At 62.1% G+C, this 55,571-nt stretch carries 53 protein-coding genes, 1 tRNA gene and 3 riboswitches (2 of these 57 running past the window's edge); of the genes, 13 read left to right on the top strand and 41 right to left on the bottom strand.

The features are described from left to right. On the bottom strand, positions 1-1,209 hold the beginning of the coding sequence (gene gcvP, locus CXP40_RS05900; RefSeq protein WP_106733032.1) for an aminomethyl-transferring glycine dehydrogenase. It extends 1,644 nt beyond the left edge of the window; the window shows 1,209 of its 2,853 coding nt (coding positions 1-1,209); its start codon is at positions 1,207-1,209; its stop codon lies beyond the left edge, outside the window. Between the two features lie 9 nt (positions 1,210-1,218). Beyond that, positions 1,219-1,602 carry a glycine cleavage system protein GcvH gene (gcvH, locus tag CXP40_RS05895; RefSeq protein WP_017361715.1) on the bottom strand — a complete coding sequence of 128 codons (384 nt, stop codon included), beginning with the start codon at positions 1,600-1,602 and terminating at the stop codon, positions 1,219-1,221. Between the two features lie 332 nt (positions 1,603-1,934). On the opposite strand from gcvH, the gene sodC reads away from it, so the two are divergent. After that, positions 1,935-2,486, top strand: coding sequence for a superoxide dismutase family protein (sodC, locus tag CXP40_RS05890; protein WP_106733031.1), 552 nt, complete (start codon positions 1,935-1,937; stop codon positions 2,484-2,486). A gap of 192 nt (positions 2,487-2,678) precedes the next feature. Here the strand turns inward: sodC and CXP40_RS05885 are convergent, their stop codons facing one another. Further along, on the bottom strand, positions 2,679-4,199 hold the full coding sequence (locus CXP40_RS05885) for a sigma-54-dependent transcriptional regulator (RefSeq protein WP_106733030.1): 1,521 nt from the start codon (positions 4,197-4,199) through the stop codon (positions 2,679-2,681). A gap of 73 nt (positions 4,200-4,272) precedes the next feature. Between CXP40_RS05885 and CXP40_RS05880 the strand changes: the two genes are divergently transcribed. Beyond that, positions 4,273-4,470: a hypothetical protein gene (locus CXP40_RS05880; protein WP_106733029.1), complete on the top strand. Its 198-nt coding sequence runs from the start codon at positions 4,273-4,275 to the stop codon at positions 4,468-4,470. A gap of 291 nt (positions 4,471-4,761) precedes the next feature. Here the strand turns inward: CXP40_RS05880 and CXP40_RS05875 are convergent, their stop codons facing one another. The 13 genes from CXP40_RS05875 to CXP40_RS05815 all read right to left on the bottom strand — a co-directional run bounded on the left by CXP40_RS05875 (position 4,762) and on the right by CXP40_RS05815 (position 20,758). Then, on the bottom strand, positions 4,762-5,460 hold the full coding sequence (locus CXP40_RS05875) for an endonuclease (protein ID WP_106733028.1): 699 nt from the start codon (positions 5,458-5,460) through the stop codon (positions 4,762-4,764). A 166-nt stretch (positions 5,461-5,626) separates the two neighbouring features. Next, positions 5,627-6,760 carry a mechanosensitive ion channel family protein gene (locus CXP40_RS05870; RefSeq protein WP_106733027.1) on the bottom strand — a complete coding sequence of 378 codons (1,134 nt, stop codon included), beginning with the start codon at positions 6,758-6,760 and terminating at the stop codon, positions 5,627-5,629. 299 nt (positions 6,761-7,059) lie between these two features. Next, positions 7,060-8,082 carry a DNA cytosine methyltransferase gene (locus CXP40_RS05865; RefSeq protein ID WP_106733026.1) on the bottom strand — a complete coding sequence of 341 codons (1,023 nt, stop codon included), beginning with the start codon at positions 8,080-8,082 and terminating at the stop codon, positions 7,060-7,062. A gap of 3 nt (positions 8,083-8,085) precedes the next feature. Continuing rightward, entirely contained in the window at positions 8,086-9,879 is a 1,794-nt protein-coding gene (locus tag CXP40_RS05860; RefSeq protein WP_106733025.1) for an ATP-dependent endonuclease, read from the bottom strand. Between the two features lie 268 nt (positions 9,880-10,147). After that, positions 10,148-10,221: transfer RNA gene (locus CXP40_RS05855), tRNA-Gly, on the bottom strand. Between the two features lie 73 nt (positions 10,222-10,294). Then, positions 10,295-11,182 (bottom strand): alpha/beta fold hydrolase, encoded by an 888-nt coding sequence (locus CXP40_RS05850; protein ID WP_106733024.1) that lies wholly within the window; start codon positions 11,180-11,182, stop codon positions 10,295-10,297. Between the two features lie 393 nt (positions 11,183-11,575). Continuing rightward, on the bottom strand, positions 11,576-12,268 hold the full coding sequence (locus CXP40_RS05845) for a pseudouridine synthase (RefSeq protein ID WP_106733023.1): 693 nt from the start codon (positions 12,266-12,268) through the stop codon (positions 11,576-11,578). A gap of 3 nt (positions 12,269-12,271) precedes the next feature. Continuing rightward, a complete protein-coding gene (locus tag CXP40_RS05840) occupies positions 12,272-12,475 on the bottom strand; it encodes a cysteine-rich CWC family protein (protein WP_106733022.1) in 204 nt (67 codons plus the stop codon). Continuing rightward, positions 12,475-13,941: a sensor domain-containing diguanylate cyclase gene (locus CXP40_RS05835; RefSeq protein ID WP_106733021.1), complete on the bottom strand. Its 1,467-nt coding sequence runs from the start codon at positions 13,939-13,941 to the stop codon at positions 12,475-12,477. The genes CXP40_RS05840 and CXP40_RS05835 overlap by 1 nt, the downstream gene beginning before the upstream one ends. 325 nt (positions 13,942-14,266) lie before the next feature. After that, on the bottom strand, positions 14,267-17,950 hold the full coding sequence (uca, locus tag CXP40_RS05830; RefSeq protein ID WP_106733020.1) for an urea carboxylase: 3,684 nt from the start codon (positions 17,948-17,950) through the stop codon (positions 14,267-14,269). 193 nt (positions 17,951-18,143) lie between these two features. Then, complete coding sequence (locus CXP40_RS05825) at positions 18,144-18,794, bottom strand: urea amidolyase associated protein UAAP2 (protein WP_106733019.1); 651 nt, start codon at positions 18,792-18,794, stop codon at positions 18,144-18,146. An 86-nt stretch (positions 18,795-18,880) separates the two neighbouring features. Next, positions 18,881-19,609: an urea amidolyase associated protein UAAP1 gene (locus CXP40_RS05820; RefSeq protein WP_106733018.1), complete on the bottom strand. Its 729-nt coding sequence runs from the start codon at positions 19,607-19,609 to the stop codon at positions 18,881-18,883. 81 nt (positions 19,610-19,690) lie between these two features. Further along, a complete protein-coding gene (locus CXP40_RS05815) occupies positions 19,691-20,758 on the bottom strand; it encodes a putative urea ABC transporter substrate-binding protein (RefSeq protein ID WP_099522127.1) in 1,068 nt (355 codons plus the stop codon). A gap of 68 nt (positions 20,759-20,826) precedes the next feature. Beyond that, positions 20,827-20,924: riboswitch (guanidine-I (ykkC/yxkD leader) on the bottom strand. Between the two features lie 333 nt (positions 20,925-21,257). Here CXP40_RS05815 and CXP40_RS05810 point away from each other — a divergent pair. Then, on the top strand, positions 21,258-22,283 hold the full coding sequence (locus tag CXP40_RS05810) for an isopenicillin N synthase family oxygenase (RefSeq protein ID WP_106733017.1): 1,026 nt from the start codon (positions 21,258-21,260) through the stop codon (positions 22,281-22,283). Then, positions 22,280-23,212 carry a hypothetical protein gene (locus tag CXP40_RS05805; protein ID WP_106733016.1) on the top strand — a complete coding sequence of 311 codons (933 nt, stop codon included), beginning with the start codon at positions 22,280-22,282 and terminating at the stop codon, positions 23,210-23,212. Before CXP40_RS05810 ends, CXP40_RS05805 begins: the two co-directional genes overlap by 4 nt. A gap of 302 nt (positions 23,213-23,514) precedes the next feature. On the opposite strand, the gene CXP40_RS05800 is transcribed toward CXP40_RS05805, so the two are convergent. The 3 genes from CXP40_RS05800 to CXP40_RS05790 form a co-directional block, all read right to left on the bottom strand. Beyond that, entirely contained in the window at positions 23,515-24,330 is an 816-nt protein-coding gene (locus CXP40_RS05800; protein ID WP_106733160.1) for an ABC transporter ATP-binding protein, read from the bottom strand. A gap of 41 nt (positions 24,331-24,371) precedes the next feature. Beyond that, positions 24,372-25,187, bottom strand: coding sequence for an ABC transporter permease (locus CXP40_RS05795; protein ID WP_013714536.1), 816 nt, complete (start codon positions 25,185-25,187; stop codon positions 24,372-24,374). A 185-nt stretch (positions 25,188-25,372) separates the two neighbouring features. After that, positions 25,373-25,473, bottom strand: a riboswitch (guanidine-I (ykkC/yxkD leader). Between the two features lie 183 nt (positions 25,474-25,656). Further along, positions 25,657-26,718 carry a putative urea ABC transporter substrate-binding protein gene (locus tag CXP40_RS05790; RefSeq protein WP_106733015.1) on the bottom strand — a complete coding sequence of 354 codons (1,062 nt, stop codon included), beginning with the start codon at positions 26,716-26,718 and terminating at the stop codon, positions 25,657-25,659. Between the two features lie 52 nt (positions 26,719-26,770). Then, a riboswitch (guanidine-I (ykkC/yxkD leader) is annotated at positions 26,771-26,888 on the bottom strand. 232 nt (positions 26,889-27,120) lie between these two features. Between CXP40_RS05790 and CXP40_RS05785 the strand changes: the two genes are divergently transcribed. Continuing rightward, entirely contained in the window at positions 27,121-27,543 is a 423-nt protein-coding gene (locus tag CXP40_RS05785) for a hypothetical protein (protein WP_106733014.1), read from the top strand. 8 nt (positions 27,544-27,551) lie between these two features. Here the strand turns inward: CXP40_RS05785 and CXP40_RS05780 are convergent, their stop codons facing one another. Beyond that, positions 27,552-28,472 carry a LysR family transcriptional regulator gene (locus tag CXP40_RS05780; protein WP_106733013.1) on the bottom strand — a complete coding sequence of 307 codons (921 nt, stop codon included), beginning with the start codon at positions 28,470-28,472 and terminating at the stop codon, positions 27,552-27,554. Positions 28,473-28,568: 96 nt separating this feature from the next. Here CXP40_RS05780 and CXP40_RS05775 point away from each other — a divergent pair, with 96 nt between their 5' ends. Then, positions 28,569-30,356: an alkyl/aryl-sulfatase gene (locus CXP40_RS05775; protein ID WP_106733012.1), complete on the top strand. Its 1,788-nt coding sequence runs from the start codon at positions 28,569-28,571 to the stop codon at positions 30,354-30,356. Between the two features lie 90 nt (positions 30,357-30,446). Here the strand turns inward: CXP40_RS05775 and mmsB are convergent, their stop codons facing one another. The 6 genes from mmsB to CXP40_RS05745 all read right to left on the bottom strand — a co-directional run bounded on the left by mmsB (position 30,447) and on the right by CXP40_RS05745 (position 37,573). Further along, positions 30,447-31,331, bottom strand: a complete 885-nt coding sequence (gene mmsB / locus CXP40_RS05770) for a 3-hydroxyisobutyrate dehydrogenase (protein WP_106733011.1) — start codon at positions 31,329-31,331, stop codon at positions 30,447-30,449. Positions 31,332-31,455: 124 nt separating this feature from the next. Further along, a complete protein-coding gene (locus CXP40_RS05765) occupies positions 31,456-32,559 on the bottom strand; it encodes an enoyl-CoA hydratase/isomerase family protein (RefSeq protein WP_106733010.1) in 1,104 nt (367 codons plus the stop codon). A gap of 118 nt (positions 32,560-32,677) precedes the next feature. Next, on the bottom strand, positions 32,678-33,496 hold the full coding sequence (locus tag CXP40_RS05760; RefSeq protein WP_106733009.1) for an enoyl-CoA hydratase: 819 nt from the start codon (positions 33,494-33,496) through the stop codon (positions 32,678-32,680). Between the two features lie 65 nt (positions 33,497-33,561). After that, entirely contained in the window at positions 33,562-34,725 is a 1,164-nt protein-coding gene (locus CXP40_RS05755) for an acyl-CoA dehydrogenase family protein (protein ID WP_106733008.1), read from the bottom strand. A 6-nt stretch (positions 34,726-34,731) separates the two neighbouring features. Then, positions 34,732-35,979, bottom strand: a complete 1,248-nt coding sequence (locus tag CXP40_RS05750) for an ABC transporter substrate-binding protein (RefSeq protein ID WP_106733007.1) — start codon at positions 35,977-35,979, stop codon at positions 34,732-34,734. Positions 35,980-36,076: 97 nt separating this feature from the next. Further along, entirely contained in the window at positions 36,077-37,573 is a 1,497-nt protein-coding gene (locus CXP40_RS05745; protein ID WP_106733006.1) for a CoA-acylating methylmalonate-semialdehyde dehydrogenase, read from the bottom strand. 130 nt (positions 37,574-37,703) lie between these two features. Here CXP40_RS05745 and CXP40_RS05740 point away from each other — a divergent pair, with 130 nt between their 5' ends. Next, positions 37,704-38,579, top strand: a complete 876-nt coding sequence (locus CXP40_RS05740) for an AraC family transcriptional regulator (protein ID WP_371916936.1) — start codon at positions 37,704-37,706, stop codon at positions 38,577-38,579. Between the two features lie 90 nt (positions 38,580-38,669). Here CXP40_RS05740 and CXP40_RS05735 read toward each other — a convergent pair whose 3' ends face one another. Continuing rightward, a complete protein-coding gene (locus CXP40_RS05735) occupies positions 38,670-39,485 on the bottom strand; it encodes an HDOD domain-containing protein (protein ID WP_106733004.1) in 816 nt (271 codons plus the stop codon). A 147-nt stretch (positions 39,486-39,632) separates the two neighbouring features. On the opposite strand from CXP40_RS05735, the gene ung reads away from it, so the two are divergent. After that, positions 39,633-40,322 (top strand): uracil-DNA glycosylase, encoded by a 690-nt coding sequence (ung, locus tag CXP40_RS05730; RefSeq protein WP_099522114.1) that lies wholly within the window; start codon positions 39,633-39,635, stop codon positions 40,320-40,322. Positions 40,323-40,344: 22 nt separating this feature from the next. On the opposite strand, the gene CXP40_RS05725 is transcribed toward ung, so the two are convergent. The 6 genes from CXP40_RS05725 to CXP40_RS05700 form a co-directional block, all read right to left on the bottom strand. Next, the gene (locus tag CXP40_RS05725) at positions 40,345-41,205 is read right to left on the bottom strand and encodes a DUF6279 family lipoprotein (RefSeq protein ID WP_106733003.1); all 861 of its coding nucleotides are present in this window, start codon (positions 41,203-41,205) and stop codon (positions 40,345-40,347) included. Between the two features lie 934 nt (positions 41,206-42,139). After that, complete coding sequence (locus CXP40_RS05720) at positions 42,140-42,841, bottom strand: ABC transporter ATP-binding protein (RefSeq protein ID WP_106733002.1); 702 nt, start codon at positions 42,839-42,841, stop codon at positions 42,140-42,142. A 3-nt stretch (positions 42,842-42,844) separates the two neighbouring features. Then, positions 42,845-43,612 carry a high-affinity branched-chain amino acid ABC transporter ATP-binding protein LivG gene (livG, locus tag CXP40_RS05715; RefSeq protein WP_099522112.1) on the bottom strand — a complete coding sequence of 256 codons (768 nt, stop codon included), beginning with the start codon at positions 43,610-43,612 and terminating at the stop codon, positions 42,845-42,847. Then, on the bottom strand, positions 43,609-44,880 hold the full coding sequence (locus tag CXP40_RS05710) for a high-affinity branched-chain amino acid ABC transporter permease LivM (RefSeq protein ID WP_371916935.1): 1,272 nt from the start codon (positions 44,878-44,880) through the stop codon (positions 43,609-43,611). The genes livG and CXP40_RS05710 overlap by 4 nt, the downstream gene beginning before the upstream one ends. Continuing rightward, positions 44,877-45,800 carry a high-affinity branched-chain amino acid ABC transporter permease LivH gene (gene livH, locus CXP40_RS05705; protein WP_099522111.1) on the bottom strand — a complete coding sequence of 308 codons (924 nt, stop codon included), beginning with the start codon at positions 45,798-45,800 and terminating at the stop codon, positions 44,877-44,879. Before livH ends, CXP40_RS05710 begins: the two co-directional genes overlap by 4 nt. A gap of 115 nt (positions 45,801-45,915) precedes the next feature. Next, entirely contained in the window at positions 45,916-47,037 is a 1,122-nt protein-coding gene (locus CXP40_RS05700) for a branched-chain amino acid ABC transporter substrate-binding protein (protein ID WP_064494292.1), read from the bottom strand. A 295-nt stretch (positions 47,038-47,332) separates the two neighbouring features. On the opposite strand from CXP40_RS05700, the gene CXP40_RS05695 reads away from it, so the two are divergent. Together CXP40_RS05695 and CXP40_RS05690 are read left to right on the top strand one after the other, a co-directional pair. Beyond that, positions 47,333-47,650, top strand: coding sequence for a DUF2288 domain-containing protein (locus tag CXP40_RS05695; RefSeq protein WP_106733001.1), 318 nt, complete (start codon positions 47,333-47,335; stop codon positions 47,648-47,650). 94 nt (positions 47,651-47,744) lie between these two features. Continuing rightward, positions 47,745-48,116 carry a DUF5064 family protein gene (locus CXP40_RS05690; RefSeq protein WP_106733000.1) on the top strand — a complete coding sequence of 124 codons (372 nt, stop codon included), beginning with the start codon at positions 47,745-47,747 and terminating at the stop codon, positions 48,114-48,116. Between the two features lie 70 nt (positions 48,117-48,186). Here the strand turns inward: CXP40_RS05690 and CXP40_RS05685 are convergent, their stop codons facing one another. From CXP40_RS05685 to pyrC, 3 genes are all read right to left on the bottom strand, one after another. Then, positions 48,187-48,405 carry a bacterioferritin-associated ferredoxin gene (locus tag CXP40_RS05685; RefSeq protein ID WP_004423711.1) on the bottom strand — a complete coding sequence of 73 codons (219 nt, stop codon included), beginning with the start codon at positions 48,403-48,405 and terminating at the stop codon, positions 48,187-48,189. Between the two features lie 176 nt (positions 48,406-48,581). Further along, entirely contained in the window at positions 48,582-49,256 is a 675-nt protein-coding gene (rnt, locus tag CXP40_RS05680) for a ribonuclease T (protein WP_099522109.1), read from the bottom strand. After that, complete coding sequence (pyrC, locus tag CXP40_RS05675; protein WP_106732999.1) at positions 49,253-50,299, bottom strand: dihydroorotase; 1,047 nt, start codon at positions 50,297-50,299, stop codon at positions 49,253-49,255. Before pyrC ends, rnt begins: the two co-directional genes overlap by 4 nt. Before the next feature lie 153 nt (positions 50,300-50,452). On the opposite strand from pyrC, the gene CXP40_RS05670 reads away from it, so the two are divergent. The 3 genes from CXP40_RS05670 to gloA all read left to right on the top strand — a co-directional run bounded on the left by CXP40_RS05670 (position 50,453) and on the right by gloA (position 53,194). Further along, positions 50,453-51,400, top strand: a complete 948-nt coding sequence (locus CXP40_RS05670; protein ID WP_106732998.1) for an OmpA family protein — start codon at positions 50,453-50,455, stop codon at positions 51,398-51,400. 115 nt (positions 51,401-51,515) lie between these two features. Beyond that, positions 51,516-52,733, top strand: coding sequence for an argininosuccinate synthase (locus CXP40_RS05665; protein WP_106732997.1), 1,218 nt, complete (start codon positions 51,516-51,518; stop codon positions 52,731-52,733). A gap of 68 nt (positions 52,734-52,801) precedes the next feature. After that, positions 52,802-53,194 (top strand): lactoylglutathione lyase, encoded by a 393-nt coding sequence (gene gloA / locus CXP40_RS05660; RefSeq protein WP_106732996.1) that lies wholly within the window; start codon positions 52,802-52,804, stop codon positions 53,192-53,194. Between the two features lie 56 nt (positions 53,195-53,250). Here the strand turns inward: gloA and CXP40_RS05655 are convergent, their stop codons facing one another. The 5 genes from CXP40_RS05655 to CXP40_RS05635 all read right to left on the bottom strand — a co-directional run. Next, positions 53,251-53,430 (bottom strand): PA3496 family putative envelope integrity protein, encoded by a 180-nt coding sequence (locus tag CXP40_RS05655; protein ID WP_106732995.1) that lies wholly within the window; start codon positions 53,428-53,430, stop codon positions 53,251-53,253. A 111-nt stretch (positions 53,431-53,541) separates the two neighbouring features. After that, the gene (nth, locus tag CXP40_RS05650; RefSeq protein WP_084341346.1) at positions 53,542-54,180 is read right to left on the bottom strand and encodes an endonuclease III; all 639 of its coding nucleotides are present in this window, start codon (positions 54,178-54,180) and stop codon (positions 53,542-53,544) included. After that, positions 54,177-54,884 (bottom strand): electron transport complex subunit E, encoded by a 708-nt coding sequence (locus tag CXP40_RS05645; RefSeq protein WP_106732994.1) that lies wholly within the window; start codon positions 54,882-54,884, stop codon positions 54,177-54,179. Before CXP40_RS05645 ends, nth begins: the two co-directional genes overlap by 4 nt. Further along, positions 54,881-55,516: an electron transport complex subunit RsxG gene (gene rsxG, locus CXP40_RS05640; protein ID WP_106732993.1), complete on the bottom strand. Its 636-nt coding sequence runs from the start codon at positions 55,514-55,516 to the stop codon at positions 54,881-54,883. The genes CXP40_RS05645 and rsxG overlap by 4 nt, the downstream gene beginning before the upstream one ends. A 2-nt stretch (positions 55,517-55,518) precedes the next feature. Beyond that, a protein-coding gene (locus CXP40_RS05635; RefSeq protein WP_106732992.1) for an RnfABCDGE type electron transport complex subunit D crosses the window boundary here: on the bottom strand, positions 55,519-55,571 show its 3' end. 979 nt of this gene lie beyond the right edge of the window; 53 of the gene's 1,032 nt are visible here — the last part of the coding sequence; the start codon falls outside the window, past its right edge — the gene reads right to left on this strand; it ends in the stop codon at positions 55,519-55,521.

The raw sequence follows: 55,571 nt of genomic DNA, 5'->3' as shown, positions 1-55,571 counted from the left end.
ACGGGCCTTGGCATGCAGCTCGGCGGTCTTGGCGCCGGTCTTGATGCTCAGGGTGTCGAAGAAGTGCTGCTGCTCGACGCTGTGGCCCAGCTTGGTCAGGCCCAGGGCGAGGATGGCGGTGAAGCTGTGTACGCGCTGAGCAATCTCGGTCAGGCCCTGTGGGCCGTGGTACACGGCGTACATGCTGGCGATGTTGGCCAGCAGCACCTGGGCGGTACAGATGTTACTGGTGGCCTTCTCGCGGCGGATGTGCTGCTCGCGGGTCTGCATGGCCAGGCGCAGGGCCGGCTTGCCGAAACGGTCGACCGACATGCCGACCAGGCGGCCCGGCATGTCGCGCTTGAACGCGTCGCGGGTGGCGAAGTAAGCAGCGTGCGGGCCACCGAAACCCAGCGGCACACCGAAGCGCTGGGCGCTGCCCAGGGCAACGTCGGCACCGAACTCGCCCGGCGGGGTGAGCAGGGTCAGGGCCAGCAGGTCGGCAGCCACGGCAACCAGGGCGTTGGCGGCATGGAAACGCTCGACCAGAGCGCGGTAATCGAAGATGTCACCGTTGCTCGCCGGGTACTGCAGCAGCGCACCGAAGTAGGCGCTGGCGTCGGTGATGGTGGCTTCGTCACCGACTTCGATGTCGATGCCCAGCGGCTCGGCACGGGTGCGCAGCACGTCGAGGGTCTGCGGGTGGCAGTGCTGGGAAACGAAGAAGGTGTTGGCAGCCTTGTTCTTCGACAGACGCTTGCAGAAGGTCATGGCTTCGGCAGCAGCGGTGGCTTCGTCGAGCAAGGATGCGTTAGCGATCTGCATGCCGGTGAGGTCGCTGACCAGGGTCTGGAAGTTCAGCAGCGACTCCAGACGACCCTGGGAAATCTCCGGCTGGTATGGAGTGTAGGCGGTGTACCAGGCCGGGTTTTCCAGCAGGTTGCGCAGGATCGGGCTCGGCGTGTGGGTGCCGTAGTAACCCTGGCCGATGAAGTTCTTGAACTGCAGGTTCTTGGCGGCGATGGCCTTGATCTTGGCCAGGGCGTCGGCTTCCGACAGGCCTGGCTGCTCGCCGAGGATGCTGGTGCCCTTGATGCTCTCGGGGATCACGGCACCGGTCAGCGCGTCGACCGAATCGTAGCCGAGCAGTTCGAGCATGGCGGCGGTGTCGGCATCGCGCGGGCCGATGTGGCGGGCGATAAATTCGTTCTGGGTATCGAGCTTGGTCATGGCGGTCACTCAGGCGTCGGCGTTGGCGTTCAACAGACGATCATAGCCGGCCTTGTCCAGCAGGTCGGCCAGCACGGCGTTGTCGGCCAGGCGCATACGGAAGAACCAGGCCTTGTCCAGCGGCGACTCGTTGACCAGCTCCGGGCTGCCTTCCAGGTCGGCGTTGATCTCGACGATCTCGCCGTCCAGCGGCATGACGATATTGCTGGCGGCCTTCACCGACTCCAGCACGGCTACTTCCTCGCCCTGGGCGTAGGACTTGGCTTCCGGCAGTTGCACATACACCACGTCGCCGAGCGCGTCCTGGGCGTAATGGGTGATGCCGACGGTAACCAGACCATCGTTGTCCAGACGCAGCCATTCGTGATCGGCGGTGAAACGCAACTCGCTCATGTCAAATCCTCAGGGGTAATGGTGTCCGCTTCTAGGTGGCGGGCAGGTTGCGAGAGCGTTTGCAATGCCGATGCCAATGTATAAATAGTCAATAAAATCAGCAACTTAACTATACTTTTGGTGGTTGTATACAGTCCTCTGGAACGATATCGCTACGAAACCGGGCGTCGCAAATGGAAAAGTCGAAGTCGCACCAGACGCGGCGCGGCTTTCGCTCGATTGTTGCTTAATCGTTACGGTGTAATGATATCGATACGTCATCTGGCTGGAACCGCTCAAGGGCATTGGGGTCGGTAACTGGGAGGCTTTATAAACAAGGAGATAGACCGATCATGAGACCCCTTATCCCCCTGGCATTCGCACTGCTCGGCGCCACCAGCCTGCAGGCTAGCGAGGCAGTCACCGTGACCCTCGAACAGGCCACCGAAAACGGCACAGGCGCGCCTGTCGGCACCGTGACCATCAGCCAGTCGCCCTATGGACTGGTGTTCACCCCTGATCTTCAGGGCCTGGAGCCGGGCGCGCATGGTTTTCACGTACACACCGAGGCCAACTGCAATGCAGCCGAGGTGGACGGCAAGCTGACACCGGCCGGCGCAGCAGGCGGCCATTGGGACCCGCAGAACGCCGGCCGCCACGGTTTCCCCTGGGAAGACGATGCCCATCTCGGCGACCTGCCGGCGTTGCTCGTCACCGAGGATGGCAGCGCCAGCCAGCCGGTGCTGGCACCGCGACTAAAGCGTCTGGAAGACCTGCATAACCGCTCGCTGATGATTCACGCCGGCGGTGACAATCACGCCGATCATCCGCAGCCGCTGGGCGGCGGTGGGGCGCGTGTGGCCTGCGGTGTGATCAAGGTGCCGACCAGCACCACGCCGATCTGACTCAACGCCGAGAACCGTAGGGTGGGTTAGCGGCGCTGATCGATGAGCGATCTGACAGCGCGGTCGTGGTGCGCCGCGTAACCCACCGGGCGATCTTTCGCGGTGCGCCGATGGTGGGTTACGGCGCTTCTGAATCTGCGGTGCTATCAAGGCTCAAAACAGGCGCCTAACCCACCCTACGGAGCGAGTGCGTCAGTGCTTGCCCGGTATGCCGTACTTGCGCAGGCGTTTGGCGATGGCGGTGTGCGAGGTGCCCAGGCGTGCAGCCAGTTGGCGGCTGGAAGGGTGGCTGTCGTAGAGCTTTTCCAGTAGCGCCTTCTCGTACTCGTCCATGGCCTGTTCCAGGCTGGCGACTTCCCCTTCCACCCTCGGCGCCACTTCGGTGCCGGCGATATCCAGGTCGTCCATCTCTACCCAGTTGCTGTCGCAGATCGCGGCGGCGCGGAAGATCACGTTCTGCAACTGGCGCACGTTACCCGGCCAGCGCCCGGCCAGCAGTGCCGGGAAGGTAGCCGGCGCCAGGCGGCAGGGCAGGCGCTGGATCTGAGCGCAGGCCTGGGCCATGAAGTGCTGAGCCAGCAGCAGAATGTCCTGGCCGCGCTCGCGCAGCGGCGGCACTTCCAGGTTGAGTACGTTGAGGCGGTAGAACAGGTCTTCGCGGAAGCTGCCTTCGGCGACCATCTTTTCCAGGTCACGGTGGGTGGCGCTGAGGATGCGCACATCCACCTTCACTTCGCGGTCGCCACCGACGCGGCGGAAGCTGCCATCGCTGAGAAAACGCAGCAGCTTGGCTTGCAGATAGGGCGACATCTCGCCAATTTCGTCGAGAAACACCGTGCCCTGGTTGGCCAGCTCCAGCAGCCCCGGCTTGCCGCCACGTTGGGCGCCGGTGAAGGCGCCGGGGGCGTAGCCGAACAGCTCGCTCTCGGCCAGGTTCTCTGGCAGGGCGGCGCAGTTCAATGCGAGGAAAGGCGCAGTGCGACGCACGCTGACGGTGTGGCAGGCGCGTGCCACCAGCTCCTTGCCGGTGCCGGTTTCACCGTGGATCAGCAGCGGTGCATCGAGCGACGCCACACGCAACGCGCGGGCCTTGAGCGCACGGATTGGTGCCGACTCGCCAAGCAGCGAGTCGAAGCCTTCGGCATGGTCGTGATGCAGTGCAGCCAAACGCTGACCCATGCGGCTCGGGGCATAGAGGGTGAGCAGGCCGCCAGTCAGGCGACCGTCCTCAGTGATTGGTTGGGCATCGAGCAGCAGCGGCTGACCGGCGAAATGCACCTCGCGCAGCGGCTGATGAAAACCGGCGGCGAGCAGCGATTGCTGCAACGCGTCATCGGCGAACAGCGCGGCGATGCTCAGGCCTTCGGGCGGGCGGCTGCACATGTCCACCAGCGCCGGGTTGGCCAGCAGCACGGTGGCGCGGTCGTCCACCGCCAGCACCGGATCGGGCATGGCCGCGAGCAGCGCATCGAGCTGCAGGCGGCGGCGCTGGCCGGGCAGAATGTCCACTACTTCGACGCTCTGCACACCGTGCACCTGCAGCAGCGCGCCGCGCAGCTCTTCGAGCACGGCGGCGCTCAAGGTCGGTGCGTCGATATAGACGTTTGGCGGTACCATCTCCACCGCATCGAGGTTCAGATTACGCCCGCCAAGCAGCGCCAGGACTTCCTGGGTGATGCCGACGCGGTCGATGAAGCTGACGTGGATGCGCATTGATGATGGTCGAAATGGGCGAACAGGCGGCGATTATGCCTGCTCTGCTCGATATGAGGAAAAGGGCAACACCGTGAGCACAGAAAAACCGAGCCGCGCCGAATACCACCGCGAGCACCAGGCCCGCGCTGAAGCCGAGGCCCAGCGCCTGTTGGCGCGCAAGGCCGAGCTGCAGGGGTGCTGGCTGCCCTGGGTGGCGCAGGAGTTGTACCAGCTCAGCCCGCCGGAGTTTGCCAACATGGTGCGGCGCGAGTTGCAGCGGTTGGCATGAATGTCGAGCTGCATACCAACTGTAGGAGCTGCGCCCCGCAGCGAATGCGATCATTCAGGCGATAAAGAACTCAAGCGCTTCGCCCCGGGGCGGGGCTCCTACAGCCAAGTAGGGCGTACTCGGCTTTGGCTTCCTGCGTCGCTCTACCTCCTGCATCCATGCAGTCGTCGCGAAGCAGTACGCCGTTGGGGGGCGTATTGGGCGTGGGTTGTGGTGCCGGACTCGGCATGGCCCGGCGGACTGTTCGCTGGCGCTCCTGAGTCCGCCCTACGAGGCTGGCGTCCGGTTTGCCTACGCCCGCTTACGTGCACAGCGGCTCATATCCACCTTGCCCACATAGGGATTGCCCCAACCCATCACGCACGCCACCTGCTGGTTGCGCTGCTGCTCCCAGACCTTGGGCGGGTAGGCCTTGCTCCAGGCTTCGTAGAGCTGCCGGTCCTGTTTCGACAGGCGCAGCTTGTAGCGGTCGGACATGTAGAAGTAGGTGCGCGCGATCATCCCGCGGATGGCCGGGCGCGGCATCACCTTGCGTGCCTTGAAGTCCACCACCGTCTCGCAACGGCCATATTGATGCGGCTTCTGCGGCAGCCAGGCGAAGCTGTAGTTGCTGCGATCACCATTCACCTCGCCGATGCTCGGCACCAGGTTGTGCAGGTCGGCCTCGGCTTTGCGGAACTGCATATCGTTGGCTGCGCAGTTCTTGCGACCGCCTTTCTGCCAGCACTGGCGCTGATGGCCGATCACCCAGGCCGGGACGATATGTTCCCACTCGATGCGCTGGGCGCGATTGGCATTCTTGCGTGGCGTGTAGCCACAGGAGCGCAGATCGACCCGATTGCCGCTGTACTTGCAGCCGCAATAGAACTCGGTGGATTGCTGCTCATACAGCGGCCAGGCCAGGCGCTTGGCCTCGGCGAAAGTGGCGGGTGCAGCGTGCAGGGGAAGGGCTGTGAAACAGCAGAGCAGGGACAGTATGCATCGAATCATGGGGCGGCAGGGTAGCCGTCACCGCTGACGATGTGAAGATAGAAATATCAGGTTTTTCAAATGCTTGGGTGATGGCAAGAAGCCTTGATGGCGGGCGGGATGGCGCATTGGTTGCTGCTCGGCTCGTCATCCTGCAAGCAGCACTTCTGCCATCCCGCCCTTACCGTCAGCTGAACCTCGGCAGGCGCTGATCCGAATCATTGCCCTCGCTCTGAGCCGGCTGCGGCAGGCCGTCGACCTTGAGTACCGGCATCCTCTCGCCCACCAGGCGCAGATCGCGGCGGGGCAGGGCGAAGCGCACGTCCAGCTCGCGCAGGGCATCGAGCAGTTGCAGGTTGATCTCCTGCTGAATGTCCATGTACTGGTTGTAGTCCGAGGTCAGCACGATATACACCACCTCGAAGGTCAGCTGGCTTTCATCGAAGCCGAGAAAATGCGCGCGGTCGAACCTGGCCTTGGGCGTGGCGCGGATGATGTCGCCGACCTTTTCCGACACCTGGCGCACCTTGGCGCTGGGCGTGTCGTAATTGATGCCGAACTTGAAGACGATACGGCGGGTATTCATGCGCTTGTAGTTGTGCACGATCTGCCGCAGCAGATCGGCGTTGGCGCACACCACCTGCTCACCGCTGAGGCTACGAATACGTGTGGTCTTCAGACCGATATGCTCGATGGAGCCGGCTACTTCGCCGAACACCACGAAATCACCGATCTCGAACGGTTTGTCGACGCCAATCGATAGCGACGCGAACACATCGCTGAGCACCGTCTGCACTGCCAGCGCCACAGCGATACCACCGACACCAAGGCTGGCCACCAGCGCGGTGATATCCACTCCCAGGTTAGCCAGGATCGACAGCAGCATCACCGACCACACCACGATCAGAATCATGATGCTGATGATGGTGGTCATCACCGGGTTGTAGCTACCGCCGCTCTTGCCTACCACCAGGCTGCGCGACCACAGGCGCACGCCGGTATCGACCCACAACGCTACCTGCAGAGCCAGGGCGACGAACCAGGTATGGCTCAGTGCGCTCTGCCAGGCGAGCGGCAAGTCCGCCAGACGCAACGCCAACAGCAGGGAAAACGCCAACAACAGCACGCGACTGGTGCGGCCGATGACCATGGCGATGAAGTGCGACCAACTGCTTTCCTGATCGGCCGAGCCGGCTTTCAGGCGCTTGTGCAAGGTATTCACCAGGGTACGCAGCACGCTGTAGATCAGCGCCGTGGCGACCAGGACAATCGCCACGTTGAGCCAGACATCGCGTTCAAGCCAGATATTCCACTGTTCCATCGCCAGGGGCCTCCAGAAAAAAGACATATAGGGTTCTGGTGGCGTTGGGGGGCAGAAGTTCCGGGGAAATAGGTGAGAGGTTTGGGTTAGTTCAGTGTTGGGGGAATCGAGCCCTTTCCAGCGCTTTGCAGCGCTTTGCAGTGATCCGCAAAGCCCGGCTTTACTGGCCTTTCTGCTTAGTCAGCACGGCATTTTCCCGCTATGCCTTGCAGTGTCTTCGACACTTTTTCGACAGCTTGCCAAAGTAGTGGTCAGGGGATTTTCTGCGTTTGTTCTACGGCTCTTGACTGCCCTGCGCTTTACTGCTGCTGTTTAATCGATAGGCCGACACGCTTAGCCATCAGAGGCGGAACTGCGTTGCCAACCTGCCTCGCTCTGGAAGATTTTGACCCAACAAAGCGGAACGTCCTCGGAAACGTCTGAAGGCATGCTGCCTCCCTAAGACTTATGGCTCTGTCCTGGGTAGGATGTCCAAAACGACCATTAGAATAGCTGATGCATTTTGTTGTAAGCCCTACAGCAGGCTTGTCCCAACTCAAGCGTCCGTATACGTCTATATGACCTTCATAGCCTCGATGACAAGGCAAAACTAGTCTATCAGGCCAATGCTCACGCCCACCGCCTTCAGGTGTAATTTGAATGCGTTCAAGGTTAATTTCAGATAGCTGCATGGAAAAGTGATCGCTATCAGTTGGGTCGCATTCCCCATGCTTGATTTCGGGTAGGTTTGATATCCAATCCCTTGTGGTCGAATAAGGTGCGCCATTCTTTCCGTGAGTAGGAGTTGGTAGTTCTATTTCGTGGTGTAATGAGGCTAGTAGAATTAGACGGCTTCTCTTTTGAGGTACTCCGTACCATTGAGCCTCTACAACTTTTGTATGATATGAATAGCCGAGAGTTGTTAGTAGTTGGGTGAATCGGTTGAATGTTTCGCTCTTGGTCGCCTTTTTTTGCATGCCTGGTACGTTTTCAATGAAAACATAATCTGGAAGCCAGTGCTGTACGAAACGCCCGAACTCGTCAAGCAAGTTGAGCCGTTTGTCATCCAGTTGACGCTGCCGATTTTGCTTTGAAAATGGCTGGCATGGTGCGCACCCGCTAAATAATAGTGGATTCGATCTGTCCATTAAATTATCTAAGATGCTCGGGTGTACTGTGCGTATGTCTGCTTCTATAAATTGAGCTTCTGGGAAATTCAGTCGAAAAGTTTCTGCTGAATCATGATCAACATCAAGACCCATTTTTATGTTGAAGCCGGCATCTCTGAATCCGCAGCTAGTCCCACCGCAACCAGAGAAAAAATCAAAAACATCTATACGCATGGCTTATTCAACAAGTCTTCTGAGTTGTTCCGATAGAGCGAGTATTGATTGGTTGTCGTTGCTAATGGTTGCCAGTCTACGCACCTGCGTTTCTAGTATTGCTGGTGCGCTTATTTCTTCGCCATCCATCAGGCCTTTTTCAAGGCGTGTGAGTTTAACATATTTGTCTTTTGCTGGTAAGCCTTCGCATTCTTTGGTCATATGATCTTTTGTCATATGCTCCCAAACAAATTCCTCCGGTGTTTTTGAGGGGAGGAAGCTGGTGGTGCTTAATGCATAAACTAAGAAGTCACGTTCAAGTCTTTTTCTATGTTCTGCTAGGTTTGGATCGTTACCGCCATTCTCGGAAAATACTAATTTTCCTGCGGATACACCTGTGAAGTTTAGAATGCTTTCTTTAAGCTTTTCATAATCGGCTTCAGGTATTTTCTTCGGATGTATTACTTCGTTTACTGGGGTTCTGTCGCCATCTAAGAAGAAGTAAGAGGCATCATCTTTTGCCTGGAATAGGCCGGTCATGCACTTGGAGAAAATAGACGGAGCCCCACCCGGATACCAGATTACTTCAAATTGATTAAATGCTCCCTCTCCCAGTGTTCTGAGAGCTTTTCGTACTAGCTCAAATGCAAGTGGGTCTTCCACAAAGATTTTCTTTTTGTTGGCGGGTATTTGTCCTAGATGGAAGAAGGCTTCGGAGGGTTTTATATTTTCTTGAGCAGTTATCTTGTGTGTGGCGGGGTTTGATTGTAGTAGAGTTATTGCTTCGGGCGGAAGCCTGTCTATTATTAGCTTTGAGTGTGTGCCGATGAATATCTGGTGATGCCTTTCTAGCGCTTCTTGGAATAGGAATTCCATTAACTTGATTTGTGCGCCTGGGTGAAGCGAAACTTCAGGCTCGTCAAGAACTATAAGGCTGCGTTCTTCAGTCTTCATTATTTTGTAGACGAGCATGATAATAGCGAATTCTCCGCTTCCGGCAAATGCTTCGCTGTATGTAATTCCTTTGGATTGCAGTATTGCTGTGTGAGAGCGGTTTTCAAATAGGGAGTGTTCAATAAGTCGTATCTCTGAATACTCTTTGCCTATTATATTTGATATCTGCTTGACTGCTTTGTCAGATAGAAGTTCGTTAGCGAAAACTTGTTCTTCTCTGCCTTTAAAGGGTTTGAATGTTTTGAGTCCTTCTCCGATTACCTTTCTTAGTAGTTTTGAGCGTTGTCGGAGAATGTCTTTATTTTGTTTGCCCCGTAAATTCTCCGCGGCATCTCCGTGATAGAGTATTTTGTCGAATGCGCTGATCTCGCTTCGAAAGTCTAGCACTACGACCTTTTTTGTTATGCCCTCCCATCGTGTTCCCTTTCTTCCAGGTACTTTTTTTCCTATTGGTAGAGGAGGTAATAGTTTCATTCCATCGCTTTTTAATGGGCGAGATGGTTCCCATACTTCCCCTTTTCCTGGGCGAGAAATCCGAGTTTGAATGACCTCTACTGTGTTGTTTGAGTGCGGGTCAATGTATCCAAAAATATAACGTGGGCGGCCGCCGCTTTCGTCAATTGGGTCTACATCCGTTTCAAACCAATATTCACTTAAATTTTTGAAGTGCGGGCAGCACGCAATTGCTCGTAGGACCGAGCTTTTGTTGGTGCCATTTGGGCCTACTATTGCAGTAATAGGGAACTTAAAGTCTATTTTCAAATATGGTGTTAGATTTTTAAAGTGAGGGAATCTTATATGTCTAATAAAAGGCTCGTAGTTTTTGCCTTTCATCGCTCCCTGCAATTTTTCTATAACGTCCATATAAAAACTCTTAAGCTGTTAGTTATTTTTCTTGAGATGTTTCGTGCGTACCAGCGCCTAGCTATTTCCTGGGTGATCGCTATCCCGGGTTGGGTTGGCTCAAGTTTCCATACATAAAAAAGGGGACAGATTTATTTTCCTCTCCAGCGCCTTTCCTGCCTGATCGCAAAGCGCCATCTTTCCCGGCTCAAACCCTTGCGGTCAAGCCCTTCAAACGCCAGAAACGAAAAAGCCCCGTCAGTGATGACGGGGCTTTTGCTTGGCTGTCTGGAGCGGGTGATGGGAATCGAACCCACGGCTCTAGCTTGGGAAGCTAGGGTATTACCATTATACGACACCCGCAGCGGGTGCCTTTATACCGGAACCTGCGGCGGAAATGAAGCGCAAAGCACATCCGCTCCGCGCTCGGTGCCCCTCATACCGCCATTGCCTGGAAGTCGCGCAGGTCGCCTTTGACTGGCAGTTGCAGGCGTTTGCTGGGGGCGTTGAAGAAGTCCAGCAGTACGCGTTGGCTCTGCAGCCAGGCGGCCTTGTGTTCCATGTCGAGGAAGTGGCCGGCATCGTCGATCACGGCGAACTGGGCGTGGTCGATGTGCTGGGCGAACAAGCAGGCGTCTTCCACCGAGGTGTATTCGTCACGGTCGCCGTTGACGAATAGTAGCGGGATGTCGATGGCCTGCAGGCATTCCTTGCCGCAGTTCGCTTCCATGCTCAGCACCTGCTTGATGTGCGCGTACATCTGCCGGTACTCGTGTTCATCCAGGGTGCTGATGTGTTTGTGGTTGAAGCGCTTGAACAGCGACGGCAGGTGCTTGCCGATGGTGCTGTTGACCAGCAGGGCGACGTTGTCGCGATCCACCGCGTTCAGGAAGCGCAGGCCCTTGTGCAGGTAGTCGAGCATCGGCACGTTGAGGATCGGCGAGAAGGAGCAGATCGCGGCCTTCTCCAGCGTCGCCGGGCGTTGGGCCAGGGCGAGCATGGAGGCGACACCGCCCCAGGAGAAGGACATCAGGTAGTTGGCACCGTAGAGGTCGATCAGATGCAGCAGGATCGCCGCCTCGTCTTCCTTGCTGATGGGCGTGAAGTCGCTGTTGTAGGGCTTCGACTGGCCGGCATAGGGCAGGTCGAAGGCTACGACGTTGAACTGCGGCTGCAGGTATTTGATCGTTTGCGCGAACGAGGCGGTGGTCGCCAGAGAGCCGTTGACCAGGATGATGGTCTTGCTTGCTGCCGGATTGCTGTAGAACTCCGTGTGTACCTTGTGCTTCCTGTTGATCTCGACGACTGCGGTTTCTGGCCTCATGTCGTTTCCTCCTGGCGCAAGTGAGCAAGGCGAGCGGGCGACCGTTCGCGCTGGAATGAGCAGTTAGAAAAGCGCCTGAGCGTGACAGCATGATGTCAGGCTGGAGATTTTTATAAGTATAGGAATTTCAATCAGTTAGGATCGAAACAGGCGAGCGCTCCAGGCTTTTTCAGGGCCTTGGAGAGGGCGGTGTAACCAGGCAGGAATCCAGTCGGCGCAGAGCGCCATCAACCGAAAAAACACTCCACTGTCTTTCTGTGACCGGCTGGTCACCTGAAGACTTATGGTTCGATTCAAGCAGTTACCTTGCAGCCACGCAAGGGTGAGTCACATCTTTGTGGCCGATTGGCGATGCCGTTGGTCGGGTAGTCAGATTCAGGCGCAGGGCGACGATCAAACGCTGGCGATTTCCGCATCCGTCAGTGCGCGGTATTGGCCGGGGGCGAGCTGCGGGTCGAGGACAATTTCGCCCATGCTTTCGCGGTGCAGGGCGACGACACGATTGCGGAAGTGACCGAACATGCGCTTGACCTGATGGTAACGGCCTTCGAACAGGGTCAGCCGTGCTTGGTGGCTGCTCAGTACGTCGAGCTGGGCGGGTAGGGTAGTGAGGTCTTCGAAGGCGAAGTACAAACCTTGGGCAAAGACCTCGGCGTATTCGGCGGTGATCGGCTGTTCGGTGGTGACGTGGTAGACCTTGGGCTTGCGCTGCTGCGGCTGGGTGATGCGCCGCGACCAGCGCCCGTCGTTGGTGATCAGCAGCAGGCCGCTGGTGTTCAGGTCGAGGCGCCCGGCCAGGTGCAGGTCGTGTTTGTCCGGCTCGTCCAGCAGATCGAGGACGGTGCGGTGTTCGTCGTGCTCGGTGGCGCTGACCACGCCGACCGGTTTGTGCAGCATCCAGTAGCGCGCGCTGCGCCCGGCTTGCAGCAGTTCGTCATCCAGCTCGACGCGCTGGAAGTCACGCACCTCATGGCGCGGGTCGTGAACCACGGCGCCATCCACACGCAGGCGGCCGGCGCTGATCAGCAGGCGGCTGTCCTGGCGGCTGAAGCGGGGGAAGTTGCTGAGGAAGCGATCCAGGCGCATGGCTCAATCGCGCTCGCGGGGCTCAGTGGTCTTCAGCGCACCAGCACAGGCCGGGCACAAGCAGGCCTGGTCGCGTTGCTCGGGTGTCAGGCGCTGCAGCGCGGCAGGGTCGATCTGCGCATCGAAGCACCAGCAGGGTTCGTCACGCCCGGCTGCGACGCTGCACTGGTTGTTCTTGCCGCATAGCGGGCAGTGTTGCGTGTCCATCAGCTGTCGACGCAAACGCGGTCGCGCCCGGCCTGCTTGGCGCGGTACAGCGCGCGGTCGGTGCGGCCGAGCAGGGTATGCAGGCTCTCGCCAGCGTGCCATTGGCTGAGGCCGAGGCTGACGGTGACCTGCAGGCTCTGGCCTTCGACGTCATAGCGCTGTTCGGCGCATTGCTGGCGCAGTTTTTCGGCCAGGTCGTAGGCGGCCTGGCGGTCGGTGTTCTTCAGCAGCAGGATGAATTCCTCACCACCCCAGCGGCAGAGAATGTCGGCCTGGCGCAGCGTGCCGCGCAGTTGCTGGGCGAAGTCGTGCAGCACCTGGTCGCCGGCGAGGTGGCCGTGCTGGTCGTTGATCAGCTTGAAGTTGTCGAGGTCCAGCAGTACGGCGCACAGCGGGCTGCTGTCGCGCTGCGCTTCCTGCAGGGCCTGTTCGGCGAGGATGTCGAAGCCGCGGCGGTTGGGTAGGTCGGTGAGGCTGTCGGTGGTGGCCAGGGCGGCGATGCGCTGCTGATAGCGACGAATCGCCAGGCTCACCAGGGTCAGCACGATGGCGGTGACCAGCAGGCACAGCAGCAGGTTGATGTAGAGCCCCTGGCGGATGCCGGCCAGGGCCTTGTCCTGCTTGTCGACGAAAAGGTACCACTCCAGCTCGGGGATGTAGCGCACGTTGAGGAAGTGCTCGCGGCCCTGTTCCTGGTATTCGAACTGGCCGCTTTGTGGTGTGGGCAGTTTTGCCATCAGGCCATCGAGGCCGGGCACGTCGGCCAGCGAATCGCCGACCTGGGCACCCATCGGCCCGCCCTGGGCGCCGGTCAGGGTGATGCGCCCGGTGGTGTCGACGAAGTAGACGCTGCGTTCGTAGCGCGCCTGGTATTCGTCGATCAGCTTGACCACGGCATCGACCGCCAGGCCGACGCCGGTGGCGCCGATGAAGCTGCCGTCGTAGTCGAGCACCTTGTAGTTGATGAAGATAGTCAGTCGGTCGGCGTTGGCCAGGTCGACGTCGACGTTGATCTCGTAGGGTTCCTTGAGGCCGCGTACGCGGTAGTACCAGACATCGCGCGGCTCTTCCGGCTTGACCTGCTTGAGCACGCCCCTGGCCTGGTAGTAGGTGCTGGTCTTGTCGGAGACGAAGAAGCTGGTGAAGGCGCCGTAGTGCTCCTGCACTTCACGCAGGTAGCGGGTCATCTGGCCGTTGTCCTGTTCGCCGGCCAGCACCCAGTCACGCAGGAAGGTGTCGCGGGCCATCATCGAGGAGATGAGGATGGGGCGCACCAGGTCCTTCTGGATTTCCGAATAGACCGTGTCGGAGGTCAGCGGCAGTTCGGTGTTGATGATGCTGTTACGGATCGAGTCGCGCGAGGCGTAATAGCTCAGCAGCGAGGTGGTGAGAAAGCCGCTGCCAAGCAGGAACAGCAGCAGTAACACCAACGAGGTTTGCGTGTGCCGTTTGGGGCGCAGGGACATGGGTGAATCCGGGAGCGGGTTGATGGCGTGATGCTAGCTTGCCGGGAGGGGATAGCGCCAGTTGTGATCACAATTGGCGCAGTTATGTGGCCCGGATTTCATCCGGGCCACGGACTGTAGGAGCGGATTTATCCGCGATTGGTTTTTCGGGTATTGCGGGGGAGCATAAGGCCGTCGCGGCTGAAGCCCCTCCCACAGGTAGTCGGCGTTGGTGTGGATCGCGGCTGAAGCCGCTCTTACGTGATCGCTGTTTAAGCGGAGTGCCGCCAAGCCGCTCCCACAAGGCTGGTCAGGCCCTGTAGGAGGCGCTCCAGCGGCGAGCGTTTCAGGCCTCTTCCAGCACCACCACACGCTGCCCGGCGCGCACGGGCGAGCCCGGCTGTACGCGTACTTCGCGCACGGTGCCGGCCATTGGGGCGGTGAGCGGGATCTCCATCTTCATCGACTCGAGGATCACCAGCACGTCGCCGGCCTGCACCTGCGCGCCGGCTTCCACCTGCACCTGCCAGAGGTTGCCGGCGATATGGCTTTCGATGCCGTGTTGGCCGGCTGCCAGCGGTGCGTCATCGCCGAGTTCGGCGGCCGCTTCCTCGACTTCGAAGTGCGCCTGGCCGCTGTCGATCCAGCGCTGGCGTTCGGCATCGAAGGCAGCGCGCTGCTGCTGGCGGAAGGCGTCGATGCCGTCTGCCTCGGCATCGAGAAACTGCTGGTAGTCGGCCAGGGCCAGTTCGCTCTGTTCGATGCGCAGCGGGTAGCGACCGAGCGGGAAGTCGCGGCGGATACGCAGCAGTTCGTCTGCCGATACCGGGTAGAAGCGAATCTGGTCGAAGAAACGCAGCAGCCAGGGCTTGCCGTCGAAGGCTTCGACCGCGCGGTAGCGGTTCCACATCTGCAGGGTGCGGCCAACGAACTGGTAGCCGCCGGGGCCTTCCATGCCATACACGCACATATAGGCGCCGCCGATGCCGACGGAGTTTTCCGCCGTCCAGGTACGTGCCGGGTTGTACTTGGTGGTGACCAGGCGATGGCGCGGGTCGAGCGGCGTGGCCACCGGCGCACCGAGGTAGACGTCGCCCAGGCCCATGACCAGGTAGCTGGCGTCGAACACGGTGCGGTAGACCTCGTCCAGATTCGGCAGGTCGTTGATGCGGCGGATGAACTCCAGGTTGCTCGGGCACCAGGGGGCGTCCTTGCGCACGGTGGTCATGTACTTGTCGATAGCCAGCTGGCAGGCCGGGTCGTCCCAGGACAACGGCAGGTGGACGATGCGTGACGGCACTTTCAAGTCGCGTGCGGCGCAGACGGCGTCCCACTCGCCGGCGACGATATCGAGCAGCGTCTGCAGTGCCAGGGTTTCCGGCTGGTAGTGCACTTGCAGCGAGCGGATGCCGGGGGTGAGGTCGATCACGCCGTCGAGCTGCTTGGCCTCCAGCGCCTGCATCAATGCATGGCCACGGAAGCGCAGCACCAGGTCGAGTTCCGGCTGGCCGATTTCCAGCAGCAGGTGGGTGTCGCCGGACAGGCGTGCGACCAGGCGGGTGTCGTCTTGGCCGAGGTCGAGGACGATGGGGGAAGCCAACACCGAACGGCTCCCTCTCCCATTTATGGGAGAGGGTTGGGGAGAGGGGCTTTGGGCGTTTTCAAGAACCCTCTCCCCCGGCCCCTCTCCCGCAAGCGGGAGAGGGGAGACAAGCGTGAGTTCTGCGTATTCACGTGCATTGCTTTGCGCCAACTCCCGCGCCGTGGCGATATCCACCGGCACGAAACGCACCTTGTCGCCGGCCTTGAGCTGGCCGAGCTGCCACAGGTCGGCCTCGATGATGGTCACCAGGCAGACGAAGCCGCCCAGGCTGGGGCCGTCCGGGCCGAGGATCACCGGCATGTCGCCGGTGAAGTCCACCGCGCCGATGGCGTAGGGGTTGTCGTGGATATTGGACGGGTGCAGGCCGGCTTCGCCGCCGCTGTCACGCACCCATTCCGGTTTCGGGCCGATCAGGCGTACGCCGGTGCGGCTGGAGTTGAAGTGCACTTCCCAGTCGGTGGCGAGGAAGCTGTCGACATAGCCGGGCGTGAAATATTCCGGCGCGCCGTGCGGGCCGTAGATCACCCGTAGTTCGCGTACGGCCGGCAGGGCGGGGCAGAGTTCGGCAGGTAGTTGCGCGCCGCTGCTGGTATCGGCGAGCGGCAGCAGGTGCAGCACGTCGCCGGCGCGCAGGGCGCGGCCGCCGTGGCCGCCGAACTGGCCGAGGGTGAAGGTGCTCTTGCTGCCCAGGTAGTCCGGCACCTGAATGCCGCCGCGAATGCTCAGGTAGCTACGTGCGCCGGACCCGGCAATGGTGCCGAGGGCCAGGGTGCTGCCGGCCTGGATCAGCAGGGCGGTGTTCATCGGCTGTTCCACGCCATCGATGCTCAGGGGAATCTCGGCACCAGTGACGGCTATCACCGCATCGGTGTTGAAGCGCAGCAGCGGGCCGCTCATGGTGATTTCCAGCGCAGCGGCGCCTTCGTCGTTGCCGAGCAGACGATTGCCCAGGCGCAGGGCGCGGCTGTCCATCGGCCCGGACGGCGGCACGCCCACGGCCCAGTAACCAATGCGGCCAGGGAAATCCTGCACGGTGGTCTGGGTGCCGGCGCTCAGCACCTCGAGGGTCGTGGCCTGGTAGGCCAGGTTCTCCAGGCAGCGCGTCCAGGGTGAGCCGCTGGCGAAAGGCGCGTCTTTGATGATCTGGCGCAGGTAATCGCGGTTGCATTCCACGCCATAGAGCACCGAGTCTGCCAGTGCTTTATCGAGGGCGGAGCTGGCTTGTTCGCGGGTTGGCGCCCAGGTGATCAGCTTGGCGATCATCGGGTCGAAGTAGGGCGGAATCTCGCAGCCGGCTTCGACCCAGGTGTCGATGCGCAGGGCCTTGCCGTCGGCTTCGGGAAACTGCACGGCAGTCAGCAGGCCGGGGCTGGGCTGGAAGTCGCGGCCCGGATCTTCGGCGTACAGCCGCGCCTGGATGGCGTGGCCGGATGGCTTGAGGGCTTTGCCCAGTTCGCCCAGCGGCGGCAGATCGCCGGCCGCCAACTCGATCATCCAGCGCACCAGGTCGACGCCCCATACCTGTTCGGTAACGCCGTGCTCGACCTGCAGGCGGGTGTTCACTTCCAGAAAGTAGAAACGCTCGGCCTCGCTGTCGTAGACGAACTCGACGGTGCCGGTGCTGCGGTAATTCACCGCCTTGGCCAGCTTGATCGCCGCCGCGCAGAGTTCGTCGGCCATGCCAGCGGGCAGGTTCGGCGCCGGGGTTTCTTCCAGCACCTTCTGGTTGCGCCGCTGCACCGAGCAGTCGCGCACGCCGAGGGCGAGCACCTCGCCCTGGCCGTCGCCGAACACCTGCACTTCCAGATGGCGGGCTCGCTGGATGTATTTCTCGATAAATACGCCGCTGTCGCTGAAGTTGTTCTGGCCCAGGCGTTTGACTGCCTCGAAGGCGTCAGAGAGCTCTTCTGCCGAGCGGCATACGCGCATGCCAATACCGCCGCCGCCGGCGGTGCTTTTCAGCATGACCGGGTAGCCGACCTGCTCAACGGCCACCAGCGCGGCGTCGAGGTTTTCCAACAGCTCTGTGCCTTCGAGCATGGGCACACCGTGCTGCTTGGCCAGGGCGCGGGCGGTGTGCTTGAGGCCGAACACGCGCAGTTGCTCCGGCGTCGGGCCGACGAAGGCGATGCCGGCGGCTTCGCAGGCTTCGGCGAACGCGGCGTTCTCGGAGAGAAAACCGTAGCCGGGGTGGATGGCTCGGGCGCCAGTCTGTTTGGCGACGGCAAGGATCTTGTCGACCACCAGGTAGGTCTGCGCGGCCGGGCCGTCGCCGAGGGAGAAAGCTTCAGCGGCCTGCTGGATATGCAGGCTGGCGGCGTCGGCTTCGGAGTATACGGCGACGCCGCCGACGTTCAGCTCACGCAGGGTGCGCAGGATGCGGCAGGCGATGGCGCCACGGTTGGCGATCAGGAGTTTGTCGAACATCAGGGTGACCCTCGAAGGTCATGGCGGGCCGTCCCGCCGTCATTTGTCATGCGCCACGGTCGTCCGTGGCAGAAAAGTCGGGTGGCTTGTCTCCCTCTCCCATTCATGGGAGAGGGCTGGGGAGAGGGGCGGTTGATGACATTACCCTCTCCCCCGGCCCCTCTCCCGCAAGCGGGAGAGGGGAGTGCATCAATTAATCCCACACCAGCACTTCGGCGGGGGTTGGGTTCCAGCCGTTGCAGGGGTTGTTCAGTTGCGGGCAGTTGGAGATCAGCACGATCACATCGGTCTCGGCTTTCAGCTCCACGTACTTGCCGGGCGCGGAGATGCCGTCCTCGAAGGTCAGGCCGCCCTCCGGCGTTACGGGAACGTTCATGAAGAAGTTGATGTTGGCGCCGATGTCGCGCTTGCTCAGGCGGCCGTCGTGCAGGCTGGCGCGCAGGAAGTTGTCGCGGCAGCTGTGCATGTAGCGCTTGTCGAGGGCGTAGCGCACGGTGTTGCTCTCCTGCGCGCAGGCGCCGCCGAGGGTGTCGTGGCGGCCGCAGGTGTCGGCGACGATGGTCAGCAGCGGCTTGCCCAGGTTGGAGTAGAGCACCGTGCCGGTGGTCAGGTAGACGTTGTTCTGCTTGCGCAGGGTGCGCTGTGGGTCGAAGCGCTCGCGCGGGTTTTTCGCGGCGAAGAACAGGGTGTCGATCGCCTGGTTGCCTTCCAGGTCGTGCAGGCGCAGGGTCTGCCCGGCCTTGACCTCGAACAGGTAGGGTTCGCCCGCCGGGATGGTGTGGCGGAACACGGCGGTTTCTGAGTGCAGGTTGCTGGATGTCAGGTCGCTGGCAGTAAGGCTCATCGGACTGTCCTCGATAGCGTTTACTGGGCTCCCGCCTTCGCGGGAGTGACGAGGTCGGCGTCATCCCCGCGCAGGCGGGGACCCATTCAAATGTATTGGCGTTCGGTGTTGTGGAAGCCGCGGCCGTTTTCCGGGCGCGAGGTGCGGCAGAGCACGGTGATGCCGTCGCTGTCGACCTTGTTCCAGGTCAGTTGCACCGGCTTGGGTGCGTACTGCGGGTTCGGGTCCATCGGGTGTTGCAGGGCGGTGAGCACCACCAGGGTGTCCATCGGCGCGTACAGCTCGATGTAGTCGCCGGCCTTGCTGTTATCCGGCTGGAAGTGGAAGGCGCCGTTTGCGTCGACATCCACGCGGCTGAACAGGTTGAGGTTCATCAGCAGGTCGAGCAGGTTGAGATCCCACTTGCCCATCTCCACCAGCAGGTTGTCCATGCCATTGCGGAAGAAACCGTTGCGCAGTTCTTGGTAGCGGCCCTGGCCGTATTTCTCCAGCACTTCGTCGGCGTTCAGTACGCCGCCGAAGCTGTCGTGCCAACCGCAGGTGTCAGCGGTGATGGCCGCCAGCACCTTGCCCATGTCCGAGTACAGGCAGTGGCCGGCGGTGAGCTTGGCGGTGTGCTGGCACTTGAGGGTGTCGGGCAGGTTCAGGCGCTCGCTTTTCTCGGCGGCGTTGAACAGCAGCAGGCTGACGTTGGCGCCACCCTCGATATCGGTGATGCGCAGCAGTTGGCCGCGCTTGAGGATGAATGAGGTGTGGCCGCCGCCGGGGACGGTTTCCTCATAGAGAGTGGGGCGCAGGGTGAGGGCAGTAGTCATGGGTACCTCGAGATCAAAGCCTGGTCGTCAGGCGCCGGCAGGGGCGCCTGATCATCGTTGCGATGGGATGGGGAGTGGCGGTCAGAGCTTGCCGTCGACGGCCATTTGTACGTAGCTCGGGTCGAAACGCAGCTTGATGTTGGCACTGTCGCCGGTGGTCACGTCGCCGGCGAAGGTCATGCCGATGGCGTCTGCGCTACGGGCGCCTTCACCGAGGATGCCGTGTTCGAAGCTGAAGTTGGCGACCTTGGTCATGGTCTCCGGGAGGGCCGGGCTGGTGACGAAGTCCAGGGTTTCCTTCGGCGTGTAGAACAGCTTGGTGGTCGCCAGTTGCGACTGATAGCCGGCCAGGTCGGTGCCGGAGGCCTTGGCCATTTCGGTCAGGGCGTCGGTCGCTTCCGGGGTGCCGGCCTGCATCAGTTCGAGAATTTCGAACCAGGCGCCGACCAGGGCTTTGCCGAAGTCCGGGTTGTCCTTCAGGGTCTGTGTGTTGACCACCATCATGTCGAGGATTTCACCGGGGATCTTCGACGAGTCGAACACCTCAGTGCTGCCTGGCTGGGCCTTGATCTCGGCGAGCATCGGGTTCCAGGTCGCAGCGGCCTGCACGCTGGGGGTGGTGTAGGCGGCGATGATGTCGGCGTCGGAGGTGTTCACCACCGTCACGTCGCGCTCGCTCATGCCTGCGGTTTCCAGGGCACGGGCGAGGAAGTAGTGGGAGACCGAGAGTTCCACCAGGTTGACGCGCATGCCCTTGAGATCGGCCAGGGTCTTGCCCTCGCCCTTGATCAGCAGGCCGTCGTTGCCGTTGGAGTAGTCACCGACGATCAGCGCGGTGCTGTCCACACCGCCGGCGGCAGGGATGGTCAGGGCGTCCATATTGGTCATGGTGCAGCCGTCGAACTGGCCGACGCTGTACTGGTTGATGGACTCGACATAGTCATTGAGCTGCACGACATCGATGTTGATGCCGTATTTCTTCGCCCATTTGTCGATGATGCCGGAGGTGCTGGCGTGGCCCCAGGGCATCCAGCCGGCGTAAAGCGTCCAGCAGACGCTGAAGTTGTCTTTCTTCTCGGCGTGAGCGCTGAAGCTGAGTACCGCGGCCAGACCGGCAGCGGCGAAGGAGAACAGACGGTACTTGCGCATTTGGAACCTCCAGTCTTGTTGAGTACGGGCAGGAGTCGCGGCACGTTTCGAATCGTTCGAAAGGCGCGTTCTCCCGGGCTTTTATCCCGCCGTGTAACCTCACTGGAGGTCGATGACTCTCGGACCAGCACTTGCCAGGCAAGTCGGAACCCTAGTCATCCATTTCGCAAATTGTGGTGCCGCGATTCCGGGAAACCCCGGTTAGAACCTGCACACCCGAGCTATAGCGAATAGCGTGCCAGCTCGCCGAGGCCCGTGGTTGGGCGTTGCGGCGGCACGTGCTGGCGCTTGCGCGCTGCCTGATGGTGCTTGCGAGGGATTGGTTGCACTGCTCTGGGGCGAGTTCGCGCGCGGGATAACGGCTTGGCGGCGTCAGGGCGGTGGCATGGAAATCGCTATCGACCCTGTTGCAGAGGCGACCTCGCTGCCGCCCTCGGGACGACCCGACCCGCTGCTCGTCTGGACGACCAGGTAACTCACTTGTTCAAGGGAGATTGCCATGGCGCATACCCACTTCACGTCCATTCCTCTGATCGACGTTGCCGGGCTGTATGCCGACGACCTTGCCCAGCGTCAGCGCGTTGCCGACGATCTGGGCCGCGCCGCTCGCGAGGTCGGCTTTCTGCAGATCACCGGGCACGGCATTTCGCGCGAGCTGCGCGACGGGCTGATCCAGCAGGCGCGCGGTTTCTTCGCTCGCCCGCTGGAGCAGAAGATGCGTTTCTATATCGGCCAGTCAAGCAACCACAGCGGCTACGTGCCGGAAGGCGAGGAGCAGTTCGCCGGCGGCAGCAAGGACCTCAAGGAAGCCTACGACGTCAATTACGACTACACAGCGGCGCCACAGATCTATCCGCTGCTGGGGCCGACCCAGTGGCCGGACTCGGCGGATTTCAAGCGTGAGGTCGGCGCCTACTATCGGGCGGCGCTGGCACTGGGCGACACGCTGTTTCGTGGCTTCGCCCTGGCGCTGGGGCTGGCCGAGGACACCTTCGCCGGTATCACCCGGCAGCCCACCAGCCAGTTGCGCATGATCCATTACCCGCTCGATCCCGATCCGGTGGCCGACCGTCCCGGTATCGGCGCACACACCGACTACGAGTGTTTCACCATTCTGTTGCCTACCGCCGAAGGCTTGCAGGTGCTCAACGGCGGCGGGCAGTGGATCGACGTGCCGCTGGTAGAGGACGCCTTCGTGATCAATATCGGCGACATGCTCGAGGTGCTCAGCAACGGCAACTTCGTCGCCACCTCGCACCGCGTACGCAAGGTCAGCGAGGAGCGTTTCGCCTTCCCGCTGTTCTGCGCCTGTGACTACCCGACGCGCATTGCGCCGATTGCCGGCTTGCCGGCGCGCGGTGAGCGTGTGTACGAGCCTGTGAATTGTGGCGATCATCTGTTCGCCCAGACCGCGCAGACCTTCCGCTATCTGCGCGAGCGGCTTGAGGATGGTTCGCTGCAACTGCCCGATGGTGCCGCGGGTTTGTCCAGCTTTGGTCAGGGCCGCCAGGAGGTGACGGTATGAACCTGCTGGAACTGGCTGCACGTTACCCACAGCGCGCCGAAGGCGGCGTGCCGGACTGGATGCTCGGGCACTTTCGCCGCCGCACCATCAGCTTTGCCGATGGCCGCAGTGACGAGCGTACTCAGGTGCACTGGCTGCAAAGTCGCACCTTCACCATCGACCTGCGCTTGCAAGACGCGCCCGCGCTACCGGTACGGGCCTGGCAGGACTACGACGCCGCCGAACTGCGCCAGCTTGCCAACCATGAAGGCTGGGTGGCCGATAGCGTTTGGGAGAATGGCTACCTGAGCTGGCACGGTGGCGTGTCCCTGCAACTGCACAACCGCTGGCCGGAGCCGGCGCAGTTACAGCGCATCGGCAATTGCATGATCGAGTTCGGCACCACGGGCGCCTATGTCGAGGACTGGCGTTTGCAGGCCAGCAGCGGGCCATTGATCGGTCTGCGTTTGCTGGAGGAGTGCGACGCCGAAAGCGGTGAGGTGCTGCAGCGCGGTGGTGGTCTGATTCTCTGTGGCGAGCAGCTTGGTTGGGTGCATGGCCGGGGAGCAGAGCCTGGCGAGTCAGCGTTGCAACTGCGTGAGCACGCCGAACGTGCGCAAGGTGATGGTGAGGCTTTGGCGGCGTTGTTCGACTGCGAGACTTCGCTGGCCTACGCCGATCAGCAGGGGCGTTACCAGGTGGCGTTGTCGACCATGCCGGCACGGGTGGGGCAGATGGTTTCGCTGGAGAGCTTCGAGCTACCGGGAGCAGGGCGCGTCTGTCAGCACCTGCAACGCCCGGACGGCCGTGCGGTGGTACGCACCTTCATCATCGATACGCTGGAGCCGGATTGGCGCGCGGAACTCGCCACGCCGACTACCGGCGAGGCGCAGCGCTGGTTTGCCGCGGAGAGCGAAACGCTGTCGCGGTATCTCGAGGTGTTGAGCTAGCCGGTCGGTCGCTACCTGATTTACCGCTGAAAAGCTCGCCGCTGAAGCGCCTCCCACAGGGATTCGGAACCACTCGATTTGTGGGAGGGGCTTCAGCCGCGACGCTTTGGTTGGATCGAAACGACGGCTCCGTAGCTCGGCTGCAATCCGGGAAAACGGCCCCGATGATCCCCGGATTTCAGCCAAGCTACAGCTGCGCCTCTGTGACCGGAGGCGCAGTCGGTGCGCATGGCGCACCCTACGGGGCACCACGCCACTTGCGCTGCGTAGGGTGCGCCGTGCGCACCGAAATTGCCGCTTAATCAGCGGGTGGCAATACGCTCGGCCAGTTCGCTGGGCAACTGCACCTGCGCCCGGCGTGCCGCGTTTAGCGGGATGTCGTAGGTGATGCGTGCGCCGTAGGCGTTGGGCGCCTGCGGGTCGTGGCGCACCTTGTCGAATACCAACAGGCGGGTGCCGAGGCTGAAGCCTTCGGACAGGTCGTGGGTGACCATGAATACGGTCAGCCGGGTCTCCTGCCACAGCTCCAGCAGCAGCGCGTGCATGTCCTTGCGGATGCCGGGGTCGAGTGCGCCGAACGGCTCGTCGAGCAGCAGCATGCGCGGTTGCATCACCAGCGCCTGGGCGATGGCCAGGCGTTGCTGCATGCCGCCCGAAAGCGCGCTGGGATACTTGTTCAGGGCATGGCCGAGGCCGACCTTGGTGAGGATTTCCGCGGCGCGCTCGCGGGCTTCGCGCTTGGCCGCGCCGAACAACCGGCCCAGCAGCTTCGATTTCGGCAGCTCCAGGCCCAGAGCGACGTTGTCCAGCACGCTCAGGTGGGGGAATACCGAGTAGCGCTGGAACACCACGCCACGGCTCGGATCGGGCTCGTTGGGCAGCGCCTGGCCGCCCAGCAGCAGTTCGCCACGGCTCGGGCGTTCCTGGCCGAGCAGCATGCGCAGAAAGGTGGATTTGCCACAGCCGGAGGCGCCGACCAGGGTGCAGAACTCACCCTCGTCGACCTTGATGTTGAGGCGTTCGAGCACCACCAGGTCGCCGTATTCCTGCCACAGGTTGCGCGCTTCGATAAAGGCGGTTTTCGCTGTGCTTGCAGGGGCCGTACGGGAGTCGCTCATGGCAGGTTCACTTAGCGGGACGATATGTTGACTGAACAGGGTCATGCCTTGCCTCCTTCATGCCAGGGGAAGCACAGGCGCAGCACCTGGCGCAGGCCCAGATCCATCAGCCAGGCCAGCAGGGTGATCCATACGACGTAGGGCAGGATCACGTCCATGGCCATGTAGCGACGCACCAGGAAAATGCGGTAACCGAGGCCGTCGGTTGAGGCGATGGCCTCGGCGGCGATCAGAAACAGCCAGGCCGAACCGAGCATCAGGCGCAGCGAGATCAGCAGGCGTGGCATCAGTTGCGGCAGTACCAGGCGCAGGATCAGCGTCCAGGAGTTGGCGCCCAGGGTCTGCGCCTTGATCAGCAGCTCGCCGGGAATCTCGCGGGCACGCTGTTCGATGTCACGAGCGATGCAGGGGGTGATGCCGATGACGATCAGCATCACCTTGGACAGCTCGCCCAGGCCGAAGACGATGAATAGGATCGGCAGGATGGCCAGTGGCGGAATCATCGACAGCACGGTGAGCAGCGGCGACAGCGGTGCGCCGAACAGCGGCACGCTACCGGCGGCAATGCCCAGCACCAGCCCCAGCAGAGCGGCGATGCCGAGGCCGAGACCAAGGCGCTGCAGGCTGGAAGCCGTGTCCTGCCAGAACAGGTATTGGCCGCTGCGTTTGTCTTCGGTGAAGGCCAGGCGGTCGATGGCATCGACCATCTGGCTGGCGCTGGGCAGCAGCTTGTCGTTGGGGTTCTCGGCCAGGCGACTGGTCGAGGCGCTGAAGTAGACGAACAGCAACAGGGCGAAGGGCAGCAGGATCAGCAACAGGCGGCCGCTGCGATCCGGGTGGCGGTTGATCAGGCGCATGGATAGTCCTCGTCGGGCCTGGAACGAAATGCGTGCGCGGCTAGTGGGCGCAAGGGTGCGCTGGTTTCGGACCTTTGCGAGTGACGGCTGGCTGCCGCTGATGCGAGTGGGGGGTACCCATGATGAACCTCCAGTTTGACAGGGGCGGACAGGAGTTCGCGGCGGTTCCCCACGGATGGGGCGCGTTCTCCCGGGCTTTTGTCCCGCCGTGTAACCTCGCTGGAGGTCGCTAGCTCTCGGACCAGTCGCTCGCCTGTGGCGAACCGGAACCCTAGCCGGCTATTGGCAAATTGTGGTGCCGCGATCCCGGCGAACCGGGTTGTTCCTGCACGACCTGTTCTTAGCGAACATCGTGCCATCCCCGCGAGCCGCAGCAGACGGCGGCCTGAATCCATGTATCGAACATCCAGTGCGCCGTGGTGGTGCGCGCAGGTTGTCGCGTGCTGCCTGCTGGGGCGTCGGGCCGCTCTCAGAGCTTTCCGTCAGCGGCCAGCTGCATGTAGTCGTGGTTGAAACGCAGCAGGATGCGCTGGGCGTTGCCCAGCGGCTTCTCGCCACTGAATTCGATACCCAGGTTGATCAGGCCCATGCCGCTTTTGCCCAGCAGGCCGTGAGCATCGGCAAAGCCTGCGACCCGTTGCATGAGGTCTGGCAGCTTGCCGGTACGTGCGAAGTTCAGCGCGGTGCGCGGTGAGTAGAACGAGCGCAGGGTGCCCAGCTGGGCGTCGAAGTCTTCCGGCGTGGTTTCGGCGGCGGCTGCCATTCTGGCCCTGGCCTCACGACCGGCCGGGGTGGGCAGGCCTAGCAGACGCTGAGTCTCGAACCAGGCGCCGGTCAGCGCTCGACCGAATTCCGGATGCTGGGCAAGGGTCTGGGTGCTGACCACGGTGAGATCGAGGATTTCTCCGGGAATCAGGTTGGAGCTGAATACCTGGCTGACCTCGGTCTTGTGCCGAATCTCGGAGAGGATCGGATTCCAGGTGATGACTGCGTCGCCCTTGCCGGCGAGAAAGGCATCAGCGATTTCAGTGTCGGAGACGTTGATGATGGTCACGTCGCTTTCATCGAGCAGGGCCCACTCCAGTGCGCGGGTGAGCAGGTAATGCGAAACCGAGTTTTCCACCAGCAGCACGCTCTTGCCCTTGAGGTCCTGAATACGCTTGCCACTGCCGCGCAGCAGCAGGGCGTCGGCGCCGTTGGAGAAGTCGCCGATGATCAGTGCGGTGCTGTCCTTGCCGGCAGCAGCCGGAATGGTCAGGGCATCCATGTTGGTCATGCTGCAGGCGTCGAACTGGCCGGCGGTGTAGCGCTCGATGGAGGCGACATAATCCGGCACTTCCTGCACTTGAATGTCGATGCCGTACTTGTCCGCCCACTTTTTCACGATGCCCTGTTCGGCGGCGTAGCCCCAGGGCATCCAGCCGGCGAAGATCGACCAGCACAATTTGAAGGTTTTTGGCGCGGCCTGGGTGGTCGGGGCGCCGAGCAGGCAGGCGCAGAACACAATGGTGAGCAGGGAGCGAATGGACATGGACACCTCGGGTTAGGGACGAAAGCGGGAAAGCCGGCAGCCTTGCTGCGCGTTCTCCCGGGCTTTTGTCCCGCCGTGTAACCCCGCGGCTTCCCGCCGCTGCATGAGGTCGCCCACTCTCGGACCAGCCACTCGCCGTTTGACGAGCCGGAACCCTAGTCGGCCATTGCGATTCGCTACCACTGACGATCCTGTGCATGGATCGGCTTTCCGCGGTGCGAGCAAGCGAATGCCATGCCAGCTGCTAGGCAATTGTTCTGCGCTCTTGTGGTTTTGCGCCGTCGATCACAGCCGACGAAGGGAATCGCACCTGTTGCGGGCGGCGCTGTCTGATGCCTCAGGGATAACCATCCCGGAGGCCGACATCGGTCGGCGTCGTCCCAGCGGTCACAGGAGGCCGCCATGCCCTACAAGATGCTGTTTTCCGCGTTGCTCTTGCTGCTTTCCGGTTGCGCCGTTTATGGCGATGGCTACGACCGTGGTTACCACCACGGCCACGGCTACCGGTACGACGATGGCTACCGGCGCGATTACAACCCGCCGCCACGCTACTACTACGAAGAGCGTCGGCATAATTACTACCCGGCTCCTCCGCGCTACGTGCCGGCGCCGCCGCCGCGTCATCAATACGGCCACGATCGCCGGTATCGCGACGGCTACAAGCACCAGCAGCCGCGACATGACTATCGCCGTGACCAGCGTCGTCAGGAACACCGCGGCGGGCAGATTCAGCGCGGCTGGGAGGCAGGCCGCAACACGCAGCATCGTTTCTCCAACGGGCGCAGCAACAACGAACAACGTCGTAGCGGCGAGCGCCGCTGGTAAGCCCTTCCTCAATCCGCCGCGTGCCCTGCACGCGGCGTTTCCTCATCTACCCGACGAATCGCTTCGACCATGGCCTGCGCTGCTGGCGACAGGCTGTGGCCGGCACGGCTGACCAGGCCATAGGCCGAATGCTGGTGAAGGCCGTGGGGCAACAGCGGCAGCAGGGTGAGCTGGCCGCTGTCGACTTCGTCTGCGATCACGTCCCAAGGCGCCATGCTCAGCACATCGCTGTCGGCCACCAGGCGCTTGAGCACCAGGAAGTTGTCGCATTGCACGCTCAACGGCTGCGCTCGCCCGCTGGCCAGGCCCAGGCTGCGTTCGACCACCTGTGGCAGCTGTGTGCCGGCGAGCGGGAAGTCGAGCAGGTCGCGCAGTTGCAGGTTTTGCCGCTGTAGTAGCGGATGAGCCGGGCGGCAGAACAGTACGCCCTGATGCACGCGCAGCGGCTCGATGCGCAATTGAGCGTCGTCCTGCAGCTCGCGGATATCGGCGACGAACAATTCGATGGTCGAGTCCAGCAGGCTGTCGCGCAGTTCCAGCCAGTTGGCGATGTCCAGTTTCACCTGCACCCGCGGGTAGCGTTGCAGCAACTGCCCCAGCGCCTGCGGAATCAGCCGCGCGGCCGGATAGGGGCCGGCGCCGAGACGCAATTCGCCGGCCTCCAGGTTACCCAGCTGATTGACCGCGTTGCTCAGCGCCAGGCTGCCGGCCAGCAGGCGACGCGCATGTTCCAGTACCAGCTGGCCATGGGCGGTGAGGCTGACGCCACGGCTGTGGCGATCCACCAGGGTGCAGCCGAGTTGGCTCTCCAGCGCCTGGATACTGCGGCTCAGCGCCGGCTGGCTGAGGTGTATGGCCGCGGCGGCGCGGGCGAAATGTGCGTGCTCGGCGAGGGCGACGAAGTGGCGGAGCTGGCGTAGATCGTTCATGCGCTTCCTGCATTAACTGGTCTATTCAAATGCATTGGAATTATCGGACGGCCTTTGCCAACCTGCCAGCATTCCAACAACAAGACAGTCAATGCCATGAGTTCCTTCTCACGCTTCAGCGGCCTGCTGCTGGCCGCCACCCTGCCATTGAGCGCCGTTGCCGAACTGCCGGCCGAGCGTATCGAACCCAGCATCAACGCCGAACTGGCGGCTCACACCAAGGTTTTTGCCCAGCAGGTCTATCGCGTCGCCGACAACGTCTATTCGGCGGTCGGCTGGCAACTGGGCAACGTGGTGATGATCGAGGCGCCGCAGGGGCTGATCATCGTCGACACCGGCGAGTCGGTGAGCGAGTCGCGCAAGATCATGGCCGAGTTCCGCAAGCTCAGCGACAAGCCGGTCAAGGCCGTGGTCTACACCCACTTTCACCCGGATCACATCAACGGTGTGCAGGCCTTCGTCAGTCGCGAGCAGGTGGTACGCGGCGACGTGCAGATCTACGCCCACGAGACCCTGTTGCAGAATGTGGTGGCGCAGGGCGCGCTGGTCGGGCCGATTCTGGGTGTGCGCTCGGCGTACAGTTTTGGCTCGTTCCTGCCAGCCAGTGACCAGGAGGGCATGAACGGTGGCATCGGTCCGTTGGCCAAGCCCGAGCCGTCGTCCTTCATCGCGCCGACCGTGACTTTCGGCGAGCGCCTGGACACCAATATAGCCGGCCTCGACGTGCAGTTTTTACATGTGCCCAGCGAGGCGCCGGACGAGATCACCCTGTACCTGCCGGCCAACCGCGTGCTGATCAGCGCCGAGGTCGATCAGGGCCCGACGCTGCCGAACATCCACACACTGCGCGGCACCAAGTTCCGCGACCCGGTGCAGTGGGTCGAGAGCCTGGACAAGCTGCGTGCCTACCAGGCCGAGTACATGGTGCCGCTGCATGGGCGCCCGGTCAGCGGCCAGGACAAGGTCGAGGAAGTGCTGCGCATGACCCGCGATGGCATCGCCTATATCCACGACCAGACCGTGCGCTGGATGAACAAGGGCCTGACGCCCGACGAGTTGGTGGAGAAGGTCAAACTGCCGCCGCACCTGGCCGGTTACACACCTTATCTGCGCGAGTACTACGGCACGGTGAAACACAGCGTGCGACAGATCTACAACGGTTACCTGGGCTGGTTTCAGGGCGATCCGGTGGCCCTCGACCCGACCCCGCCCAAGCAGCAGGCCGAGCGCCTGATCGCCCTGGCAGGCGGTCGTGAAAAACTGTTGCTGGAAGCCGGCAATGCCTACCTCAAGGGCGACTACCAGTGGGCGGCGGAGCTGGCCGGCTACGCCATCCGAGTCGACCACGAAGACATGCTGGCGCGTGAGATCAAGGCACGCAGCTTTCGTAAGCTGGGCTACGCCAGCATGAACATCAACTGGCGCAACTGGTACCTGATGAGCGCCATGGAGCTGGAGGGCAAGCTCGACGGCGACGTTATTCGCCAGCGCTCGGTGGAGATGCGCAAGGTTTTCCTATCGCCCGACATGGTGCGCAGCTTCACCCCGCAGAGCTTCCTGCAGAACTGGGTGACCCGTATCGATCCGCAGAAGGCCGGCGATGTCGAGCTGACCCTGGGCTTCAGCTTTCCCGACGTAAACGAGCAATGGGCGCTGGAGGTTCGGCGTGGTGTCGCGCAGTTGCACAAGGGTATTCCTGAAGGCACCGCTCTACGCTTGAGCATGGACAAGCGCTTCATGGAGACCCTGCTGACCGGCGAAGGTGGCCTGGTCAAAGGCGCACTGCTCGGCGATGTGAAGGTCGACGGTAACCTGCTGGAGATTCGTCGCTTCCTCAATTGCTTCGACTTCAGTGACGAGGCGTTTGGGCTGACGCTGCGTTAACGGTGCGAGAGGCGTCAGACAGGGTGCGCAAAGCGCACCCTACGAGCTTGGCGCCGGTTCGACTGTGTGTATGCGTGCTGGCTGTATACGCTATTCCACGAACAGCTGCTGCACTACCGAGAAGTCCTGCTTGCCCTTGCCCTGCTTGAGCAGCAGGCGGTAGAGCTGCAGTGCCAGAGCACCCATGGGGGCGCTGTTGCCGTTGTGGCTGGCGGTTTCCTGGGCCAGGCCGAGGTCCTTGGCCATCAGTTCGGCCATGAAGCCGCCGCTGTAGCCCTTCGATGCTGGCGCGTTTTCCATCACCCCAGGCCAGGGGTTGTACTTCTCCAGCGTCCAGTTGCCGCCCGAGCTCTGCCGCATGATCTCGGCCAGTACCGCCGGCTCCAGGCCGTTGGCCACGCCCATGGCCATGGCTTCTGCGGTGGCGATCATCTGTACTGCGAGTACCTGGTTGTTGCACACCTTGGCCACCTGGCCGGCGCCGTCGGGGCCGGCGTGGAAGATGTTCTTGCCCATGGCGGCGAGCATCGGTCTGGCCTTTTCCAGCGTTTGGGCTTCACCACCCACCATGAAGGTCAGGGTGCCGGCTGCTGCGCCGCCAGTGCCGCCGGAGACCGGCGCATCGAGCAAAGCGATACCGCGCTCGCGGGCGGCAGCGTGCACCTTGCGCGCGGACTCCGGGGCGATGGTCGAACACTCGATCACCAGCGTGCCGGCGGGTAGCCGCGCAAGCAGGCCGTCATCACCCAGGTACAGGCCTTCCACATGACGACTGGCCGGCAGCATGCTGATCACCACCTTTGCCTGATCGATGGCGTCGGTAGCGCTATCGGCCGCCACGGCACCTTCGCCAGCCAGGGTGTCGACGGCGCTGCGCTGCAGGTCGAAGACTTTCAGCGGGTAACCCGCCTTGAGCAGGTTGCGGGCCATGGGCAGGCCCATGTGGCCGAGGCCGATAAAGGCGATCTGGGTCATGACGGCTCTCCTTCCTGTTGGCGCACGGTTCGCGCCGATTGTCATTGTTCGAGGATTGCTGTTCAGCTCTCCCGGAGTGCATCCGGGCTACATGTAGGGTGCGCCGTGCGCACCGATCCGTACGCTAAAGATCTGCCAGCGGATGTTCGCCGTCCCAGGCCGGTGCGAAGTGCGCTTCGACCACTGCGTCTGGGATCGCGGCCACATCCGGCCAATGCCATTTCGGCGTCTGGTCCTTGTCGATCAGGCGGGCGCGTACGCCCTCGGGAAATTCCGGGTGGCGGCAGCAGTTAAGGCTCATGGCGTATTCCATGCGAAATACGTCGGCCAGCGACAAATGGCGGGCGCGGCGGATCTGCTCCCAGACCAGGTGTGCGGTCAGCGGGCAGCCATGGGCCAGAGTCTTGGCGGCGCGGGCGAGCAGGGCGTCGTCATCCGTTTGCAGTACGCTGAGCGCGTGCACGGCAGCCGGCAGGTCGGCAACGTCGAGCAACTCATCGATACGTTCGCGACGTGGCAGCCACTGGGCAGCCGGTAGTTCACCCTGGGCTTCGTTCTCCAGCGCACGCAGCAGGCTGTGCAGTTGCAGGTCGGCTTGTTCGCGCCAGTTCAGTTGTACCAGGCCTTCGAGCAGAGCCTCTTGCTGGTCATCGCGCAGAAAACGGTCGGCCAGATTCAGGTCCAGCGCATCGCGGGCATTGATGCTGGCGGCAGTGAGGCCGAGGAACAGGCCCAGGCGACCCGGCAGGCGGGCGAGGAACCAGCTGCCGCCGACATCCGGGTACAGGCCGATATTGATTTCCGGCATGCCCAATCGGCTGCTTGGCGTGACGATACGGATACCGGCGCCCTGCATCAGGCCCATGCCGCCTCCCAGCACATGGCCGTGGGCCCAGCAGATGAAGGGTTTGGGGTAGGTGTGGATGCGATGATCGAGACGGTATTCGTCGGCGAAGAAACGTCGCGCCAGGGCCGGTACTTCGCCTGGCTGTTCACGACACTGATTGACCAGTTGCACCACGTCGCCGCCGGCGCAGAAGGCCTTGGCGCCGTTACCGCGCAGCATGACGCAGGCGATGTTCGGATCCTCGGCCCAGGCCTTGAGGCGCTCGTCGAGTGCTTCGATCATCGGCAGGGAGAGGGCGTTGAGGCTCTTCTCGGCGTCGAGGCTGGCGATGCCGATGCGGTAGCCATGGAGGCTGGGGCGTTCTTCGAATTGCAGGTTCATGCGTGTTTCCCGCGTAGGGTGGATGGCGCTTTATCCATCCACCGCGTGTGTTGTGGTGGACGTTGAAGGCGACGTCCACCCTACGAGCTGATTCGCGAGCAGAGCTCGCTCCTACGGTTTATTTGTTGCGCCACTGCGGATCGCGTTTTTCCAGAAAGGCGTTGACCCCTTCACGGGTGTCGTCGGCATCGAACAGGTCGACGAAGCGCTCGCGTTCCTCCGGCAGCCAGGTGTTGGAGCCACGCTCGCGTGCACCCTGGATCAGCGGTTTGATGGTGCGTACTGCCACCGGGCTTTGCCGCGCTACCTTGGATGCCAGCAGCAGGGCAGTGCCGCGTGCCTCGCCGGTGTCCACCACCTGCTCGACCAGGCCGATGCGCAGGGCGGTCTCGGCGTCGATGCGCTCGCCGCAAAGGATCATGCGTTTGGCCCAGCCTTCGCCGACCAGCCACGGCAGCGCCTGGGTGCCACCGGCGCAGGGCAGCAGGCCGACCGCCGCTTCCGGCAGGGCCATCTGCGCCTGGCGTTCGGCGATGCGGATATCGCAGGCCAGCGCGCACTCCAGGCCGCCGCCCATGGCGTAGCCGTTGATCGCGGCAATGGACACGCCGCGAAAATCGCGCAGGGTTTCGAAGGCTTCGCCAAAGCGTCGCGCCATCTCACGAGCGCGGGCTTTGTCGCCATCGGCGAACATGTTCAGGTCGGCGCCAGCGGAGAAGAATTTCGGCCCCTGGCCGGTCACCACCAGTGCATACACCTCGTCGTCACGGTTGAGGTGTTCGACCACCTGCTTGAGACCGATCAGCGAGTCGCGGTCCCAGGTGTTGGCCGGTGGATGGTTGATGGTGATCAGCGCAGTGTGGCCGTGCTTTTCCACGGTGAGCTTGTGGGTCAGGTCGAAGATGCCGGATTTATAGGTTTCGATGGCGGTGCTCATAACGGTCCTCGTCAATCTTCTCCCCTCAGCCATTGATGGGCGAGGGCGGGGAGAGGGGGAAACGGTTACAGCAGGCGATCGAGCATGCCGCCTTGCAGGAGCAGGCGGCGGGCGACGATCACCCGCATGATTTCGTTGGTGCCTTCCAGTATCTGGTGCACGCGGGCGTCGCGTACCCAGCGTTCCAGCGGATAGTCATTCAGATAGCCATAGCCGCCGTGCAGTTGCAGCGCTTCGTTGCACAGGTCGAAGCACTGGTCGGTGGCGAAGCGCTTGGCCATGGCACAGTACAGGCTGGCTTCGCCGTGGCCATGGTCGAGTTTGTGTGCGGCCAGGCGCACCATCTGCCGGCTGGCGGTCAGGGCGGTGAGCATGTCGGCCAGCTTGAACTGCAAGGCCTGGAACTGGCTGAGCGGCTTGCCGAACTGCTTGCGTTCTTCCACGTAGCGCAGGCTCTGCTCCAGCGCTGCCTGGGCCGCACCGAGCGAGCAACTGGCGATATTGATGCGCCCGCCATCGAGGCCCTTCATGGCGTAGACGAAGCCTTCACCTTCCGGGCCGATGCGGTGGCTGGCGGGAATGCGCACGCCTTCGAAGCTGATGGTGCGTGTCGGCTGCGCTTTCCAGCCCATCTTGTCTTCGTTGCGTCCGTAGCGCACGCCGGGCGCGTCGGCAGGTATCAGGAAGCAGGAAACGCCCTTGGCGCCATCCTCGCCGGTACGCGCCATGACGATCAGTACCTGTGTGCTTCCCGCACCGGAAATGAAGCACTTGCTGCCGTCGATCACATAGTCGTTGCCGTCACGCCTCGCGCGGGTTCTCAGGTTGGCAGCGTCGGAGCCAGCGTCCGGTTCGGTGAGGCAGTAGGAGGCCAGCGACTGGCCGTTGATCAGCCCCGGCAACCAGGCATCCTTCAGCGCCTGGTCGGCGAAGCTGGCGAGCATCCAGGTGGCCATGTTGTGGATGGTCAGGTAGGCGGTGGTGGCTACGCAGCCGGCCGCCAGTTGTTCGAAAATCAGTGAGCTGGAGAGCCTGGACAGGCCCAGGCCGCCATCTTCTTCGCGCAGATACAGTGCCAGGTAGCCCTGTTCGGCTGCGCGGCGAATCACTTCGACAGGGAAGTGCTGCTCGCGATCCCATTCGGCAGCGTGGGGCGTCAGCTCCCGCGCAGCGAAGGCGCGGGCGCTGTCCGTCAGAAGGCGTTGTTCATCACTGAGTTCGAAGTCCATGGCATCTCATTGCAAGGTCAGGGGTTGGCCACCGGCGCGGCGCTCGGCCTGCCACTCGGCGAGGCTGGGCAGCGCACTGCTGGCATCGAGGCGGTCGACGATTTCGAAGTAGTCCTGCTTGAGTGGGTCCTTGAGGACCTCGTCGCGCGGCTTGACCTTCACGGCGTAGACCGTCTGCAGGTTCTGGTGGTCGAAGGCACGCCATTGCTGTTCGTCTTTGAGCAAGGTGTAGCGGTGGCCTTCCAGTGCCTTGATCAGCGTTTCGCTGTCGAGGCTCTTGGCTCGTGTGGCGGCTTCGGCCCACTGCTGGACGATGCTGTAGGCCGAGGCGGCCGAGCTGGAAGGGTACATCTCGTAGCGGCTCTTGAAGGCCTGGACGAAGGCTTCGCCGCGCGCCGATTTTTCCAGCGCCGGCACTCGCCATGTCCAGGGTTCGGTACCGACCACGCCCTGCATCAGATCGGGGCCGGCCTGTTCGACCATGCTCTGGGTCAGGTTGGGCGCGACGATCTGCATGCGTTCGGTCAGGCCCAGATCCTTGGCGATACGCATGGCGCGCACCAGATCCTCGCCGAACAGTACCAGGGCGAGAACGTCGGCATTGCTGGAGGCCGCCTGGGTCAGGGCATCGGTATAGTCGGCCAGACGCGCGCCAGGGAAGGGGACACGCACGCTGGCGTGCTGGCCGACATTGTCGGTAGCGGTCGCCTGGCGTAGCGACGCCTCGCTGGTATGGCCCCAGGTGTAATCGGCAGTGACGTAGAAGTAGCGCTTGTTCGGCAGGGTCTTGCTCAGGTATTGGCCGAGTACCTTGGCGCTCATCCAGGCGTTGTTGCACTCGCGAAACATGTAGCGATGGCCATCCTTGCCAGTGGTGTCGTTGGAGTAGGTAAGGGTGCCGAAGTACAGCAGGCCGTGCTGCTTGGCGCGCTTGCCTGCGGCGATGGCGACCGCGCTGGAAGAGCCACCGAAGAGCATCGCTGCACCTTCGGCGGCCAGCTTGTCGACGTTCTTCTCGGCCTTGGCCGGCCGCGAGGCGGTGTCCTTGCTGGACAGGCGCAAAGGTCGGCCCAGTACACCGCCTGCAGCGTTGATTTCATCGATGGCCAGCAGGGCTCCACGCATCTGCGCCAATCCCTCTTCCTTATATGGTCCGGTGCGCGGGTAATTGAGGCCGAGGGTGATCGGCTCGGCAGCCTGCGCACAGGCGGTAAGTGCGGCCCACAGGGCCAGCGTGGCGGACAGTTGGCGCATTGCAGTTCTCCTTGTTTTTGTTCTGCAGAGAACCGTTTTACGCCGCTCGTCCAGTTCGAGTGATCGTCTATTAGTCTAAGAAACGCTCACCCAGTTCTCACTTCAGTGAAATGGTCATGTTCGGGCCATCGCCGAGCGGTGTGTCGTCGAACCAGCGGCTGGTCACGGTCTTGGTCTCGGTGTAGAAACGCACCGCCTGCTTGCCGTAGGCGTGCAGGTCGCCGTAGAACGAGCCCTTCCAGCCAGTGAAGGAGAAGAACGGCAGCGGTACCGGAATCGGGACGTTGATACCCACCTGGCCGACTTCAACCGCGTGCTGGAAATGCCGAGCAGCGCCTCCGGAGCGGGTGAACAGGCTGGTGCCGTTGCCATAGGGGCTGGCGTTGACCAGTTCGATGGCTTCTTCCAGGGTCGCAACCTCCATGCACACCAGCACCGGGCCGAAGATTTCCTCGCGGTACAGGCCCATCTCCGTGGTCACGCCACGGAACAGCGTTGGCCCGACCCAGTTGCCGTTCGGGTAACCGTCTACCTTGCATTGCGAGCCGTCGAGCAGACACTCGGCGCCTTCGGCCTTGCCTTGTTCGATCAGGTGCAACACGCGCTGGCGTGCCTGCGGGCTGATCAGCGGGCCGTAGGCGGCGCCGCTGTCCTGCCAATGACCAGGGCGCAGCGCGGCCATCTGTTCGGCCAGCTCATCGATCCATTGTTTCGATTCACCGACGAACACCGCCACGCTGATGGCCATGCAGCGCTGCCCGGCGGCGCCACAACTGGCGCCGAGCAGATTGCTGATCACTTGATCCTTGGGTGCATCCGGCATGATCACCATGTGGTTCTTCGCCCCGGCAAAGGCCTGCACGCGCTTCAGGTGCTGTGTGCCGGTGCGATAGACATGTTGGCCCACCGCGACTGAACCGACGAAGGACACCGCGCGTACCAGCGGATGCACCAGCAGCGCATCGACCTGCTCACGCCCGCCATGCAGCACCTGCAGCACGCCGGCCGGCGCGCCGGCTTCGAGGAACAACTCGGCAAGACGATTGGGCGTCATCGGGTCCTGTTCCGAGGGTTTGAGAATGAAGCTATTGCCGCAGGCGATGGCCAGCGGAAACATCCACAGAGGGATCATCGCCGGGAAGTTGAACGGGGTGATGCCGACGCACACGCCCAGCGGCTGGATCCAGCTGGCGGTGTCGATCTCGCGGGCGACGTTCTCCACCGTCTCGCCCATCATCAGGCTGGCGATATTGGCTGCATGTTCGGCCACTTCGATGCCGCGCCAGACGTCGCCCTTGGCGTCGGCGAAGGTCTTGCCGGTTTCCGCCGCGAGAATCTCCGCCAGCTCGTCGTGGTGTTCCTTGAGCAGGTGCTGGTAGCGCAGCATCAGACGGGCGCGCTCCGATACCGGCACCTCGCGCCAGGCGAGGAAGGCTTTCTGCGCACCGGCCACCGCAGCCTCGATTTCCTCGGCAGTGGCCTTGGGGGCGAGGGCGATCACCTCTTGGGTGGTCGGGTCGGTGACTTCGATCAGCTCACGAGCCTGGCTGGTTTGCCATTGGCCGTCGATCAGTTGCGGTAGCGTGCGGGGCATGGTCGCCTCCTGTTGTTCTTGTATGGGACCTTTTATAGCCATTGGATGCCCGTTTGTGGATTGACGATCTTGGGCTTGGGATGGACGATCTTGTCATTCGGTCAGAGCGGCAAGGAGTGGTGTGGTGGGAATGCGGGTGGAAACCTCCAATTGGCCGTTGCCTGTCGGTGGGCAACGCTTCATCACGCCACCGCGCCTGCGCCGCCTGCTGGCGCGCCATGCCTTGAGCGCTGGGTGCTATCCATTGGCCATAGGCTTCTACCCCGATGCAACCGGTCACCAGATGCGCCGCGCGCAACCGGATGATCATCTGCTGATCTACTGCCGCTCGGGCAAGGGGTGGTTGGAAACATCGGATGGACGATTTGAGGTCGCTGCTGGCGATTTGCTGCTGCTGCCCAAGGACGCTGCGCATGCCTATGGCGCTGACCTTCATAACCCTTGGACGATCTACTGGGTGCACTTCGACGGCTGCTTTGGCGAAGACTTCCTGCGCCTGCTGGGCACGCAAACGCTGCGGCGCATCGGCGTGCAGCCCCGGCTGATCGGCGATTTCGAGGCGTTGCTGGGCTTGCAGCGCCAGGGCCTCAACATCTTGCCCTTCATCCACGCTGCGCACCGTTTGCAGGCGATGCTCAGCTCGCTGGCCGTGCTGCCGGCGCGGGTCAACCTCAAGTCCGGCCGCGTGCTGGATGTCGAGGCGGTGCAGGCGGTGATGCGCGAGCATCTGCATGGCAGCCTCAACCTCGATGAGCTGGCTGCACAGTTCAAGCTGTCGCGCTTTCATTTCGCCAAGACCTACCGCGCGCTGACCGGCCATGCGCCGATCCAGGACTTCATCCAGTTGAAGATGGCCCTGGCCTGCCGTCTGCTCGATCGTGGCGACGCCGAAGTGCGCCAGGTCGCCGAGCAGCTTGGCTACGACGATCCCTATTACTTCTCACGGCTGTTTCGCAAGGTGGTGGGCATGGCGCCCAGTCATTACCGGGCACTGCATCAGGGGTAGGTGAGGGCCCGACATATCTTGCTCGGGGCAGGTTGCGCCCTGAGTACCGCCTGGGTATTCAAGGCAACGTGATCTATCGGCCAGAGGCGCTCAGGCCAGCATGCGCAGCCACAGCTGTTGCTCGGCCAGTAGCTCTTCGCGCAGGCTGGCCAGTGGTTGTTCAAACCCCAGCCGGCGCTGCGCGGGCAGGGGCTCGGACAGGTTCGCCGGTTGTATCTGCAACGCGCTGGCCAGCAGCACCAGGTCGGTCAGGTCGGCTTCGCCGTCGTGATCGTGCAGCCATTTGTTACGTTGCCTGGCGCACTCGATCAGCGTGGTCGGTACCTGCCAGCGTGTCAGCACCAGTGCACCGATGTCGCCGGAGAGGTAATCGCAGAGCCCATCCAGGTGCTCGGCATCACGCGGGAAGTCCTGCCAGTGCTCCAGCTCCGCGAGCAATGGCAGGCTGCCGATATCCTGCAGCAGGCCTGCGAGCATGGCTTCATCGAGTGGCTGGTTGCAGCGCTGCGCCAGGGCGGCACAGAACGCGGCACGTTCGCGAGCCTTGCGCCAGCGCTGGCGGAAGGCTTGCTGCAAGGCTTTTTCCTTGCTGGAGAAGAGATTACGCGCGGTGAACCCCAGTACCAGGGTGCCGAGTTGGCGAGTGCCGATTCGGGCGAGCAGGTCGCGCATCGACACGCAGGGCCGAGCGCCACGAATCAACGGGCTTTCGGCGAACTGCATGAGATAGGCGGCCAGCGGGGGATCACTGTTGATCACCCGCGCCAGTTGTTCCAGCGAGGTGCGTGGGTCGTCCAGCAGTTGGCGAATGCGCATGGCCGCTTCCGGCATTTGCGGCACTTTTGCCTGACCTTTGAGAAAACGGGTGAGCAGGGCGAAGCGGATTGCTTCGGGGTACAGCGACATGATGGCGGGGGCTTCCGTGGAACCGCAGCGGCGTATTGAGATGCTAGCAGAGCCTTGGCCTAAAGCCGATGCACTGCTGTTGCCTTGACTTGCCCGGCCCCCTTCACTAGCGTGCCTGCACTTGTTTTGACCCTGCAGGAAAACCGCATGACCGACGATCGCATCAAGCTCGAAGCCAGCTGGAAACACGCGCTGCGTGAGGAGTTCGACAAGCCTTACATGAGCGAGCTGCGTGCGTTCCTGCAGGCGGAGAAGGCGGCCGGCAAGGAAATCTATCCGCCGGGCCCACTGATCTTCAATGCGCTCAATTCCACGCCGCTGGATCAGGTCAAGGTGGTGATCATCGGCCAGGACCCTTACCACGGTCCCGGTCAGGCCCATGGCCTGTGCTTCTCCGTGCAGCCGGGCGTGCAGACGCCGCCGTCGCTGGTGAATATCTACAAGGAGCTCAAGCGCGACCTCAATATCGACATCCCGGCCCATGGTTACCTGCAGAGCTGGGCCGATCAGGGCGTGCTGCTGCTCAACACCTCGTTGACCGTCGAGCGCGCCAACGCCGGCTCGCACGCGGGCAAGGGCTGGCAGTTCTTTACCGACCGGGTGATCGAAGTGGTCAGCGAGCATCAGGACAAGCTGGTGTTCCTGCTCTGGGGCAGCCACGCCCAGGGCAAGCAGCGCCTGATCGACCCGACCAAGCACCTGGTGCTGCGCTCGCCGCACCCGTCACCGTTGTCGGCGCATCGCGGCTTCATTGGTAACGGTCACTTCAGCCGTTGCAATCAGTTCCTCAGCCAGAATGGCATGACGCCCATCGACTGGCGCTTGCCGGCGCTCTGAGCCCGCTGCCGACGAGTCCTGCTTAGCGCCGCGCAACTGCCTGATCAGCCGTGCATTGCTGCGCAGCCAGATCGGCGTGAAGGCTTTTCAGGCGCTTGTCGGCTCGCGCCATCTGTTTTGAGTCAGCCTGGGCGACCAGGTCGACGATCATCTCGGCCATCGCCTGACGATTCTTATCAAAGCTGGCCTGGTAGGCGCTGGTGTAGAAACGCTCGCGCTGTTGCAGCAGGGCGGTCATGCGCGCAGCGAAGTCGTCGCCACGGCGCACTTCCAGCGCCTCACGCAGCGCCTGCTGCCAGGCAATGCGGTTTTCCAGCCAGACCTGATTCTGTTCACCCAAGCCCTGTGCCCAGCTCTGCACCAGCTCGCGCTGCTCGGGGTTCAGGGTGCCGAACCAGGGTTGCAGACGCTCTTCCATACGCTCGGCGCGACGGCTGATCTGCTCCTGCACGGGCGGCTCGAGAAACTCCTCACGCAGCTTGGTGTTCTGCTCGTCCATGGCCGCCAATAGCTGATCGACCTGACGCGGGCTGAGGCCACGCAGCAGCTCGATGGTGCTGGGGGTTATTTCCACGGCGATGCGTTGCATGGCTTGTTCGAAGTCGGCCAACTGGCTGGCCATCAGCTCGCTGTCACGGCTGCTCAGTGCCTGCTGGCTGCGTTGCAGCCAGTCGAGATAGCGCGGCAGCTCGACGCTGCAATGCCAGGCCAAATGTTCTTGCAGCTGGGGTTTGAGCCAGGCGCTCTGTTCGCTGGTCAGTGCTACATAGTCGCTGAGCTTCCATGGGATCAGCCAATCGAGGTTGCGATAGGCCAGGCCGACACGGCTGCACGCGCCCAGCAGCAGGGTGATGGCCAATAGCAGGAGCAGAGGCTTGCGCATGATCTGGGCTCGCGAGGGCAGAGTTGTTGAGACTAATACTCGGTACATTTGACGCAAGAGGGTGGAAATATTCGCTTAAGAGTTCGGTGATGTGAGGTTTGGATCGGGCTCAAAAGGAGAGGTTCTTTGCATGGGTTGGGAAAATGCGGATTGATACCGGACTAGTAAGTTTGTGTGCGTATTGCTCAGGGGACTTAGCACTCTCCATTAGTGCGTGCGCCGAACGTTTGGGTTGCGCCCCTCACGGGCGCCACACCTTTCTTGCTTGCCCAAGAAAGGTGTGCCAAAGAAGGGCACCCCGACATCCGGGTTTCGCTGCGCGAAACTTCCCTCGCTTCGGTGCTGCTCCGGGGGCCGGCTTACAAGGGCCATCCCTGGCCCTTTAAGCCTCTCGCCGCATCCATGCGGCTCGCTCCCCTACGCAACACCTCCGCTCGGCCTCCTGAAGGGGACCAGTTCGCGAGCCTGCGTAATCTTTGCGTAATTAAACTCAGCGGCGTCTGGCTTTTGCTTTTTCACCACGATCTCACTGATGACGCCCAAGTCCCCTTCAGGAGGCCGAGTGGAATCACCGCGTAAGGGGTTGAGCGACATGGATGTCGCGAGAGCCACGATGGGCCAGGGATGGCCCTTCGTGGCGCGCCCCTGGAGGGGGTGATGGAGCGAGGGAACCCCGGCGTAGCAGGGCGGGGGCGCCTAGCTCGGATGTCGGGGTACCCTTCTCTTTGGTTACTTTCTCTTGGGCAAACAAGAGAAAGTGACCCGCCCGTGAGGGGCGAAACCAAGACGAAAGATCGACACGTCAATGATCTTTGCTCGGACGTAAATAGCGCAAAAAACACACAAATTTACTAGTCCAGTGTCAAACGCATCCAAATAGGAATAACCAATAAAAAACCGCCCCGAAGGGCGGTTCCGATGTCGCTGGTAACGCTTAGCCGCCAAGGTAGGCGTCGCGTACCTTGGGGTCGTTGAGCAGTTCTTCACCGCTGCCGCGCATGACGATATGGCCGTTCTCCAGCACGTAGCCGCGATCTGCCAGTTTCAGCGCCTGGTTGGCGTTCTGCTCGACCAGGAACACGGTCACGCCGTCTTTGCGCAGTTGCTCGATGATGTCGAAGATCTGCTGGATGATGATCGGCGCCAGACCCAGCGACGGCTCGTCGAGCAGCAGCAGGTTGGGCTTGCTCATCAACGCACGACCGATGGCGAGCATTTGCTGCTCGCCGCCGCTCATGGTGCCGGCGCGCTGGGCGAAGCGTTCCTTCAGGCGCGGAAACAGGTGCAGGACCTTGTCCAGTTGCTCCTGATTGTCCGCCTTGTCACCGAAGAAACCGCCCATGGCCAGGTTTTCCTCGACGGTCAGGCGGGCGAACACGCGACGGCCTTCCGGCACGATGGCGATGCTCTTGCGCATGATCTCCGGGGTATCCATGCCCACCAGCTCTTCGCCCAGGTAGCGGATGCTGCCACTGGTGGCGCGCGGGTTGCCGCACAGGGTCATCAGCAGGGTCGACTTGCCGGCGCCGTTGGCGCCGATCAGGGTGACGATCTCGCCTTTCTGCACTTCGATGCTGACCTCGTGCAGGGCCTGGATCTTGCCGTAGAAGGTTGAGACGTTATTGAAGCTCAGCATGGATTACGCCTCCCCCAGATAGGCTTTGATCACGTCCGGGTTGTTGCGGATGTCGTCCGGCGTGCCGTCGGCCAGGGGAGTGCCCTGGTTGATCACGTAGATGTGGTCGGAAATGCTCATCACCAGCTTCATGTCGTGCTCGATCAGCAGTACGGTGACGTTGTGTTCGTCGCGCAGCACGCCGATCAACTCTTTCAGGTCTTCCGTTTCGCGCGGGTTCAGACCAGCGGCTGGCTCGTCGAGCATGAGGATGCTCGGACGGGTCATCATGCAGCGGGCGATTTCCAGGCGACGTTGTTGACCGTAGGCGAGTGTGCCGGCTTCGCGATTGGCAAAGTCCACCAGGTTGACCTTCTCCAGCCAGTAGCCGGCAAAGTCCATGGCTTCACGTTCGCTGCGGCGAAAGCTTGGCGTCTTGAACAGGCCCGCCAGGTAGCTGGTGTTGAGGTGGCGGTGTTGGGCGATCAGCAGGTTTTCCACTGCGGTCATGTCCTTGAACAGACGCACGTTCTGGAAGGTGCGCACTACGCCCTTGCGCGCGATCTTGTGCCCCGGCAGGCCTTCGATTGCTTCGCCGTTGAGACGGATGCTGCCCGAACTCGGCTGGTAGAAACCGGTCAGGCAGTTGAATACGGTGGTCTTGCCGGCGCCGTTCGGGCCGATCATCGAGACCACCTGCTTTTCCTTGACGTTCAGGCCCACCCCGTTGACGGCCAGCAGACCGCCGAAACGCATGGACAGGCCGCTTACTTCGAGAATCGTGCGGCTCATCGCTTCAGCTCCAGGTGGGGACGTTGCATCGGCAGCAACCCTTGCGGGCGCCAGATCATCATGAAGATCATGACCAGGCCGAAGATCAGCATGCGGTACTCGCTCAGCTCACGCATTTCCTGCAGCATCACCATGACGATGGCAGCGAGGATCACGCCCAGCTGCGAGCCCATGCCGCCGAGCACGACGATGGCGAGGATCATCGCTGACTCGATGAAGGTGAACGACTCCGGCGTCACCAGACCCTGGCGCGCAGCGAAGAAGCTGCCGGCGAAACCGGCCAGGCTGGCGCCGATGGTAAAGGCCGAGAGCTTGATCACGGTGGGGTTCAGGCCCAGCGCGCGGCAGGCGATTTCGTCTTCACGCAGTGCTTCCCAGGCGCGGCCGATCGGCATACGCAGCAGGCGGTTGACCAAAAACAGGGTCAGCAACACCAGCAGCAGGGCGATCAGGTAGAGGAAGATCACCTTGTACTGCGAGTTGTAGGCGATTTCGAAGTAGCCATGGAAGGTCGGCATGTCGGCCGGCACACGGCGCTCGAAGGACAGACCGAACAGCGTCGGTTTGTTCTCGTTGGCGATGCTCAGGCCGTTGGGGCCACCGGTCAGTTCGGTGAGGTTACGCAGCAGGATGCGGATGATCTCGCCGAAGCCCAGGGTCACGATGGCCAGGTAGTCGCCGCGCAGGCGCAGCACCGGGAAGCCCAGGAGGAAGCCGAACAGCGCAGCCATCATGCCGGCCAGCGGCAGACAGAGCCAGAAGCCCAGACCGAAGTAGTGGGCCAGAATCGCGTAGCTGTAGGCGCCGACGGCGTAGAAGCCGACGTAGCCCAGATCGAGCAGGCCGGCGAGGCCGACCACGATGTTCAGGCCGAGGCCGAGCATCACGTAGATCAGGATCAGCGTGGCGATATCCACCGAACCGCGGCTGGCGAAGAACGGCCACACCAGCGCCACCATAACCATCGCCAGAATGATCCAGCGCTGGGTGGAGGGTAGGGTGAGGAAGTTACCGATCTCGCCGGAACCGCTGGGCAGCTTGGGCAGTTTGGCCCAGGCCGGGGTCAGCCGGTCGCGCAGCAATTGCCAGAGGAAAATCAGCGTAGCAGCGCCGCCGATACACCAGAGTTCGAAGGCGGTGGCGCCTTCCACGCGCAGGCTGATGCCGACGGTGGAGAGTTTCAGGCCAAGTACCGGGTAGGAAATGATCAGCACCAGCAGGGCGCTGAAAACCGCGGATTTGAGATTCTTGGTAATAGCGGTGCTCATACTTTTTCCACCTCGGGACGGCCGAGGATGCCGGTCGGGCGGAACAGCAGCACCAGCACCAGCAGGCTGAATGCAACGACGTCCTTGTATTGATCACCGAAGATATCGGCGCCGAAGGCTTCAGCCACGCCCAGCAGCAGGCCGCCGAGCACCGCGCCAGGAATGCTGCCGATACCACCGAGTACCGCAGCGGTGAAGGCCTTGATGCCGGCGAGGAAGCCCAGGTGCGGGTTGATCACTCCGTAGTTCATGCCCAGCAGTACCGAGGCGATGGCAGCCAGTGCCGCACCGATGACGAAGGTCAGGGCAATGATGTTGTTGGTATTGATACCGAGCAGGTTGGCCATCTTCAGGTCTTCGGCGCAGGCGCGGCAGGCGCGGCCCAGGCGAGAACGGGAGATGAACAGGGTCAGACCGATCATGGTGACGAAGGTGACGATGAAGATCAGCACCTGCATGTAGGACACCACCACGCCGTTGGCCGCGCTTTCACCGAGGATGAAATTGCCGGGCAGCAGGTTGGGAATGGCTTTGTCCTTGGAGTCTTGCGAAAGCAATATCGCGTTCTGCAAGAAGATCGACATACCGATCGCGGAGATCAGCGGGATCAGACGGTTGCCGCCGCGCAGGGGGCGGTAGGCCACCCGTTCGATGCTGTAGCCGTAGGCGCTGGTGACGATCATGGTGGCAGCGAAGGCCGCGATCATCACGAAGGGCACTGCTTCCAGGCCGAACATGGCGAGGCCGGCGATAACGGTGAAGGCTACGTACGAGCCAATCATGTAAACCTCGCCGTGGGCGAAGTTGATCATGCCGATGATGCCGTAGACCATGGTGTAGCCGATGGCGATCAGGGCATAGGTACTGCCAATGGTCAGGCCATTGATCAGCTGTTGTAGGTAGTGATAAAGATCAGGCATTGCCTAACTCCTGGGCAGCGCGTAAAGCGGCGCTTGTGGCGCAGCGCGAGGCCGGAATTCTTCTAATAAACAAAGCCCACTGCTCGCGCAGTGGGCTTTGGCTCAGACAGGAAGCTTACTTGGCTTCGGACTTGGTGCCGTCCTGGTGCCACTCGTACACCACGAAGCTGAAGTCCTTCAGGTCACCCTTCTCGTCGAAGCCCAGGGAACCGGTAGGGGTGTCGAAGCTGTTGGCGCGCAGTGCAGCCGCTACCTTGGCGGTATCGGTGTCGCCTGCCTTCTCGATGCCTTCGGCGATGACTTGAACGGCAGCGTAGGCCGGGAACACGAACGGACCGCTCGGGTCTTCGTTCTTGGCCTTGAAGGCCTCGACCAGCGCCTGGTTCTTCGGATCCTGGTCGAAGGACTTCGGCAGGGTGACCAGCAGGCCTTCGGAAGCCGGGCCAGCGATGGCCGAGATTTCCTTGTTACCCACGCCTTCCGGACCCATGAACTTGACGTTCAGGCCACGCTCTTTGGTCTGGCGCAGCAGCAGGCCCAGCTCTGGGTGGTAGCCGCCGTAGTAGACGAAGTCGACGCCTGCCTGGTTGAGCTTGGCAATCAGCGCGGAGAAGTCCTTATCGCCGGCGTTGATGCCTTCGAACAGGGAAACCTTCACGCCTTTGCTTTCCAGGGTCTGCTTGACCGCGGTGGCGATACCTTCGCCGTACTGCTGCTTGTCGTGGATGACAGCAACGTTCTTCGGCTTGATGTGGTCGGCGATGAAGTTACCGGCGGTCGGGCCTTGCAGGCTGTCCAGACCGATGGTGCGGAAGACCAGCTCGTAGCCACGAGCGGTGATGTCCGGGCTGGTGGAAGCCGCGGTGATCATCAGGATGCCTTCGTCTTCGTAGATGTCCGAAGCCGGCTGAGTGGAGCTGGAGCACAGGTGACCAACCACGAACTTGACGCCGTCGTTGACGATTTTGTTGGCCACGGCAACGGCCTGCTTCGGATCGCAAGCGTCGTCGTAGACCACGCCTTCGAGCTGGGCGCCGTTCACGCCGCCGGCCTTGTTGATCTGCTCGATGGCCATCTTGGCGCCGATGAATTGCATCTCACCGTATTGAGCAACAGCACCGGTCACCGGACCGGCCAGGCCGATCTTGATGTTGTCGGCCGCCATCGAATAGCTGGCCGCCCCCGCCAGTGCCATTGCAGCGAACAGCTTGGAAATCTGCTTAGTAGCCTTGTTCATGAGTGCTCCACTCTTGTGTTTTTCGTTGTTGTAGTTCTTGCGGCCGAAGCTGCAGAACCGGGTCAGTGACCCCGGTAATGCCTCCGGCAACTGTACCGGAACAGTGTAGAGCGCGGATTTGCGCCTTGAAAAGCCGGCAGCTGGAGGCGAAACGTGGGGTTGTCGCTAAATTGCAAGGAATGTATAGAAAAACGGCGTGGCCTGGGTCGGCTGGCGAGCGTCGCGCGTTTGCCAGGGCAATTGCCGACGCTATCATTGCGCGCCTGCATTCAAAGCCATCGACACGGGACACACCATGACGGATCAATCTAGCACCCTCTATGCCAAGCTGCTCGGTGAGACAGCGCCGATTCGTTGGCAGGAACTGCAGCCGTTCTTCGCTCGCGGTGCGCTACTCTGGGTCGAGGGTGGCGAGGATCTGGTGGCGGTCGCGCAGGCCGTGGCCGAGAACGATCAGGCTCGCGTTGCGCAATGGATGAACCAAGGCCTGTTGTGCAAGCTCGAAGACTCACGCGCCGAAGACCTGCTTTCGCGTGATCCGCAGTTGTGGGCAGTCGTGGTCGCCCCCTGGGTGTTGGTACAGGAACGAGCAGGGGATTCGGCCCTGCACTGAAATAGCGCGCTGCTGGGCTGTGAGCACCGAGCTAGACTCTTCGCATGCTCCCGGGAGGGAGCCCTTGCAGCGCTATGGCAAAGGAGTGAGCCCCATGTTCGAACCTGGTCATCTGCATCGCAGCAACCCGCTCGGTCTGGGCGGGCAACCTGGTTACAGCATCGATTTCTACTATGAGGTGCGCAAGGACTCGCAAGAAGGGCCCATGCTGCATGGGCGCCTGGTGGGCGAGATAGAGGGCAGGGCATTCGAGGAAGTCTTCGAGATGCATCGCGATACCGCGTTCAACTTCGCCAGCGTGATCTCCCGCCTGGTGGCCAAGCATGGCTTGCCGCCCAATCACAGCCCGATCATGCGTGCCCATGCCGAATACGATGCGATCTTCGAGGACATTCGCGCCAAGCTGCACGCCAAGCCGGGTGAAGCGGTGGACCTCGACCACCTGGAGCGCGACGGCCTGGCGTAACCCTATGGCTGTTCGAGGACGAAAAAAAACCGGATGCTGAGATCCGGTTTTTCATTTTCGGGGGCGTATTTCAGGCTGCGACGAAACCTGCAGGGTAGGCCAGCGAGGCTTGGCTACTTTGCACTTCGGCGATGGTTTCGCGTACGACCTGCTTGGCCAGGCAAGCGCACTTGCCACACTGGCTGGCGATGCCGAGTGTGCCGCGTACTTCACGATAGCTGCAGCAGCCCTCGTAGACCGCATCGCGGATTTGAGTATCGGTGACACCTTCACAGAGGCAGACGTACATAAGCAAGGCTCGTCTTGATGGTTCTGTTCGATGGATCGGATACTAATGTTAATGAGAATGCTTGTCAAAGATCTATTGCGAATGCTCGCAGTGTCTGACGAACGGTTTTCGGCCGTTGGCCAGACATTAAAAAACCGGCCTGGGCCGGTTTTTTAATGTACGCGAGAGATTGCGTGTTACTGATCGAACTCGTCCCAGCCGCCCATTTCCTTCCAGCGGTTGACGATGCCGCAGAACAGCTCAGCGGTCTTCTCGGTGTCGTAGCGCGCCGAGTGTGCTTCCTTGCCATCGAACTCGATACCGGCGGTCTGGCAGGCTTTGGCCAGCACGGTCTGGCCATAAGCGAGACCGGCGAGGGTCGCGGTGTCGAAGCTGGAGAACGGATGGAAGGGATTGCGCTTGATGCCACAGCGCGCCACCGCGGCATTGAGGAAACCCAGGTCGAAGCTGCTGTTATGGCCGACCAGGATCGCGCGCTTGCAGCCAGCCGATTTGATCGACTTGCGCAGGCCCTTGAAGATTTCCCCCAGCGCGTGCTCCTCGCTGACGGCCATGCGCAGCGGATGGTCGAGCTTGATGCCGGTGAATTCCAGCGCGGCTTGTTCGATATTGGCGCCTTCGAAGGGTTCGATGCGGAAGAAGTGGGTGTGATCCGGATACAGAAAGCCGCTCTCGTCCATGGCGATGGTGGTCGCGGCGATTTCCAGCAGGGCATCGGTGGCGCAGTTGAAACCGCCGGTCTCCACATCCACCACAACCGGCAGATAACCGCGAAAGCGCGCTGCCATGGGCGTGCGCGGGCCGGACGGCAGGCTCGGCTCGAGTTCGTCGTCGTAGTTGTCTTCGCTCACGCCTGAGCCTCCAGCAATTTCCAGCGCAGGGTTTCGCCAGCGCGCAGCGGCACCACGCTGTTGTCGCCCAGCGGCAGAGTAGCCGGTACGGTCCACTCTTCGCGTACCAGGGTGATGCTGTCGCTGTTGCGCGGCATGCCGTAGAAGTCCGGGCCGTGGAAGCTGGCGAAGGCTTCCAGCTTGTCCAGCGCGTTGCGCTGTTCGAAGGCTTCGGCATACAGCTCGATGGCTGCATAGGCGGTGTAGCAGCCGGCGCAGCCGCAGGCGGCTTCCTTGGCGTGCTTGACGTGTGGCGCCGAGTCGGTGCCGAGTAAGAACTTGGCGTTACCGCTGGTGGCCGCGTCGAGCAGGGCTTCCTGGTGCACATTGCGCTTGAGAATCGGCAGGCAATAGAAGTGCGGGCGAATGCCGCCGACCAGCATGTGGTTGCGGTTGTACAGCAGGTGATGCGCGGTGATGGTGGCGCCGACGTTGGCCGAGGTGGCCTCGACGAACTGCACCGCGTCGCGGGTAGTGATGTGCTCGAACACTACTTTCAGTGTCGGGAAGCGCTCGACCACACGGGTGAGGTGCTCGTCGATGAAGGCTTTCTCGCGGTCGAACACGTCGATCTCGGCGCGAGTCACTTCGCCATGCACCAGCAGCAGCATGCCGACTTCGGCCATGGCTTCGAGGGCCGGGAAGATCTTGTCGATGCTGGTGACGCCCGAGTCGGAATTGGTGGTGGCGCCGGCCGGATAGAGCTTGGCGGCATGCACGAAACCGCTGGCCTTGGCCGCACGCACGTCCTCGGGGCTGGTGTTGTCGGTGAGGTAGAGCACCATCAGCGGCTCGAAGCGGCTGCCAGCTGGGCGTGCAGCGAGAATACGCTGACGATAGGCATCGGCCTCGGCGGCATTGCGTACCGGCGGTACCAGGTTGGGCATGATGATGGCGCGGCCGAAAGTGCGCGCGGCATCGCCGACGGTGTGTGGCAGCACCGCGCCGTCGCGCAGGTGAATGTGCCAGTCATCGGGACGCAGGAGAGTCAGGCGGTCGGACATGGAGGCTTCCAGGCGGGTAAAACGTGGCCGCATGGTAACTGAAAAGCGCCTGTTCGCGCTCGCGCCGACGCGACAATCGCGCGCAGGGTGTCAAGTTTCCGCGCGCCTGACCGATACCCCGTGAGAATGCCGTGAACCGCCGTGGAGTCGACCGTGCGTGCGCCCAATTTCCTTCTGATCAGCCTGCTGGCTGGCATGCCCTTGTGCCTGCCAGCGCATGCCATCAGTTTCCAGACGCGGCTGGAAAAGGTGGAGTGGACGGTCGAGGGCGATCAGTTCGAATGTCGCCTGAGTCAGCCGATCAGCAATTTCGGCAGTGGTGAGTTCGTGCGCCGTGCTGGCGAGCAGGTCACCTTCCGCCTCAAGGCGCGTGAGCGCTGGATGGGCGCCGGTTCGGCGACCTTATTGGCGGCGGCGGCGCCCTGGCAGCCAGGACGCGGCGATATCAACCTGGGGGTGGTCAGCGTCGGTAATGGCGAGGTGCCGTTCAACAGCTCGCAGGAGCAGGGCTCGCGCCTGCTCACCGGCTTGCTCGAAGGGCGCAGCCCGGTGGTACGTCACCGCACGCTCAATGGCGGCGATAACCTGGAAGTGCGGCTGCTGCCGGTCAAGTTTCACAAGGCCTATGATGATTACCAGGCCTGTACCGCCAAGCTGCTGCCGGTCAATTTCGATCAGATTCGCCAGGCGCAGATTGGCTTTCCCGGTGGTGGCATTGATCTCGATCCGATGGCCAAGGCCAAGCTCGATATCATCCTCGACTTCGTCAAGGCCGACCCCACCATCAACAGCTTCCAGATCGACGGCCATGCCGACAACAGCGGCAATCGCCTGACCAATCGTGACCTGTCACGCCGCCGCGCGCTGGCCGTGCAGGAGTATCTGGTGGCCGGCGGCATACCGGTCGAGCAGATCACCATGCGCTTTCACGGCGAGCGCTACCCGCTGGTGCCGAACAACAACGAAGCCAATCGCGCCAAGAATCGCCGTGCGACCCTGCGCCTGGATCGTATGCCCGCGTCGGACGCCCCGGTACAGAGCGCACCGCAGACCGCTCCACCGAGCCCCCCGGTTGACCCGGCCGGAAGTACGCCTTCCTAGAAAAAAGGCCGATTCTTCCCGTCGCTTCGTCATCACAAGCTGTCGCGCCCCTGTAAATTGAGGCGCGAGGCCAGTAGAATCACGGGTTTTACCGTACAACCCGTGGAGTGATGGCATGGCGGACGTCAAAAAGGTAGTTCTGGCCTATTCCGGTGGCCTGGACACCTCGGTGATCCTCAAGTGGCTGCAAGATACCTACAACTGTGAAGTGGTGACCTTCACCGCCGATCTCGGCCAAGGTGAAGAGGTCGAGCCGGCCCGCGCCAAGGCTCAGGCAATGGGCGTCAAGGAAATCTACATCGACGACCTGCGCGAAGAGTTCGTCCGCGATTTCGTCTACCCGATGTTCCGCGCCAACACCGTCTACGAAGGCGAGTACCTGCTGGGTACCTCCATCGCCCGCCCGCTGATCGCCAAGCGCCTGATCGAAATCGCCAACGAGACCGGCGCTGACGCCATCTCCCACGGTGCTACCGGCAAGGGCAACGACCAGGTGCGTTTCGAGCTGGGCGCTTATGCGCTGAAGCCGGGTGTGAAAGTCATCGCCCCATGGCGCGAGTGGGACCTGCTGTCGCGCGAGAAGCTGATGGACTACGCCGAGAAGCACGCCATCCCGATCGAGCGCCACGGCAAGAAAAAATCGCCGTACTCCATGGATGCCAACCTGCTGCACATCTCCTATGAAGGTGGCGTGCTGGAAGACACCTGGACCGAGCACGAAGAAGACATGTGGAAATGGACTGTTTCCCCTGAGGCAGCGCCGGACGCACCAACTTATATCGAGCTGACCTACAAGGCCGGTGACATTGTCGCCATCGACGGCAAAGCCATGACCCCGGCCACCGTGCTGGCCGAACTGAATCGCATCGGCGGCGAGAACGGCATCGGCCGTCTGGACATCGTCGAGAACCGCTTCGTCGGCATGAAGTCCCGTGGCTGCTACGAGACCCCCGGCGGCACCATCATGCTCAAGGCCCACCGCGCTATCGAGTCGATCACCCTCGACCGCGAAGTGGCTCACCTGAAAGACGAGCTGATGCCGAAATACGCCAGCCTGATCTACAACGGTTTCTGGTGGAGCCCGGAGCGTCTGATGCTGCAACAGATGATCGACGCCTCCCAGGCCAATGTGAACGGCGTGGTCCGCCTGAAACTGTACAAGGGCAACGTCATCGTCACTGGCCGCAAGTCCGACGATTCGCTGTTCGATGCCAACATCGCGACCTTCGAGGAAGATGGCGGCGCCTACAACCAGCAGGACGCGGCAGGCTTCATTAAGCTCAACGCTCTGCGTATGCGTATTGCTGCAGGCAAGGGCCGCAAGCTGGTCTAAGCTCAGCCACCTGCGCCACAAGAACCCCGGCCATGTGCCGGGGTTCTGCTTTTTAGGAGTACAACCTGATGAGACTGCTGCACACCATGCTGCGCGTCGGCGATCTGGACAAGTCCATTGCCTTCTACACCGAAGTGCTGGGCATGACTTTGCTGCGCCGTAAGGACTACCCGGATGGGCAGTTCACTCTGGCCTTCGTCGGCTACGGCGACGAGGCGCACAACAGCGTGATCGAGCTGACCCACAACTGGGGCGTCGAGCACTACGAGCTCGGCACCGGCTACGGCCATATCGCTCTGGAAGTCGAGGATGTCTACAAGGCCTGCGAGGATATTCGCGGCCGTGGCGGCAAGATCACCCGTGAGCCGGGCCCGATGAAGCACGGCACGAGCATCCTGGCCTTCGTCGAGGACCCGGACGGTTACAAGATCGAACTGCTTTCACCGTCTCGCCGCGTCTGATCGAGACATACGAAAAGCCCCGCAATCAGCGGGGCTTCTTCTGTGCAGCTCGATACTCAGATATCGAAATCGTATTCGGCCAGCTGTTTGTGCAGGCGACGCTCTTCGAGGAAGTTGTCGATGATGCGACGCTTGGTCAGATTGGTCTTGGCGACTTCCACCGCAGGCTCGGTATCGTCCGATTCTTCCGCGACAAAGTCTTCGTCCAGTTCGAGGTCTTCTTTGTCAGTGCTCATCTATTCCACTCCAGGCCAGTGACTGGGGCCATTTGCGCACCTTATAGCGACAAAAATTGAGCGGGTAAAAAAGATTTTTTCAATCAGGAGATCGCCAGATTCTATGGTCGATCAATCGTCGGAGGTTTTCGCCTTGTACTCGCACAGGTCTTCGATGCGGCAGGCGCCACAACGCGGTTTGCGCGCGGTGCAGACGTAGCGCCCGTGCAGGATCAACCAATGGTGGGCGTCGAGCAGGTAATCCTTGGGCACGAACTTGAGCAGCTTCTTTTCTACCTCGACCACGTTCTTGCCTGGCGCGATACCAGTGCGGTTGCTGACGCGGAAAATATGCGTGTCCACGGCCATAGCCAACTGGCGAAACGCCGTGTTGAGTACCACGTTGGCGGTCTTGCGGCCGACGCCGGGCAGGGCTTCGAGGTCTTCGCGGTTGTCCGGCACCACACTGCCGTGCTTCTCGATAAGGAGGCGGCAGGCCTCGATGACGTTCTTCGCCTTGCTGTTGTACAGGCCGATGGTCTTGATGTACTCGGAAAGACCCTCGACGCCCAGGGCGTAGATCGCCTCCGGCGTGTTGGCCACGGGAAACAGCTTGGCCGTGGCCTTGTTGACACTGACGTCGGTGGCCTGGGCCGAAAGCGTTACCGCCACCAGCAGCTCGAAGGGGGTGCTGTAGGCCAGCTCGGTTTTCGGCTCGGGGTTGTCTTCGTGCAGGCGACGGAAGATTTCCTGGCGTTTGGCTGCGTTCATTCTATGACTCCGGTAACGCGAACGCGGCGGCTTTGGGCAGGCTGCTCGGGCGCGGCGGCCTTGGCTCGTTCGGCGGCGATCTGGTCGATGCGGTTCTTGCCGGCGATCAGCAGGCCTAGAACGATGAACGCGCCCGGTGGCAGGATGGCCAGCAGGAAGCCGCGGTAATCGTGCACCAAGGTGAGTTTCCAGTCGGCGGCAATCGGGCCGAACAGCAGGTGCATGTTGGCGAACAGTGCGCCAGTGCCAAGCAGCTCACGGATGGCGCCGATCAGCACCAGCACGGTGCCGAAGCCCAGGCCCATCATCAGGCCGTCGTAGGCGGCGCGGGCCGGATCGTGCTTGGCAGCGAAGCCGTCGGCGCGGCCGAGGATCACGCAGTTGGTGGTAATCAGCGGGATGAAGATGCCGAGGATCTGGTACAGCTCGTAGGTGTAGGCCTGCATCAGCAGTTCGATGCAGGTGGTCAATGCGGCGATGATCATGACGAAGGCGGGCAGGCGCACAGCGGTGTTGACCACGCCGCGTACCAGCGATACGGCGGTGTTCGAGCACACCAGCACCACCGCGCTGGCCAGGGCCAGGCCTAGTGCGTTGACCGTGGAGTTGCTCACCCCAAGTAGCGGGCAGAGGCCGAGCAACTGCACCAGCGCGGGATTGTTCTTCCACAGACCGTTGAGGCTGATTTCGCGATAACTGGTCATTGCTCGTCCTTCGCCAGGCCCAGCAATTGGGCGCGGTGTGTGTCGAAATAGCGCAGGGCGCCATGCACGGCCTTGACCACGGAGCGCGGGGTGATGGTGGCGCCGGCGAACTGGTCGAAGTCGCCGCGATCCTTCTTCACAGCCCAGCCGTCTTCGCCAGGGTTATCCAGGGATTTGCCTTCGAAGCTGCGTATCCAGTCGCTCTTGGCCAGTTCGATCTTGTCCCCCAGTCCAGGCGTTTCCTTATGGCTGAGCACGCGTACGCCAGCCAGGCGGCCATCGGCGAAGATGCCGACCAACAGGTGGATGGCGCCGCTGTAGCCGTCCGGAGCGGTCACCGGCAGGATCAGCGCGCTGGGCTCACCGCTCTTGAGTGCCAGATAGGCTGACTGTGGGCTGCGGTGGCCCAGCTCGGGGGCGTTGAGTTCGATGCGGTTATCCAGCAAGTGATTGTCGTAGCTGCCGGCCGGCAGAATCTCGGCCAGGGCGCGTACCTGAGCTTCGCGCTCGGCATTGGCGATACGCTCGGCTGTGCCCTGTTGCAGCAGGGCGACGGTGCCGACGGTACCGATGGCGAACAGACCGAGTACCAGGGCGTTCTTCAGCATCGAGCGGCTGATTTCCGGCAGCATGCTCATTCTCCCAGCTTAAAGCCACTATTGGGCTTGCGGTGGCCGTAGCTGCGCG

Origin of the sequence: Pseudomonas sp. YY-1 (assembly GCF_002843095.1) — a bacterium.
Taxonomy (GTDB): Bacteria; Pseudomonadota; Gammaproteobacteria; order Pseudomonadales; family Pseudomonadaceae; genus Aquipseudomonas; species Aquipseudomonas sediminis_A.
This window is presented reverse-complemented; position numbering and strand designations above follow the sequence as displayed.

Excerpts from the sequence above, each read along its gene's own strand:
- gcvH (WP_017361715.1), bottom strand. The coding sequence starts at position 1,602 with ATGAGCGAGTTGCGTTTCACCGCCGATCACGAATGGCTGCGTCTGGAC.
- sodC (WP_106733031.1), top strand. The coding sequence starts at position 1,935 with ATGAGACCCCTTATCCCCCTGGCATTCGCACTGCTCGGCGCCACCAGC.
- CXP40_RS05885 (WP_106733030.1), bottom strand. The coding sequence starts at position 4,199 with ATGCGCATCCACGTCAGCTTCATCGACCGCGTCGGCATCACCCAGGAA.
- CXP40_RS05875 (WP_106733028.1), bottom strand. The coding sequence starts at position 5,460 with ATGATTCGATGCATACTGTCCCTGCTCTGCTGTTTCACAGCCCTTCCC.
- CXP40_RS05870 (WP_106733027.1), bottom strand. The coding sequence starts at position 6,760 with ATGGAACAGTGGAATATCTGGCTTGAACGCGATGTCTGGCTCAACGTG.
- CXP40_RS05865 (WP_106733026.1), bottom strand. The coding sequence starts at position 8,082 with ATGCGTATAGATGTTTTTGATTTTTTCTCTGGTTGCGGTGGGACTAGC.
- CXP40_RS05860 (WP_106733025.1), bottom strand. The coding sequence starts at position 9,879 with ATGGACGTTATAGAAAAATTGCAGGGAGCGATGAAAGGCAAAAACTAC.
- CXP40_RS05850 (WP_106733024.1), bottom strand. The coding sequence starts at position 11,182 with ATGAGGCCAGAAACCGCAGTCGTCGAGATCAACAGGAAGCACAAGGTA.
- CXP40_RS05845 (WP_106733023.1), bottom strand. The coding sequence starts at position 12,268 with ATGCGCCTGGATCGCTTCCTCAGCAACTTCCCCCGCTTCAGCCGCCAG.
- CXP40_RS05840 (WP_106733022.1), bottom strand. The coding sequence starts at position 12,475 with ATGGACACGCAACACTGCCCGCTATGCGGCAAGAACAACCAGTGCAGC.
- CXP40_RS05835 (WP_106733021.1), bottom strand. The coding sequence starts at position 13,941 with ATGTCCCTGCGCCCCAAACGGCACACGCAAACCTCGTTGGTGTTACTG.
- uca (WP_106733020.1), bottom strand. The coding sequence starts at position 17,950 with ATGTTCGACAAACTCCTGATCGCCAACCGTGGCGCCATCGCCTGCCGC.
- CXP40_RS05825 (WP_106733019.1), bottom strand. The coding sequence starts at position 18,794 with ATGAGCCTTACTGCCAGCGACCTGACATCCAGCAACCTGCACTCAGAA.
- CXP40_RS05820 (WP_106733018.1), bottom strand. The coding sequence starts at position 19,609 with ATGACTACTGCCCTCACCCTGCGCCCCACTCTCTATGAGGAAACCGTC.
- CXP40_RS05815 (WP_099522127.1), bottom strand. The coding sequence starts at position 20,758 with ATGCGCAAGTACCGTCTGTTCTCCTTCGCCGCTGCCGGTCTGGCCGCG.
- CXP40_RS05810 (WP_106733017.1), top strand. The coding sequence starts at position 21,258 with ATGGCGCATACCCACTTCACGTCCATTCCTCTGATCGACGTTGCCGGG.
- CXP40_RS05805 (WP_106733016.1), top strand. The coding sequence starts at position 22,280 with ATGAACCTGCTGGAACTGGCTGCACGTTACCCACAGCGCGCCGAAGGC.
- CXP40_RS05800 (WP_106733160.1), bottom strand. The coding sequence starts at position 24,330 with ATGAGCGACTCCCGTACGGCCCCTGCAAGCACAGCGAAAACCGCCTTT.
- CXP40_RS05795 (WP_013714536.1), bottom strand. The coding sequence starts at position 25,187 with ATGCGCCTGATCAACCGCCACCCGGATCGCAGCGGCCGCCTGTTGCTG.
- CXP40_RS05790 (WP_106733015.1), bottom strand. The coding sequence starts at position 26,718 with ATGTCCATTCGCTCCCTGCTCACCATTGTGTTCTGCGCCTGCCTGCTC.
- CXP40_RS05785 (WP_106733014.1), top strand. The coding sequence starts at position 27,121 with ATGCCCTACAAGATGCTGTTTTCCGCGTTGCTCTTGCTGCTTTCCGGT.
- CXP40_RS05780 (WP_106733013.1), bottom strand. The coding sequence starts at position 28,472 with ATGAACGATCTACGCCAGCTCCGCCACTTCGTCGCCCTCGCCGAGCAC.
- CXP40_RS05775 (WP_106733012.1), top strand. The coding sequence starts at position 28,569 with ATGAGTTCCTTCTCACGCTTCAGCGGCCTGCTGCTGGCCGCCACCCTG.
- mmsB (WP_106733011.1), bottom strand. The coding sequence starts at position 31,331 with ATGACCCAGATCGCCTTTATCGGCCTCGGCCACATGGGCCTGCCCATG.
- CXP40_RS05765 (WP_106733010.1), bottom strand. The coding sequence starts at position 32,559 with ATGAACCTGCAATTCGAAGAACGCCCCAGCCTCCATGGCTACCGCATC.
- CXP40_RS05760 (WP_106733009.1), bottom strand. The coding sequence starts at position 33,496 with ATGAGCACCGCCATCGAAACCTATAAATCCGGCATCTTCGACCTGACC.
- CXP40_RS05755 (WP_106733008.1), bottom strand. The coding sequence starts at position 34,725 with ATGGACTTCGAACTCAGTGATGAACAACGCCTTCTGACGGACAGCGCC.
- CXP40_RS05750 (WP_106733007.1), bottom strand. The coding sequence starts at position 35,979 with ATGCGCCAACTGTCCGCCACGCTGGCCCTGTGGGCCGCACTTACCGCC.
- CXP40_RS05745 (WP_106733006.1), bottom strand. The coding sequence starts at position 37,573 with ATGCCCCGCACGCTACCGCAACTGATCGACGGCCAATGGCAAACCAGC.
- CXP40_RS05740 (WP_371916936.1), top strand. The coding sequence starts at position 37,704 with ATGCGGGTGGAAACCTCCAATTGGCCGTTGCCTGTCGGTGGGCAACGC.
- CXP40_RS05735 (WP_106733004.1), bottom strand. The coding sequence starts at position 39,485 with ATGTCGCTGTACCCCGAAGCAATCCGCTTCGCCCTGCTCACCCGTTTT.
- ung (WP_099522114.1), top strand. The coding sequence starts at position 39,633 with ATGACCGACGATCGCATCAAGCTCGAAGCCAGCTGGAAACACGCGCTG.
- CXP40_RS05725 (WP_106733003.1), bottom strand. The coding sequence starts at position 41,205 with ATGCGCAAGCCTCTGCTCCTGCTATTGGCCATCACCCTGCTGCTGGGC.
- CXP40_RS05720 (WP_106733002.1), bottom strand. The coding sequence starts at position 42,841 with ATGCTGAGCTTCAATAACGTCTCAACCTTCTACGGCAAGATCCAGGCC.
- livG (WP_099522112.1), bottom strand. The coding sequence starts at position 43,612 with ATGAGCCGCACGATTCTCGAAGTAAGCGGCCTGTCCATGCGTTTCGGC.
- CXP40_RS05710 (WP_371916935.1), bottom strand. The coding sequence starts at position 44,880 with ATGAGCACCGCTATTACCAAGAATCTCAAATCCGCGGTTTTCAGCGCC.
- livH (WP_099522111.1), bottom strand. The coding sequence starts at position 45,800 with ATGCCTGATCTTTATCACTACCTACAACAGCTGATCAATGGCCTGACC.
- CXP40_RS05700 (WP_064494292.1), bottom strand. The coding sequence starts at position 47,037 with ATGAACAAGGCTACTAAGCAGATTTCCAAGCTGTTCGCTGCAATGGCA.
- CXP40_RS05695 (WP_106733001.1), top strand. The coding sequence starts at position 47,333 with ATGACGGATCAATCTAGCACCCTCTATGCCAAGCTGCTCGGTGAGACA.
- CXP40_RS05690 (WP_106733000.1), top strand. The coding sequence starts at position 47,745 with ATGTTCGAACCTGGTCATCTGCATCGCAGCAACCCGCTCGGTCTGGGC.
- CXP40_RS05685 (WP_004423711.1), bottom strand. The coding sequence starts at position 48,405 with ATGTACGTCTGCCTCTGTGAAGGTGTCACCGATACTCAAATCCGCGAT.
- pyrC (WP_106732999.1), bottom strand. The coding sequence starts at position 50,299 with ATGTCCGACCGCCTGACTCTCCTGCGTCCCGATGACTGGCACATTCAC.
- CXP40_RS05665 (WP_106732997.1), top strand. The coding sequence starts at position 51,516 with ATGGCGGACGTCAAAAAGGTAGTTCTGGCCTATTCCGGTGGCCTGGAC.
- gloA (WP_106732996.1), top strand. The coding sequence starts at position 52,802 with ATGAGACTGCTGCACACCATGCTGCGCGTCGGCGATCTGGACAAGTCC.
- CXP40_RS05655 (WP_106732995.1), bottom strand. The coding sequence starts at position 53,430 with ATGAGCACTGACAAAGAAGACCTCGAACTGGACGAAGACTTTGTCGCG.
- nth (WP_084341346.1), bottom strand. The coding sequence starts at position 54,180 with ATGAACGCAGCCAAACGCCAGGAAATCTTCCGTCGCCTGCACGAAGAC.
- CXP40_RS05645 (WP_106732994.1), bottom strand. The coding sequence starts at position 54,884 with ATGACCAGTTATCGCGAAATCAGCCTCAACGGTCTGTGGAAGAACAAT.
- rsxG (WP_106732993.1), bottom strand. The coding sequence starts at position 55,516 with ATGCTGCCGGAAATCAGCCGCTCGATGCTGAAGAACGCCCTGGTACTC.